We start from the raw sequence: 57,671 nt of genomic DNA, 5'->3' as shown, positions 1-57,671 counted from the left end.
GGGCGGGCGCTATTTTTTCACCTCTTAAAGTGACGATTGTACCTGTCTGGATTAACTGCCCAGTTGAACTCTCAAAATACTCTCCATATCCATTTAAGGAAGAACTGATTGCTCCTGCAAATGTCCCGTTTCCTCCAACTGAGTCAAGAAGCCATTTCATTGATTGATGGCCTCCTGCCACGGTGTATGGTTCTTCCAGTATAATACTTTCAGAAGACAAAATTGTCCTTGAAACATTGTTTCCTTTAATATGGGCATTGTTTGAAGAAGCGATTAATGCACGGGAGCCTTCTGTGCTAGAGCCTCCTGAAGCGCCGATGACCGCATTTCTTTCTCCCTTCGCCGTAATGTCTCCGGTACCAGCGATAACTGCGCTCGTTTGGTTAAAGGCGAAGCCAGAGGTTGTTGCAAGCTGTGCGCCGCCTTTTAAATTAATGGGTACATGCTGGTATGATTGACCTTTGATGGTGACCGCCGCACTATAGCCTTCTGCATGTACACCGAGAATGACGGTTTGATTATTAGGCGACTGAATTCCGACCGCTCCGTTATCAGCAATCATTGTACCGTTTAGTATATTCACATTATAGAGACCGCCACCGATTGAAATTCCTTTTGGAGCAGATTGATAAATATCAAAGTTTGAAATTTTAATATAATCAGTTTTATTTGACCCGCCTGATAAATGAATATCAACACCGGCTTTTTTAAATCCGCGAATTTTAATACCGCTAAGGGTGATATTCTGACTGCGGTATTGCAAAGCTACGACAGGATTTTCCTTATAGTCATAGTCGGGATCACCAATTGCTGTGAATCCGCTTACATTAACGTTTTTATATGCTGAAACAACTAGAGCTCTTGGCGTGACAGCTTCATAAAGAGAGTTGAAAACCGGTTCAATTGCTGAACAATCAATGAGTGTGACATCATAAGCCGTTGTGCTTTCAGGATCAGTGGCTTGATGATGACCAATATGACGAAGATCAAATGCCCGGACATCACGATAAGAAACATGGCCGATGATATGGACATTTTGAGAGGCTGGCCACATTGCATGCGCTTTAACCTCTACTCCACGAATGTTTCCGCTTGTAAAGTTATTCAAAAGCCATACATGCTTAGACCCATCGTCGATTTCTATTCCGTTGGAGTTGGATACACCCTCTGCAAACTCCGTTCCTCGCGGATTACCGGAATGGCAATTTGAAATAAAGATGTATTCACTATAATGGGTAGTAATGCCGTCGTCTCCTGAACCATATGCCACACAGTTATCAATCCAAATATATTTTGAGCCGTCTTTAGTCCAGTCGGTATCAGGTAAATGATCGTACGTTGGGGATGTAATATCAATGCCGTGAAGACCTGCGTTAATGGCTTCCACGTCTCTAATCCATCCATATTCAACTTTAGCAAAAGTTAAACAGCTGGAGAATTGACCACCAGGATTTTTCACACCGCATTGTCTATTAGGATTCCAGTCTAATGACATTCCTTGAACAAAAATATTGCGGTTCCCATTTTGGTAATCATCATTTGTGATTACCCATTCATGAGCGGGAGAGTCTTCATGAAGTTTAATTACGGTAATTCCTTTACCTTGCCCTGCAATTGTTGTCCAGGACGGAAGTTTAATCCCTTGAACCAGATATTCTCCGGCAGGAACATTTACTTTGACGCGACCATTACCGATTGCTTTTCGAAAAGCTTCTGTATTGTCTCGTCCATCGGGAACAGCTCCGAAGTCTTCCACATTTACTTCCCGGGTGATTTTACTTAAAAGCTTATGGTATTCTCTGTCAAGACGTTCTTTTAAAAGAGAGGTGATCTCTCCTTCTGCCGTCATCCTTGCGTCAGTTACTTCGACGTTTTGATCTGTAACGGAATGCCTAATAAGGTTTTGCATTCTCTCCTTGACATGTTCAATTTCAGATGTATATTCCGGGTGTGACTCAGATTTGGCGTTTAGAGAAGGATCGGGGTAGTTTTTAAAATGAACCATTCTAAAGACACCTCTTTCTTTTAATATAAGCGCCGTTTTCAGTATTGCAGTTGCTGTAGCGTATTTTGCGCTTATCTTTTCAATTCTGTATTTATTGCTAGAATTCCTTTTAAATCCATATTAGTTTTCAAAGATAAGTAAGTCTTGAACAAGAAATTCGATGGAAAATAGGGAAATTAGTTAATGTCCATAAAAGCAGTGGCTCAGATTCCAGCGCTGATTTAAAAACTGGGATTACAACAAAAGCAAAAATACTAAAACTAATGAAAGGAAAGATGTCATTAGCCTTTGTAATATAAGAAAAAATTCACTCCAACTCCGTAGCAGACTTGAATACACTTTACCTATTCGTTTTCGTTAGAGAGCCAAGGTATTAAAAGAGTCTGATTAGCTTCTGCGGTATTCAATGGTAGTAGTCATTAAGGGGCAAGAGAAATTGAAAAACATTTAAGTAGGGGAAATTCAAGCATTGACGCACGTTAAGGAGTGTTAATATGTACCGGATTAAATATATGAAAAAGGTGACAGAAGAATGAAAAGACTTGCCGTGTTATCAAGTTTACTGCTATTGTCATCTCAATCATCGGACAGCTGAGGGGAATGTTAGATGATTCTTATGCAGTGGGTAACGCATGGTTCGTAGGTGTATTAGCAGGATTGATTACCCTTCTTATTTTTAATGACAGTCAAGAGATGACAAAAAGTTATATCATAAGTTCAAGTACAATTTTAGGTATTCTAGGAGTAGGTTTTTTATATTTCCCAGCTGCATTAATCAACATTTTAATAGCTTTTAAGCTAAACAAGAAAAAAAGAGAGGGAAATTTTTTAATTCGTAAAGAGAAAATGTGGTAAATGATGACATCATAGTATTGGAATCATCATTTTATCCAGTGGATTTCATTTTTAGGTTATACAATAAAAAAGGACGCCGGCATTGCCGGCGCCCTTTGCAGCATTCCTTATTTATTAACAGAAATCGTGACATTATTTCCAGAAGGGAGGACTTTTGCAAAATCCTGTGTATCTACGACAGGTGTCACTGCTTTATTGTCGATTGTGATATTGTTAAAAGTTGTTGAAAAAGTTGCTTTAATGGCAGAGCGTTGGCTTTCGGCTGAAACCGCAGCGGTGGCAAGTGTTTTCCATTTCGACAGAGTGCCGATGTTTGTTCCTTGAATTTCCATGATAATACGTCCGGTATAGCCGTCATTGTTCGTTCCCCAGAGGGTCATGCGAGTATTCCCGTTCAAGTTTTTGTAGATCGTCAATTGAACTGTGCTTCCGGGACGAAAGCCTTTATTATAAGTAAATTTCTCTTTTCCTTCGATATACGTTTCATCATTTTTAGAACCGACTTTCATGAGCGGTTTCCAGACGTTGTATTGTTTGCTGTACTGAAGGCCGATATCTGCCTCAGTTCCGTTTTTTGCGCTAAAGCCTGAATAAATATAAGGGGTAGAGACAGAGTCTTGGATGTTCACAGTGTCGGGAAGCTTAATTTTAGCCGTCAATACAGCGCCTGTACTGTTTATGTAGGCGCGTCCGCCGATTCCCTTAGGCAGCTGGGAAGCCGCTTTTGCCACTTGAGTGTCTGCTCCTGGAAGACCTGGAACTCCTGAAGAAATGGTTCCGAAAAGAATAACTGTTCCTACTGCACCTGCAATTAATGCTTTTTTCAACAAAATTCCCCCTTTTAAAAGTGGTTTCGTCAATTATTATACCTTATTTTGGAACTTCTTTTATTAAGATAAATCGACAAAATCGTTAAAATCTCTTGTTTATGAATGGGTTATGTTTATATATTGACACCCTAGATCTAAAAATAAACTAATTAAACTATGTACCAAATGTTCAATATTTATTAAAAAATCAGCATTAAGGAGCAAATAATAATTGTAAGACACTCACCAAAGGTAAAAAAGCTTTATCCTTTTTTAACAAATTAGACCTATGATTCGTTTAGACATTGAAGTTACATAGTTTTTTCTGCAAAAAAACCCCCGGCCATTGACCGGGGAAGCAAAATTGAGGAGATTAAATGGAGTATTAGCAGTGTTTCTTACGCTTTTTATACTCTACAACGTAGTCATAGTCTTTTTTGTCGTGATCATAATGTTTTTTGTCATAATCACAGTAGTAATCTTTTTTGTCATGGTGATCATAATGTTTTTTGTCATAGTCGTAATACTTCTTGTAATACGTTTTCTTAACCGTATAATACTCTTCTTTATATTTTTTGTAATAACCCATAAATACCCCTCCTTTTATGATCATACGCTTCATTATATGGAAGTTAGAGTTTGCGGATTGGACAGTTTAAATTGCAAAAGTAAAAAAGGGCTGTCCAAAAAAAGAAGTTGAGGAATAATCAGAGGAAAACTGATGGATCATGCAGAAACAACAATATAAAAAGCCGATGTGCATCGGCCAAATCATTTTACCTTACATTTGCTTGTCTTCTTTGTTTTCTGAACCACTACTTCTTATGTCTTGAGTCAATCCGCTTGTCGCTTTTTTAAATTCTGATAAGGCTTTTCCGGCAGATCGGCCAAGCGCAGGCAGCTTATCAGGACCAAACACTAAAAAACCTACAAATAAAATAACTAACATTTTTGTGACGCTTAATTCCATGATGCTTCTCCTCCTCTTGTTTGAAGTACGAACCCTTATTAACAAATTATAAAAGATGGCAGTTCAAATGAGAATACGTCTGTTTTGAATATTTTGTATAACACAGGCGAAGGGAGAATGATGTGATTTCTTCAGGAAAAATGCTGATGATAAAACGTATGAAGCTTCCAATACCATACACATACCTGCAATTTTATTTAAAGGGGGGTGATATATATAACTGTAAGTTGCTATGATCAAAATAAGGAGGAGATATTATTATGAGATGCAATAAGCTAATAGGGTGCCTGTCTGTTTTCATGTTCGCTGTGGCTTTTCCATTATCTGCACATGCAGAAAAAGCGGGAACTGCTGGAGCCGGAGAGTGGGATAAGCTTGGGACTTACACCTATACTTATTCAAGTCCGACGGTATACTCGAGCGGAGGTGATTTTAGAGTTTGTCTTTCAGGAAGTACACCTTTCTCCGTATCGCTGCATCTATATGAGGATGATGCTGGTGACAACCCTGATGAATATGTGGGTTCTAATTATTTTTCACCCGGAGAATGTCATACCTTTAGCAGTATCGGGAAATTTGTAGATGGAAGCAATAACAAGGCAGAGTTCTTTGTTACTGATTACTCTGGTAAATCAAAAACAGTTACGTTTTATGATTGATTCGGAGATACAGTTCAGTGAATTTAACTTTGTCATGAATAAAAGAGAGAGGGAGCTCTCTCTTTTTATACTGTATGAGCAATGAAATACCTTACTCTTGAACAGCCTTGCGAAGTCGTTCATTCACAATGCCTGTCCAGCCACCATCCATCTTATCCCGAATGACTGAGCTTTTCTCGTTTGCCTTACCGATCATTTCATCCGGCTTCTTCCAACCGCTGTGGATGAGAGTGAATTCTGTTTTGTTCCCTACGTCTGTTAATTGAAATGTAACAATCCATCCATCAGTATCCCATTCAAAAGAAAGCTCTCCGGGAGCATGAACCGTCAAAACTTTGCAAGGTGATGGTCCAAATGGTGATTGCAAATGAAATTTATATCCTTCCTTCAACTGAAAATCATTCGGCATAAACCACTTGGCTATGCCTTCTGAAGTTGAGACTGTCTCCCAAACCTTTTGAATAGGCGCTTCTAATGTTACATGTTTCGTAATGTCCGGTAATGTTTTTTCTTGATATTTATCCATATATTGCTCCTCTTTATCCAATAGATACTTTCAAGCAAATTTTATATCATCTAACGAAATCATGTCCATAGTGAGCATGAATTATGCTGAATCTGTTGTCCGGTGTTTCATTCTATAAATTTCACGATCTTGATGATTTATCTGGCTGCAATGGGCTTTTATGAACAAAGATTTCTTTTAATCAATTAGCATTTCGGGTATTTGATGCACTGATCAGTTTTATGTTATTGGCCAATGTGCTGTTTTTCTGGAGAAAAAAGAAGAGCATAGCATATGTCTCAGGCATTTTGGCTATAGTTAACGTAATTATGCTGATATTTCTGCTTTTTCTATCGTGATGAGAATGTAAAGAAGGAGGGTTCCGCGTGCTCGGAAAAATAAAAGCGGCCATTGATAATAGTCCGGGAAAACCCGCGAAAATTGTAGTTAATGAAAGCACACTTCAGCAGTTAAAAGAAGAGATGCGTTTTGTTTATGTTTCTAAACCTAAAACCATTATGGGGATACCTGTGGAGGTTTCAGATGATGTAGAAGGCTTTGAACTCAAATTTTAACGTTAATATATTTTAATACTATAAATATGCTAATATAGGAACTGCTAGAAAAAGAAGGGGGGGAGGGGCTGTGAAACAGAAGCCGATTTATGTCGAAATCGAGATGACATCTGACCTGGACAAGCTTTGGGAATATACGCAAAACCCTTCGCTACATAAGGAATGGGATCTGCGGTTTTCTGACATTACATATTTAAACAGAAGCGTAAATGAAGCGCAGAGGTTTCTTTACGAGACAAGAATTGGCTTTGGATTAAAGGTGTCAGGTGCTGGTGAAACCGTGGGAACGAAATTGCATTCCTCTCAAAGAGTATCCTCCCTGGCCTTTTCCTCCAACCATCCGTTATCCCTGATTAAAAAAGGCAGCGGGTATTGGAAATACATACAGCATGATAACGGGAAGCTTACATTTATGACGCAGTATCAATATGAAACGGCATATGGCTTTCTGGGAAGATGGATTGACCGTTTATTATTTCGGCCGCTGTTGGGCTGGGCAACAGCATGGAGTTTTGATTCATTGAGACTTTGGATTGAACAAAATAAACATCCGAAACAATTGATCCGTTATGCGTTTGTCTATATGCTGACGTGCTTGTTTTTTAGTCTGTTTTGGTTTTACCACGGGTTTACAGATCTTGAAACGAACAATATGGCAGGAGCAGCGAAGATAGGATTGGGCATTTTATGGCTGAGTCCATTAAAGAGAAAATGGACACTTCATGCTGTGCAGACCTGTATCTTTGCTGTCTGCGCTTTTCTGGATGCCGGAATATGTTCTTTACTGTTAAGTGTGGTTACTGCGGCAAGCGGCTTGATCAGTCTCCGGCTTCCAAGTGCTCGGCATACGAAACGAAAAAGAAAGAAGTGAAATGGTGAGTTCAATGTATAAAAAAACAATTATAAATTATCATCTATTACATCCCAAGCTGCAGAAACGTTATCAATTAGACAGGTCACATACATTCAGCGGAAGAGGAACGATGTCAGAAATAAGCGGAGGGTCTTTTTTTGTCAGAATGCTGCTGAAATGCGGGGTGTTTTTTAGATGTTTCTTTTCAGAAAGAGGAAAGGACATCCCTTTTACAATTAAAAACAGAACATGTCTTACGAAGCAGGAACATACGGGGATTGAATGGAATCGGACTTTTGTCTTTAAAGATAAAAAGCGTTTCTTTGATGCAGTTATGGTATACGACGAAAATGAAAAACGAATACTTGATTTTTTCGGCCAACCTCATATTCTGCTGTCTGTTTTAACTTTTGAAGCACTCTCTGACGGGTCTCTCCACATTACATCAGGAAAGCAATGGCTATTAATATGCGGAAAAAGAATTCCTTTGCCAAAATGGCTGAGCGGTAATTCCACTGTTTGCGAAACTTTTGATGAAAGCAACAACTGTTTCACTATTCAAGTTCATGTGGAAAATGCAATTCTTGGCACTCTTTTTTATTATAAAGGGACGTTTCAGGAAACAGAGGGAGAAGTATGTTAAAACGAAACGGCATCATTAGTGCGCTTTGTTTCATCTGGTTTATTGTATCTGAAGCTCCCGACATATCAGTTGCGGAGGCGCTTGTCTTGTTTTCCATTCTCTTTTTTGTGCCCGGAATTTTTCCTTTTGTTTTTCATCAATCAGCTCACAGGACTATTCAATTTTCGGAAAAAATATTGATGCACATCTATCCGGCAGCAGCTGTTTTCGCGGTATTATCCCTTGTAACAGACGTAGGATATTTTGCACTGATCTGGTGGATATACACTGCTTTGTTGGCTTTATATGGTGTGTTGCGGCTCTTGAAAACAAAAATACATAGAATCGAAGAAACATCTATTTTGTTAGGACTCGTTTATTTAGGCGGAGGGGGATTTTGGTTTTTTGCCTATGCTGCGCATTTACATATCCTGCACTTCGGTCCTCTTATTATTTTGCTCACAGCTGTTCATTTTCACTATTCTGCTTTTCTGATCCCGATCTTTAATGGTTTACTTGGCAGAGTCAATAGAGAAAAACGGGTTATGTACGGTTGGGTGACATGGATTATTTTACTGTCGCCGCTCCTCATCGCACTCGGAATAACATACTCAAAAACACTTGATATCTTGGCGGTTGGTATCTATATGGCGGCACTTTATCTTAACTCATACTTAATATTTAAGACAGCTTTTCGCAGTAAGACAGGAAAAGTGCTTATCCGACTGTCTTCTGTCGTGTTAATGATAACGATCTGTTTCTCTTTCATTTACTCATTCGGTGTATTCCGGCAAGAAGTCACGTTGACCATCAGCCAAATGATATGGATACACGGTATCGTGAACGCATTCGGTGTTATTTTGCCGGCTCTTGCAGGATGGAGAAAAGAAAATCCTCAATCCTCGGATGCGAGTGTCAAGGTTTTCAGCCGTATATACGGAAAGAGAACAATCGGAAAGAACTTTTTGCACAACATTCACGCTGAAAATAACATTCGATATAGCGGACTTGTGGATGATATGAGAAGCCTTCGTTCAAACGATTTTTCACCGGAGCATTTGACACCGTTGATTGTTTCTTTTTATGAACAGACGAAAGATTATGAGGTAAAAGCAAAAGTGACGTGGAGCACTTGGTTTCAGCCCTTTGCGAAAATGTATGAATACATCAGCAAAAGAACCGGACAAATACATCTGTCAACGAATCCTGACTGGTATAGGATGCACAGTACAATAAAAGGTGTCCATTCAAAAAAAGACGGAAGAAAAAAGGTACGTGCCTGGATCAGAACAAATGAAAAAAACGAAACCATTTTTACCGCGCTGTATTCTGTATATCGCTCAAAAGGGGAAGGGTACATGAATATTTCTCTGCCGCTTCCTTTCAGTAACATGACAGGCATTTTAAAGCCTTATCATCACAAAGAGAACCTGATTTTGACCAGCAGGCGGAGAAAAAGCGGTGCTGGGGATGAAGGGATTTATCTTAGAACAAAAGTCGGGACCTGCCCGCTTCCATTATCTGAAACCTTTCTTATAAAGGCTCCGGCGGGTGCAAACAGGTTAACAGCTGTTCACGAAATGTGGCTGTTTGGGATTCAATTTCTAACTGTAGATTATGACATTACATATTGCCCGTCCAAATGAATAATATAAAACAAAGACAATAGTTCATCTGACAGTCTCTCGTCCGGTAAACAATCGGTTCGGCACATTTTCATGCTGCACCTCATACAGACGGGGAAGGAAGGGTTTTTATGTTTTATATCAGTTTGTTTCTGATTGTATGGCTGGCTGCGGGATTTGCAGTGGGGATGAAGCAAGTTTATGTCGATCAGCTATTCGATAAAGATGTGATCGAAAGGCTTGAAAGAAAAGCAGGTGACCATGATCTTGTTGACCGTTTTATCAAACACCGTTTCATTTATATTGCAGCAGTGACTTTAAGCGGGTTTATTGCTGTTTACAGTGAAATAAAAGCCATTCCGCAAAAGCGGAGAATAAGAAAAATTGAAAAAGACATTAATAAGCTCAATAAAGTAAAGAAGCGCGGGAATAACAGAAAGTAAAAGGTGCACAAGCCAGCAGGCGGGTGCATTTTTTTTATTTAATGGGGGAATGAGAATAAAGCCGGTGCGATTTTACTTTTTTGCTAAGGAGTATAAATTCATAAATGTGAAGAACAGCGCCCGGGCTAATGGTATATAATATTGTGAATTTAACAAAAATTTAACAAGGAGGACGAGATAATTCGTGCTAAAGCCTCAAAGAGTCCAGCATCCTGTGTTTTTGGTTTTGAGGCGGAGTAGATGAAACCGGCCAAAGTATCCCTGCTCCGCCGTGTGCTCCATTCCTTGAAGCATGTTGATTGTAACATAGTCAAACGTTTTCCATCAACTTTAAAAAATGTAAAATTGCTGTTAATTTTCTTGTTGTTTGTTCCGGTTTCTTCTGTATATGCAGAGGATATCTATCAGAATTTCGAGGAATTAAAGAATCAAGAAGATCCTTCAGATTATAACATTGCCACAAAAGAAACCGGCAGCTCTGTGCTTGTTTTAGCTATTCACGGAGGAGGTATTGAAGGCGGCACAAGTGAATTAGCGAGAGAGCTCAGCAAAGAATATTCCATGTATTTGTTTGAAGGTTTGAAGACGTCTGGAAATTCAGTACTGCATATAACAAGCACACATTTTGACGAGCCTCAGGCACTGAAGCTTGTAGCAAGTCATGAGTATGTCATTTCATTGCATGGATATGCAGGAGAGGACCAACAGATACAAATCGGCGGAACAGACCGATCAAGAGCGGCAGAATTAGTTTCAAAACTGCAAAAAGCAGGTTTTCCGGCTGAATTGCTTGGTACAGATCATCTGCATGCAGGCGTAAGTCCAAACAATATAGCGAATAAATCAAAAACCGGTTTGAGCATCCAGTTAGAGATGAGTACAGGTTTCAGAGAATCTTTGTTTGGCATCTTTTCTTTAAAAAGCAGATCCGTGACTCAAAATGAGAGGTTTTATGATTTTACAGAAGTGATGACCCATTTCACAGAAAACAGCTATTAAAATAAGGAGGCGCAAAGCCTCCTTATTTTTCGTCCTTCTGATCATTGGCTTCAGGAAACAATTCATCTGATGCCTCGGTTTGATATTGCAAAGTGTTATCTTTGACAGTCAGTTCATTTCGGAATGTTTCATCCAGCACATTTTTCAGTAAATAACGGTGAAAAAAATATTCAAAAACAGTAAGGCAGACAGACGCAATCAGAGCGGCTGCAAACGGTGAGAAACCGTTTCTAGTTTGCGTTTCAAGAAAGACCCAAAGAATAACGAGTGAAAGTCCGAAGTCAGCCAGTGAAGCTGTTATATTGCTGGTTCTCGGCAAGATCAGGATGTCACCGGAAAGGTATGTTACAAAGCTTAAGAAAAATGCAATAAACAGCACACTTAAAAAGGAAGCATGGTAAACTCTATCCAAAATCACATACAATAGGGCAAGAGTTAAAGCTGTCTTAGAAGCAAGAGCGATAATATGTTTCATTTGATCACCTATATTTGTGGCAAATCTTTAGCGGTATCTGCAGCCTCTAGATCGACACTTATTTGCTGAGTTAAATCTTTAGAATGATAAAAACCCTTTGCAGCCATATAATGAAAAATTTGTTCATGGGTATTCATCGCGTCATGTAAATATTGCTGCAGCGTTTCTCTGACTTCTGGGGAAGAAGATTCTGTGATGGCAGCTGCAATATTTCTAACGCCTGTCTTTGCCGATATTAAAAAATCTGTTGCGATCACTTGTTCGGTCATACTGCCCATTCCGGCTAATTTTTGAAAGAACTCATTCACGCTTGTTCACCTCTCACTGACAGCAATTCCTGCAAACGCGCAACCTGCTGTTTTGTTTTTTGAGCATCTTGCTCAAGAATACTCTTTAATTCTTCATCTTGTACAAGTCCCGTCATGGTTGAAGATTTTGTCAAACAAAGGTTCTTAAACGTAAGCAATTCGTGCAATTCTAACGTTTCATGAAGGCCGTAGCCATTCATAATGGTCATTCCCTTCTGAAGAAGTAATATGGTTTATTTTGAACAAATTGCTTTTGTTTACACTGGTATTTTTTGCTGGTCGCTTGAAACTTTCTGGCTGCAATGTCCGTACACAAGGGATGGGGGTGAGCTTCTGTTAAACAAATCAATCTTTCATGGTTTTTAATCATCTATCTTTAAATACTAAGGAGGAGACACAGTGGAGATCAAAGGGATCAATCACTTGTTATTTTCTGTTTCTGATTTACTGACTTCCATCGAGTTTTATCAAAATGTCTTTGATGCTAAACTGCTGGTTAAAGGAAGGAGCACTGCATATTTCGATTTAAACGGCATATGGCTGGCTCTCAACGAAGAGCGTGACATTCCCAGAAATGATATTAACGCTTCTTATACCCATATCGCTTTTACAATTGAGGAAAGCGAGTTTGAACAAATGTCCGCAAAATTAAAAAACCTTCATGTTACTATGTTGCCTGGGAGAGAACGAGATGAACGTGATCGAAAATCAATTTATTTCACTGATCCTGACGGCCATAAATTTGAATTCCATACAGGAACTCTCCAAGACAGACTTCAATATTATAAGCAAGCTAAAACCCACATGGATTTTTATGATTGAAAAAGTACGGGAAACAGAGTAACAGGGGATATACATATTTATCTTCTGGGGTTAATATATGGTAAAGGAGGGGATTGCAGTTGAGAAATAAAATATTGCTCATGACAGCTGTTTTACTATGTGTTTTTGGAACCGGGACCATTCATGCAGCAACTTCACAGTTTGAGCATAAAACCGACTTTATTCTAAAGGACGGAACAAAAGCGTTTTATGTAGAAAACATTAGTGATGTACCGGCAATGGATTATTTTTTAGGATACCAATTTACGATATTAGGAGTGAACACTTGTTCAGTTAACATTAAGCTTCAGCGAATGGAACTTGCAGGGGATTATACTACGTTAAGCACAAAACAATTCACCGGTAATTGGTTTGACTTTAGCGCTCAAGATAAGGCTTCCATTGAACCTTATCACCGGTATCGAATATTAGCTGAAGAACATTCAGAAAACTGTGCAAGTGTTCATGTAAAAGGCCGCTATGGTGTAGAATATTTTAATTTTGATTGAAGCTCACATTTTTGAAAAGAAGTGAGCTTTTTTTGCAGAATAAATTAACTAAATAAACTATGTGCTAAATGTTCAGTATATTTCCTTTTACCTCGCTCAATATAAAAGAGCAGAGTATACCTCATCTTTTCACGTCCAAAAATCGAAACATTTATAAGAAGAGAACGTCTAATTTGTTAAACAGCACTTTTTTTAAAAAAGTTTCGTTAAGGAAAGAAAATTTCTTGACTTCAACAATTAAATGATGGATAATTATGGTGTAAACATGATGTTCTTTTTCCTCCTATTCAGGTTCGCACCTAAGCCAGGGCGAGCCTGCTTTTTTTAAAAACAAAACCCCCACTCCGCAAAGGAAGAGGGGGTTTATTCTTTGTAACTGATAGTTCAATAGTTTAATGGACAGTCCTGAACACACCAATTACTTTTCCTAATATGCTGACATTCTGCAGTATGATCGGAGCCATGGTTGGATTTTCAGGCTGTAAGCGAATGTGTGTATCCTCTTTATAGAAACGTTTTACCGTAGCTTCATCATCTTCTGTCATCGCCACTACGATTTCACCGTTATTCGCCGTGTTTTGCTGTTTTACAATAACATAGTCCTTATCAAGTATACCTGCGTCAATCATACTGTCACCCATGATCTCCAGCATAAACACATGCTCATCCGGAGGAACCATACGGTCAGGAAGCGGGAAGTATTCTTCAATGTTTTCAACCGCTGTAATAGGCGAGCCCGCCGTTACTTTTCCGATTACCGGTACATTAACGACTTGGCTTTTTGGAATCTCTACTTCTTCATCCAGAATTTCTATCGCTCTTGGCTTTGTCGGATCGCGTCTAATCAGCCCTTTTGTTTCCAAACGGGCCAAATGGCCGTGGACAGTAGAACTGGACGCAAGGCCGACAGCCTCTCCGATCTCTCTAACCGAAGGCGGATATCCTTTTGATTTAACCTCTGCTTTAATAAAACGGAGGATATCAAGTTGCCTTTTTGATAGCTTCGTCATTTTTTGCACCTCTAAACGTCGATTTTAAATAGATTATAGCATGATTTTCCTGACAGTACAAACATAGGTTCGAAAAAAACAATTGACAGAAACATTTGTTCGTATATACTGAAATTATAAAAATGCGAACAAACATTCTTGTCGGAGGTTGTTATCATGAATAAAGAATCTATTATTTTTGTCGGCCTGTTCACTGTGATTCTAAGCGTGGTTATCCTTCTGTTGTCATATACAAGCAGCGACCAGGAGCTTAATCAATATGTTAAAATAAAAGTTCAGTCTGGGGATACGCTCTGGTCGCTCGCTGATCAGGTGGATGACTCAAAAAAGATAAATAAAAGTGATTTTGTTGAATGGGTAGCTGAAAAAAATAATCTCCAGACGTCTGAGATTCAGCCGGGGGATGAATTGGTGATTCCATTAAAAAAGGAACACCCGGCTGCATACGAACTGGCTACTGTTAAATAGAGAGGAAAGGTAGAAAGGTGAAAGCACTCATTTATGCCCGAGTAAGCACAAATAAAGAACAGCAAGAAACCTCATTAAAGCGGCAGGAGGAGGAGCTTACGGCCATTGCTGCCGAGAACGGCATGGAAGTCGTCAAAGTGATTTCTGAAAAAGCCAGCGGATATGAAATGGACCGGGATGGTGTATTTGATTTGCTTGATCATATCAAGAATTCAAATATTGATGTGATTTTAGTTCAGGATGAAACAAGACTCGGCCGGGGAAACGCGAAAATTGCACTTCTTCATTGTATTTACAGGGAAGGTGTGAAAGTATATACGACCGCTCACAGAGGTGAGCTGGAGTTATCAGAGGCTGACTCTATGGTGCTGGAAATCGTCAGCATTGTGGAGGAATACCAGCGGAAAATCCACAACATGAAAATTAAACGCGGAATGAAACGTGCAGTGAAAAATGGTTTTAAGCCACAAAAGAACCTGAAAAACCAGCATGAAAACAGCGGAAAAGAAAGAATAGAAGTTCCGATCTCGGAAATTGTCCGGTTGAGAGCGAATAAACTGACGTTTGCTGAAATCGCGGCTACGTTGAGAGGTTTTGGCTATGATGTGTCAAAGGCGACAGTCCATCGGCGTTTTCAGGAATACATAGAGAATGAGCAGACAGGCGAGTGAATCAGTTGTAAAACTCCTCTTGTTTTAGTAGTATATAGACAAAATGCAATAAAGGAGTTTATCATGATTTCAAACGAAAAAATTGCCAGAATCAATGAACTTGCCGCAAAAGCTAAAGCTGGCGTTATTACAGAAGAAGAAAAAGCTGAACAGCAAAAGCTCCGTCAAGAGTACCTAAAAGGATTTCGTTCTTCTATGAAAAACACATTAAAAAGTGTAAAAATCATTGATCCTGAAGGCAATGACGTAACACCTGAAAAGTTAAAAAGAGAAAAAAATAATAACAGACTTCACTAATATAAGAGGAATACGGCAATATCGTATTCCTCTTTTGTATATACTACAAAGAACAGCGCTTTCTTCAGGTGACAAAATGTATCAAGTTTCTCTCAAATTTAAGCTGAAACAGTTGAGAAAAAGTCGTCAGACATTTATGATGAAAGGGTACAACATATAAGGAAGGGGATTTTTATGGATACAATTGAAAAGAAATCAGTTGCTACCATTCGCACACTATCAATAGACGCTATTGAAAAAGCAAACTCTGGTCACCCTGGTATGCCTATGGGGGCAGCGCCAATGGCATATACGCTATGGACAAAATTTATGAATGTAAATCCGGCAAACCCTGGGTGGTTTAACCGCGATCGTTTTGTTTTATCTGCGGGACACGGATCAGCACTTTTATACAGCATGCTTCATTTAAGCGGGTATGATCTCAGCATTGAAGATCTTAAGGGATTCCGCCAGTGGGGCAGCAAAACACCGGGGCATCCGGAATTCGGACATACAGCAGGTGTTGATGCAACAACAGGGCCGCTTGGACAAGGAATCGCAATGGCGGTTGGAATGGCTATCGCAGAACGCCATTTAGCCGAAACTTACAACCGCGATTCATTCAATGTAGTCGATCACTATACATACAGCATTTGCGGTGACGGCGATTTAATGGAAGGTATTTCTTCTGAAGCCGCTTCACTTGCAGGCCATCTTCAGCTTGGCCGTCTGATCCTATTATACGATTCTAATGACATCTCATTGGACGGAGATCTGGATCGTTCATTCTCTGAAAACGTGAAACAGCGTTTTGAGGCGATGAATTGGGAAGTTCTTTACGTTGAGGATGGAAACAATATTGAAGAATTATCTGCGGCAATTGAAAAAGCACGCCAAAACGACAAGAAACCTACATTGATTGAAGTAAAAACGACAATCGGTTTCGGTTCTCCTAACCGTGCCGGCACTTCCGGTGTTCACGGTGCTCCGCTTGGCAAAGAAGAAAGTAAATTAACAAAAGAAGCTTATGCATGGACGTATGAAGAAGATTTCTACGTTCCGTCAGAAGTATATGAGCATTTCGCAAAAACAGTAAAAGAATCCGGCGAGAAAAAGGAACAGGAATGGAATGACCAATTCGCTAAATATAAAGAAATTTATCCGGAACTCGCTGAACAGCTTGAGCTGGCTATCAAAGGAGAACTTCCGAAAGACTGGGATCAAGAGGTGCCTGTTTATGAAAAAGGAAGCAGTCTGGCATCCCGTGCCTCTTCAGGTGAAGTTCTGAACGGTCTTGCGAATAAAATTCCGTTCTTTGTCGGCGGTTCTGCAGACTTAGCAGGGTCAAACAAAACGACGATTAAAAATTCCGGTGATTATACAGCGCTTGATTACTCAGGCAAAAATTTCTGGTTTGGTGTTCGTGAATTTGCTATGGGTGCAGCCTTAAATGGTATGGCGCTTCACGGCGGACTTCGTGTATTCGGCGGAACATTCTTTGTCTTCTCTGATTACTTGCGTCCGGCCATTCGCCTTGCAGCATTAATGGGTCTTCCTGTGACATATGTCTTTACTCACGACAGTATCGCGGTCGGTGAAGATGGACCGACTCACGAGCCGGTTGAGCAGCTTGCTTCATTACGCGCTATGCCTAACCTTTCTTTAATCCGTCCTGCAGACGGTAATGAGACAGCAGCGGCTTGGAAGCTTGCGGTGCAGAGCACAAATCAGCCAACAGCGCTTGTATTGACACGTCAAAACCTTCCTACAATCGACCAAACAGCTGAAGAGGCATTAGCTGGTGTAGAAAAAGGTGCTTATGTTGTTTCTAAGTCTAAAAACGAAACACCTGACGCTCTTCTCATCGCTACGGGCTCAGAGGTTGGCCTCGCAATTGAAGCACAGGCGGAATTGGCGAAAGAAAATATTGATGTTTCTGTCGTCAGCATGCCTTCAGTAGATCGTTTTGAGAAACAATCGGATGAATACAAAAACTCCGTGCTTCCGTCAGATGTGAGAAAACGTCTTGCGATTGAAATGGGCTCATCATTTGGCTGGGGCAAATACACAGGGCTTGAAGGAGACGTGCTCGGTATTGACAAATTCGGCGCCTCCGCTCCTGGCGAAACCATTATCAATGAATATGGCTTCTCAGTTGCAAATGTTGTGGATCGAGTCAAAGCATTAATCAATAAATAAGTTTTTCAAAGGGGATGAGTCAAATCATCCTCTTTTTCTTGTTTATCCGACAAAAATAGTATTGGCTGTTTAACAGTAATAGACAATTCTTTCTTCTCTTCTTTTGTATAATAGAATGCAAATGAAATGCTGCTGGAAAAGGGGATGAGAAGATGGAACGTCACTACTATACGTACCTGATCAAAGAGGAATTTGCCAATCATTATTTCGGGCGGGAATCGGTTATGTTTGAGCTGTTTCAAGACTATCATTGGACAAGCCTGACGAGGCAGCAGTATGAAATGACAGAGAAACAAATTCAATATATCACAAGACCCATTCCGATTTTACATATGCATCAGCGGTTAAAAATGAATTTGAATAATACAAACTATACACAGCTGGATTATATTTATAGATTATCTCTCCCAAAAGCTAAGGGACAAGCGTCTTTTATGATGAAAGAACACATGATTGAAATTGTAGCTAACGGAGATTACGAGGCGGAAACGATATTTTTTGAAGTTCTTCGCAAAGTAAGCCCTTGCTTTCTCGCAATGGATTTCAATACGAAGCGGTATGGGTGGTTAAATCCGGTGAAAGAAAGAAATTTTGTCTAAAACCGAAGAAAAAGAGATGTAAATGTTGTATAATAGCTTTTGGTTTAGTACACTTTAAACTAGACAACATGAAGGAGGAAATAAAATGACTTTATGGGTTGGCATCCTAGTGGGCGTTGTTGCACTGCTCATAGGTGTTGCACTCGGGTTTTTTATTGCTCGTAAATATATGATGAGCTACCTTAAAAAGAATCCGCCTATTAATGAACAAATGTTACGCATGATGATGATGCAAATGGGAATGAAACCTTCTCAAAAGAAAATCAATCAAATGATGAAAGCCATGAATAATCAAACGAAATAATACGTAAAGATTATGATATAGAGACACATGGTTATAAAATAAAAAACCCTTTATCGGGTTTTTTATTTTGCAATCATTCATCACCCGCTACTGCTCGAAGGCGCTGCTTTTGATATTGTATGAGAAGATGGTCAAGCTCCTGACTGAGTTCTATCGTAATATGAGATGTCATTCCGTTCGCCATGACAATTTGCAGCAGCTCTGCTCTTTTTTTTCAATTTCATTTAATAGATGCTCTCTAATCACAGGGATGTATCCTTTCATACATTAGATCTTCAAAAGTGAATGTTTATATTATATCCATATTTATACTAATTTTCAAATGAGAAGGAGTACAATGTCTCAATGTCAAATTAAATTATATAAGTTTTTTTTGAAAATAGAAATCCTTCGAGTGAAAGTGTTAAAAAAATGAAATGATTTTGTCATAACTTGAAGGAATGTCAAATCATGAAGGGATGAGGATATGGGAGATGTGAATTATTTTCTGACATTCGGCGCGGGATTTTTATCATTTATTTCGCCTTGCTGCTTGCCGCTTTATCCGGCTTTCCTGTCATATATTACAGGAGTCAGCATGGATGATGTGAAAACAGAGAAACTATTGCTGCAAAAAAGAAGCTTGGCCCATACGCTGTTTTTTTTGCTGGGCTTTTCAGTGATTTTTATAGCTTTAGGATATGGAACATCTTTTATTGGAACCCTGTTTAGGGATTATCATGATGCCATTCGGCAAGTTGGCGCTTTGCTCATTATTCTGTTCGGTTTTATTACGATTGGCGTGTTTCGGCCTGAGGTTATCATGAAAGAACGCAGAGTCCATTTTAAGCATAGGCCAAGCGGTTTTTTCGGTTCCGTTTTAATCGGTATGGCTTTTGCGGCCGGCTGGACGCCTTGCACCGGTCCCATTTTGGGGGCTGTTATCACATTAGCAGGTACTAATCCTGGCTCAGCGATACCGTATATGATGCTATATGTTCTCGGATTTGCCGTTCCGTTTGTATTATTGTCGTTCTTCATCACGAAGCTGAAGTGGATCAGGAAGAATCAGCTTTTGATCATGAAAGCGGGCGGTGTACTTATGATTGTTATTGGGTTCCTGCTATTTTTTGACTGGATGAACTTGATCATTATTTTGCTGTCGGATCTTTTTGGAGGATTTACAGGTTTCTGACTGTTAAATTACTTTTGCACTACTACTAATCCTTTTGTTTTTGGTACAATAATACTATTACCTGAGGAATTCGATTTTTGGAGGGGAATATGACAAGAGTTTTAGTTGTAGACGACGCCAAGTTCATGAGAGTAAAAATCAGAGAGATCTTGGAAGAGGCAAATTACATAATAGCAGGCGAGGCGGCGGACGGCGAGCAAGCGGCAGACCTGTATAAAAAACTTCGGCCGGACTTAGTGACGATGGATATTACGATGCCGGTGAAAAACGGCATTAAGGCGCTCCGTGAGATCATATCCTTTGACCCTAAAGCAAAGATCATCATGTGTACCGCAATGCGCCAGCAAAGAATTGTTACAGAAGCCATTGAACTTGGGGCCAAAGATTTTATCGTCAAACCGTTTGAGGAGTCCAAAGTATTAGAAGCTGTCAACCGCGTTATGGGAAATTGCTAGTCATTTCTTTTCTAAATGGTTTTTTTATTGTTTTGGAGTATAGTATATAGTGTCAACACTCCGAGAAAACAAAGGAATGATAAGTATGATGATTATAGTTTCATCAATTGTTGCTGTTTTAATGGCTGCAGCTGTGATGGTGGTCAGAATTAAGTCTTCCGATAAGCCCGTTTCACCGAAAAAAATCATTCTCCCGCCGATTTTTATGAGTACGGGGGCGTTAATGTTTTTATTTCCGGTTTTTTGGGTAACGGGTGAAGAGTTTTTAGAAGCGATCACTTTAGGCGTGATTTTCTCTATTTTTCTTATAAAAACTTCAAAGTTTGAAATTAAAAATAATGAAATTTACATGAAACGCTCTAAGGCATTTGTCTTTATATTAGTCGGCCTTTTAGTGATCAGAATTGTGATGAAATCAATTTTAAGCACATCGGTTGATTACGGCGCACTGAGCGGAATGTTTTGGATTCTGGCTTTCGGTATGATTGTGCCGTGGAGAATCGCCATGTATCTGTCATACCGAAAACTTCAAAGCGAGCTGCAGTCAGCAGACATTCAAATGAATTAAAAAACCTTTCCTCCTTGCGGGAAAGGTTTTTTATTTAAGAAGGGCCTGATAAGGTTCAATATCGATTTTCTTGTCTCGTAGATGTTTCTTTAAAAAGGTATGGTCTCTTTTCGGAGTAGCCAAAATATAACCTTTAATAATAAGCCGCTGATCAATTGCTGCTGCGTTTTCTTTTAATGCCAGCTCTCCGATTTTTCCGGCAATTTTTGCTCGAGCTATATCTCTGAACAGCTCCGGAACAGGTGTGACCAATTCATCGAGAAATTGTTTGTTTTCATTGCTCCATAGATGTCTGCTGTTTTCAATATAGTAATCCTGCCAATCCAGCTCAGATTTGCCGTCCTCTTTTGGTAAACGCTTTAAAAACTTTCGAAACATAAAAAAACCGCCGATTGATAACAAGACAATCATCGTGATCACCCAAAACAGAATAAACCACAAAAACCAGCCTCCCAGCATCAATCATTCCCCCTTATACTAACCATATTGTATATGAAGAAAGAATAGAAGAACAATGTTTTAAAAAAATAGAAAAAACTGATAGACGTCTAGTCAAAAGAGATGATAGATCATATTCTATTGTATAGTGAATCTGCTATTTGGCCATGGGAGAGTCACTAGAGGGTATTTGACGATAAATGGACGGAAGAAAAGTCACTTTCATTATAGGGGATGAAAGTGACTTTTGATTTTAGCTGAGAGGGAATTGAAGAGAAAAAGAAGAGCCATCATTCGTCTCTTTATTGACGGCAACTGTAAGAATTTGATTTTCGCATTCAGTCTCAATCGACTTGTCATTCAAATAAAAAGGAAGCATCATTTGTTTTTCAAGAGTCTGTCCTGAGGATTTAACCGTCAGGATAAACTCACATCCGGACAAGGTAATTGTGATTTGTGTCGGCTGTATAGACGACAGATCTGCTTCAATAATATATTGCTGACTTGTTTCATATAGATCAATAGGTAATGTTTCGTCGTACCAGGCGAACGGATCTTCAAAAAATTGCCGAAGCCATTCCTCCATACCATCGAAATCATTAGCATCGTTTCGTTTTGAATGGGTCATGGAAGCATTCCTCCATATATCAACCTTGCTTTAGCTTATGCAGTTGGTCAGAAATGGGTGAACGCATAAAAAAACAGACGCTAAGGTCTGCTTTTATTACATATCATGGCTGGAATTGTGCTTTTGTCTTGTGTGATTTCTGTTTTTTACTTTCTTGCTTCCGCTGAGGGGTTCCGGCTGACCCGGATTGTGACCTTTAGGAGCGTTTTTATGCATATCTTTACTTGTATTTTTATTGGTCATAAAATGAGAACCTCCTTAAAAGAGTTCAACGTTATTGATTGGTTTTTCTTTTTTTGTTATTTTGGCGTTCTGCTTCAGTCAGTACAAGCTGATCGTTTTCTACATAGCCGGCGCCTTTGCCTTGGCTTTTCGCGTCATTCATCCCATTTATTACGTGATTTGCTTTTCGTTTGACCATCATTATCACCTCAATCATAATATGGCTTCTTTCAATGAGGAATATGAGAGAGTGCAGACAGTAAAATTTCCCGATTTTTTGCCCTGATAAGCCGATCTTATTGTATTTAATAAAAACATTGATATTTACTTATGTATGATTTTGTTTTAATATGAAATTGTGAGAAAATTGTGATGGAATGTAATGTTCATCTGAGAATGAACTGATCTGAAGGGGGATTTTGGAGAATGGCAAACGAGCAAAAAACTGCAGCACAAGACGTTTTCCAAGCGAGAAAATCGTTTACTACAAATGGGAAAACTTATCATTACTACTCTTTGAAAGCATTGGAAGATTTGGGGATCGGAAATGTGTCGAAGCTTCCTTATTCCATTAAAGTTCTTTTAGAATCTGTATTGCGTCAAGTTGACGGATTCGTTATCAAAAAAGAACACGTGGAAAATTTGGCAAAATGGGGAACTGCCGAGTTAAAGGAAATCGATGTTCCGTTTAAACCATCTCGCGTTATTTTACAAGATTTCACTGGGGTACCGGCAGTAGTTGACCTTGCTTCATTACGTAAAGCAATGGCAGCTGTCGGCGGAGATCCTGACAAAATCAACCCTGAGATTCCTGTTGACCTTGTCATCGACCACTCTGTACAGGTTGATAAAGCGGGCACAGAAGATGCTTTGGCTATTAATATGGACTTGGAATTCGAAAGAAATGCAGAGCGTTACAAATTTTTAAGCTGGGCAAAGAAAGCGTTTAATAACTACCAGGCAGTACCGCCGGCAACAGGTATCGTTCACCAGGTAAACCTTGAGTTCTTGGCAAGTGTTGTCCACGCAGTCGAAGAAGACGGGGAACTGATTACGTATCCTGATACGCTGGTAGGAACCGACTCGCATACAACAATGATTAACGGAATCGGTGTTCTCGGCTGGGGTGTCGGCGGAATTGAAGCGGAAGCCGGAATGCTTGGGCAGCCTTCTTATTTCCCTGTTCCTGAGGTAATCGGCGCGAAACTCGTCGGAAAGCTTCCGAACGGAACAACAGCCACTGACTTGGCGTTAAAAGTGACACAAGTACTGCGTGAAAAAGGCGTAGTCGGTAAATTTGTTGAGTTCTTCGGACCGGGAGTTGCTGAACTGCCGCTGGCAGACCGTGCGACAATCGCCAACATGGCTCCGGAATACGGTGCAACATGCGGCTTCTTCCCTGTAGATGAAGAAGCTCTAAATTATCTGCGTCTGACAGGCCGCGATGCTGAACATATTGACGTAGTAGAAGCATACTGCAGAAGCAACGGCTTGTTCTACACTCCAGATGTAGAAGACCCGCAATTTACTGATGTCGTCGAAATTGATTTGTCTAAAATTGAAGCAAACCTTTCCGGTCCAAAACGTCCTCAGGATTTGATTCCGCTTTCTGCTATGCAGGAAACGTTTAAAAAACACTTAGTCAGTCCTGCGGGTAACCAAGGATTCGGATTAAACGCCGAAGAGGAAGACAAAGAAATTAAATTTAAATTGCTTAACGGCGAAGAAACAGTCATGAAAACGGGTGCAATCGCTATTGCTGCGATTACAAGCTGTACAAATACATCTAACCCATACGTCTTAATCGGCGCCGGCCTTGTGGCGAAAAAAGCGGTTGAATTAGGACTCAAAGTGCCTAACTACGTGAAAACATCACTTGCACCGGGTTCTAAGGTTGTTACAGGATATCTTGTTAATTCAGGCCTTCTTCCATACATGAAAGAGCTTGGTTTTAACCTCGTCGGATACGGATGTACAACATGTATCGGAAACTCAGGCCCGCTTTCACCGGAAATTGAAGAAGCAGTTGCGAAAAATGACTTGTTGATTACGTCTGTTCTTTCTGGAAACCGTAACTTCGAAGGACGTATTCATCCGCTTGTGAAAGGTAACTATCTTGCTTCTCCGCCGCTTGTAGTAGCTTATGCGCTGGCTGGAACAGTGAACATTAACCTGAAGACGGATCCGATCGGTGTCGGAAAAGACGGACAAAAAGTGTACTTCAACGATATTTGGCCGTCAATGGACGAAATTAATTCACTTGTTAAACAAACTGTTACACCGGAGCTCTTCCGCAAGGAGTACGAAACAGTATTCGATGACAACAAACGCTGGAATGAGATTGAGACAACAGATGAAGCGCTATACAAATGGGATAATGAGTCAACTTATATCCAAAACCCGCCATTCTTCGAAGAAATGTCCGTTGAACCAGGTAAGGTTGAACCTTTAAAAGGCCTTCGTGTTGTCGGTAAATTCGGTGATTCAGTCACGACCGATCATATCTCTCCTGCAGGGGCAATCGGAAAAGATACACCTGCCGGAAAATACTTGCAAGCAAAAGGTGTGTCACCCCGTGACTTTAACTCCTACGGTTCCCGCCGCGGAAACCATGAGGTTATGATGAGAGGAACATTTGCAAACATCCGCATCAAAAACCAAATCGCGCCGGGCACAGAAGGCGGATTTACAACGTACTGGCCGACTGGTGAAGTGACATCAATCTATGATGCCTGCATGAAATATAAAGAAGATAAAACAGGCCTTGCCATCTTAGCGGGCAAAGATTATGGTATGGGATCTTCCCGTGACTGGGCTGCAAAAGGAACAAACCTGCTCGGCATTAGAACTGTCATTGCTGAGAGCTTTGAAAGAATCCACAGAAGTAACCTGGTATTCATGGGTGTGCTCCCGCTTCAATTTAAACAAGGTGAAAATGCTGATACACTCGGCTTAAGCGGTAAAGAAGTGATCGAGGTGGATGTTGATGAAAGCGTACGCCCTCGTGATATCGTTACAGTAAGAGCAATTGATGAAGACGGAAATGTAAAAACATTTGAAGCACTTGTGCGCTTCGATAGTGAAGTTGAAATTGATTATTACCGCCATGGCGGAATTCTGCAAATGGTGCTTCGCGAAAAAATGAAGCAATCATAATGTATGAAGAAGAGAAGGCACTCTGCTTTCTCTTCTTTTTATGAGATAAGATAGCTCCGGGGGTGACATTATGCTGAAAAAATGGGTGGCAGGAATCCTGTTGATTGGGCTTGCCGGATACATGTGCTGGAACGTCTATCAGCAATTTAGCAAAAAAGAAATAGGCATTGAAGAGGGACAGCAAGCGCCTGACTTCAATCTGAAAACGCTATCAGGAGAAAGGGCCTCTTTATCAGACGTCAAAGGCAAAAAAGTTCTGCTTAACTTCTGGGCAACTTGGTGCAAACCATGCCGACAGGAAATGCCGGCTATGGAGGAACTGCAAAAGGAGCACTCAGATGTAGCGGTTATTGCAGTTAATTTCACTTCAGCTGAGAAAAGCGAGAAACAGGTGCAAAACTTTGCTGATACGTATCATTTAACCTTCCCCATTTTGATTGATAAAAAAGGAATTAATGCTGACTATAATGTGTTTTCGTACCCAACTACGTATATTTTAGATGAAAAAGGCGTGATTCAAGACATACATATCGGGACCATGACAAAAAAAGAGATGAAAGAAAAACTGGATCTTCATTAGATTCAGTTTTTTTTATGTGCAAACATGCTTACAAATTTTCAGAATTGGAAAAAATAAAAGAATACGCGGAGGTGAGAAGAGTGAAGAAGATGAGAAAACGTTCTTTTCATGAGCTCGTCATGGAAAACAAAAAAGAGCTGATGACGAATACGGAATATTTAAATCAGCTTGAGGAAAAGCTTGAACAGCGATTTAAGCAAAAATAACCTTTAATTTGTATTCATGTTTGCCCCTCCTTTTGAGAATCCTATTTGTTGAGGAGGGATAAACATGGGAAACAACAAGAAAAACGGTCAGCCTCAATATGCTCCAAGCCACTTGGGTACGAAGCCTGTTAAATATAAACGCAATAAAGGGGAAAAAATGCACGATACTTCTGGTCAGCAGCCAATTATCATGCAGACGAAAGGCGAATAGCGCCGGATTGATTTTATTCTAGGAGGTTCACCCCAATGACAAAAAACCAAAATCAATATCAGCAGCCTAATCCTGACGACCGTTCCGACAACGTAGAGAAACTGCAGGATATGGTCCAAAATACGATCGAAAATATAGAAGAAGCAGAAGAATCAATGGAGTTTGCTTCAGGAGAAGATAAGCAGCGCATCAAAGAAAAAAACGCAAGACGGGAAGAGAGCATCGAAGCATTTCGCAATGAAATTCAAGACGAATCCGAAGCGAGAGAAAACGGATACCGTTCGTAAAACCAGGGAAACCTGGTTTTTTTCTTTCTGATTTGGATGTGGTAAAATGGGGCTAAACTGATTAAGGGAGCAGAGTATCTTGCATGTATCAAAAACAGAAATAGAAGTGCGTTACGCCGAAACAGATCAAATGGGGATCGTGTATCATGCGAATTATCTTGTTTGGATGGAGGTCGGAAGGACGGCACTCATTAAAGACCTAGGCTTTTTGTATAGTGATATGGAAAAGAAAGGCGTGCTTTCTCCAGTCGTTGATATCAATATTTCCTACAAAAAACCCCTCCATTATGGAGAAACTGCGGTGGTGCACACATGGATTGAGGAATACAACGGCTTTAAAACCATATATGGCTACCATATTTATAATCCGGCTGGTGAGCTATCAATTGAAGCGAAATCATCTCATATTTGTGTGGATAAAGAAAGTTTTAAACCGATTCAGTTTCGTAAGGCTTTCCCCGATTGGCACGCAGCATATGAAAAGGCCAAAAAATAGGGAAGTGAATGACATATGGCATTTGGCGTGAAACGGGAGGAAGTTAACCGATGGAAGAAGGCAGTCAAAAGAGGGGAAATCGCATTTTTAACACATTATTGGCTGGATGACCGTTTCCCGGAATCTAAAACCGTGACAAAAGCAGGCTGTGCAGATATTGATAAGCTGGTTCAATGGGGTGCGGCGTACGGTTTGAAGGAAGAATGGATACATAAAAAAAGCGAATTTTCCCACTTTGATCTTTTGGGCGAGACGCAAAAATATATCTTAGAACAAGAAAAGCTGACCGACCATCTCACACGTTTTCATTTATAAAAAAAGAACGCATAGGATATGCGTTCTTTTTCTTAATGGTATTCAAATACAGGCTCATCAGCAGACTCTGAATAGCTGACGAGAAGATCATGGTTGTCAAAGTACCAAAGATCACTTTCCTCAATAAAGAAGGTGATGCCGCCGACTTCTGCCGTGACTCCTGCTTCTTGAGGAGCATCTTTCGCCACTCCGAGAGAAAAGCCTTTTTGAACGTTGCTGCAGCCGCCATAGCGGACGAAAAATCGAACTTGGTCTCCGTTTTGTAAATCAAGCTCTTCTTTATACCAGTTCAGCGCGTCTTCGTTAACTGTCATATTCATAACAGGACCCCCTTTTCCCTTTGTTATCATTTGATTTTCTCTATTATAAACGTATAACGCTATCTCGTGTCAAAATAGAAGTTTTTTAAACATTTATAACCATTTGACTTTAGGTTCTGTTTTATTGATAATTCGTTTGATATTCGCCCGGTGCCTGTATATTACAAAAACAGTGAGCAGCGTGACGACAATCAATAAATACTTATCATGTACAAAGAGACTATATATGACAGTATATATCCCTGTTAACATTGATGACAGAGAGACAAATTTAGTCAAGTATAAAAAGATGAAAAAGACCGCAACCATTGTAATGAATAACAGAGGTGCATAAAACAGCAAGACGCCTCCCGAAGTTGCTACGGCTTTGCCGCCTTTAAATTTGGCGAACACAGGAAACACATGGCCAAGAACCGCTATGACTCCCGCAAGGAGCGGATGAATATCAACATGCATGAGGTAAGGCAATGCAGCTGCCAGTGTCCCTTTTAAAATATCTCCGGCTATGACAACCGAACCAGCTTTTACGCCCAGTGTACGGAACGCGTTGGTAGCGCCTAAGTTTCCGCTTCCATGCTCCCGAATATCAATTCCCTTGGCAAGCTTACCTACGATTAAGCCAGATGGAATACTGCCTATCAAGTAGGCCAAAATAATCAATAAAGCAATTAACATCTACATTTCTCCTTTTTCAATGTCCCTAATCTCTATTTTAACATGAGATGTCATGATCTGATGATAAGTTTTTTTGTAAAGTTTGCTTACAAATCTAATCAGCCATACATCATGTTTTGATTTCTTCCTTTTCGGTCGTGTAGAATAAACAAAAAGGAGTGGTCTATCATGCAAAACCCTTCAAAAGCGGAAATCAAAGAAATTCTTGATGGAAGTAAGAGAATAGCGGTAGTCGGGCTTTCAGACCGTCCCGATAGAACATCGTATATGGTATCAAAAGCGATGCAGGATGCGGGATACGAAATCATACCAGTAAATCCGACGATCGAAGAGGCGCTTGGTGTAAAAGCCGTATCATCGTTAAAAGAAATTGACGGTCCGATTGATATCGTGAATGTATTCAGACGTTCAGAACAGCTTCCTGATGTCGCTAAAGAGTTTCTGGAGACAGATGCCCCGGTATTTTGGGCGCAGCAAGGCCTGGTGAACGAAGAGGCTTATCAGATGCTGAAGGAAGATGGCAGAACGGTCATCATGGATCTGTGCATAAAAGTGGCACACGCTGTAACAAAATAGGTTCAGAGCTGCAAAAATCCTTGTGAATTCAAGGATTTTTGCTTTTTCATGTAAAGATATTGTTTGCGAATTACTGTGAAACAGATACAATAAAGCTTGAACAGCTTTTTTTGAATGCCTTGCTAAGCTTGGTTCCGGCCGTTCGATTTGCGAAGGTCCGCTGCTTTATATATAATAAACAAACATACGTTCTCATCTCGGAAAAACAGCACTTTTGGATGTTTTACGGAATGATTCGTTAGCTGTATGTTGAGAATGGGATGACATTGGTTATAATGAAGAGTCCAAGGCAGAAGCGCACCGGGGCAAGGATTATGAAAAATACTTTTATACAATTGACAAGTAACAATGAAAAAGAGAATGTTAGTTTTTTGAAAGGGGTTTGTACGTTTGGCTAGAAAACAGCAATTTGATTACAACGAAGATGCCATACAGGTGCTGGAAGGCCTTGAAGCCGTAAGGAAAAGGCCGGGTATGTATATTGGCTCAACCGACGCGAGAGGCTTGCATCACTTGGTTTATGAAATTGTAGATAACTCCGTCGATGAGGTACTTGCCGGCCATGGAGATCACATTATCGTTAAAATACATAAAGACAACAGTATTTCTGTACAGGATAGAGGCCGCGGCATGCCGACTGGAATGCATAAACTCGGCAAACCAACCCCTGAGGTCATTTTAACGGTGCTTCACGCAGGCGGAAAATTCGGTCAAGGCGGTTATAAGACAAGCGGAGGGCTTCACGGCGTCGGCGCGTCTGTCGTGAATGCTTTATCTGAATGGCTGACGGTTACGATTGAGCGGGACGGCTTCGTCTATCAGCAGCGTTTTGAAAACGGAGGTAAACCGGTCACATCTCTCGAAAAGATTGGCAAAACGAAAAAGACAGGCACACTTACTCACTTTAAGCCTGATCCGACAATGTTCAGCACAACAACTTATAATTTTGAAACGCTTTCTGAACGCTTACGGGAATCAGCGTTTTTATTAAAAGGATTAAAAATTGAACTGATTGACGAGCGGAACGGCCAGCGTGAAATCTTTTATTATGAGAACGGAATAGAAGCGTTTGTTGCTTACTTAAATGAGGAAAAAGATGCCCTGTCTGAAGTGGTCTCGTTTGAAGGAGAGCATCATTCCATCGAAGTGGATTTTGCGTTTCAGTTTAACGACGGCTATTCAGAAAATATCCTGTCGTTTGTTAACAACGTCAGAACAAAAGACGGCGGAACTCATGAGTCAGGTGCAAAGACAGCGATGACGAGAGCCTTTAATGAATATGCGAGAAAAGTGGCTTTGCTGAAAGAAAAGGATAAAAACCTGGAAGGCACAGATATAAGGGAAGGGCTTTCAGCTATTATCTCTGTCCGTATTCCTGAAGAACTTCTTCAATTTGAAGGACAAACAAAAGGAAAACTCGGCACAAGCGAAGCAAGATCTGCTGTAGACGCAATCGTATCAGAACAGCTTGCTTACTTTTTAGAGGAAAATCGGGACACCGCTACTCTTCTTGTGAAAAAAGCAATAAAGGCGAGCCAGGCGCGAGAAGCGGCACGTAAAGCCCGGGAAGAAGCCAGGAGCGGCAAAAAACGAAAAAAATCAGAAGCGACATTAAGCGGTAAGCTGACACCTGCGGGTTCAAGAAATCCGGCAAAGAATGAATTGTATCTCGTTGAGGGTGACTCTGCGGGCGGATCAGCAAAGCAGGGAAGAGACCGCAGATTCCAAGCGGTTCTGCCATTGCGCGGTAAAGTCATTAACACGGAAAAAGCAAAGCTTGCTGATATCTTTAAAAACGAAGAGATTAATACGATCATTCATGCCATCGGCGGCGGTGTCGGGGCTGATTTTGCAGTCGACGACATTAACTACGATAAAATCATCATTATGACGGATGCCGATACTGACGGCGCTCATATTCAAGTGCTGCTTTTAACCTTTTTCTATCGCTATATGAAGCCGCTCATTGAGAATGGAAAGGTATTCATTGCACTGCCTCCTTTATATAAGGTCAGCAAAGGCAGCGGGAAAAAAGAAATCATTGAATATGCATGGTCTGATGAAGAGATGGATGATGTACTGAAAAAAGTCGGCAAGGGCTATACAATCCAGCGATACAAGGGTCTTGGTGAGATGAACGCAGATCAGCTGTGGGAAACGACGATGAATCCGGAGTCCCGTACGCTTGTAAGGGTCAAAATTGACGACGCGGCACGTGTTGAGAGGCGCGTGACGACATTGATGGGCGATAAAGTAGAGCCGCGCAGAAAGTGGATTGAGAAAAACGTAGCTTTCGGCTTAGACGAAGAAAGCAATATTTTAGAAAATGAAAACTTATCGGTCGCTGAGGAGGTTTAATGATTGTCACAGCCAGAATTATTTCATGATTTACCATTAGAAGAGGTGATCGGCGACCGTTTTGGACGCTATAGTAAATATATTATTCAAGACAGGGCGCTGCCTGATGCGCGCGACGGTTTAAAGCCCGTACAGCGCAGAATTCTGTATGCGATGCATACAGACGGAAACACATTTGATAAAAATTTCAGAAAAGCGGCCAAAACGGTCGGTAATGTCATCGGTAACTACCATCCGCACGGTGACAGTTCGGTGTATGAAGCAATGGTGCGGATGAGCCAGGATTGGAAAGTGCGGAATGTATTAATTGAAATGCACGGGAATAACGGAAGTATAGATGGAGATCCTCCGGCGGCCATGCGTTACACAGAAGCGAAATTGTCTTCGATTGCATCAGAGCTTCTGCGGGATATTGACAAAAATACTGTTGAATTTGTCCCAAACTTTGATGATACAAGCAAGGAGCCTGTTGTACTTCCGGCTATGTTCCCTAACTTGCTGGTCAACGGATCTACCGGTATATCTGCAGGATATGCGACTGATATACCGCCTCATCATTTAGGAGAAGTCATTGATGCTGTCATTAAACGCATTCAAATGCCGTCATGCTCTGTAGACGATCTCATGGAAGTGATCAAAGGGCCTGACTTTCCAACAGGCGGAATTATCCAGGGCGTTGATGGCATTAGAAAAGCCTACGAAACCGGAAAAGGGAAAATTATTATCCGCGGAAAAGCTGAGATCGAAGCGATCAGAGGCGGACGTGAGCAAATTGTGATTACAGAAATTCCGTTTGAAGTCAATAAAGCCAACCTTGTGAAAAAAATGGACGAGTACCGTATTGATAAAAAGGTTGAGGGCATCTCCGAGGTTCGAGACGAAACAGACCGAACCGGCCTCAGAGTGGTCGTAGAACTAAAGAAAGAAGCAGATGCCAAGGGCATTTTGAATTACTTATATAAAAATACTGATTTGCAGATTACGTATAACTTTAATATGGTGGCGATCCACAACCGCCGTCCAATGCTGATGAGTCTGCCATCTATTTTAGATGCATACATCGGCCACCAAAAAGAAGTTGTCACAAACCGATCCGTTTACGAGCTTCAAAAAGCAAAAGACAGACATCACATTGTAGAAGGTCTTATGAAGGCTTTATCGATCTTGGATGAAGTTATCGCAACGATTCGCTCCTCTAGCGATAAACGTGACGCCAAAAACAATTTAATTGCGAAATATGAATTCACTGAGCCTCAGGCTGAAGCTATCGTGTCCTTGCAGCTATATCGTTTAACAAATACCGATATCACAGCGCTCAAGGAAGAGGCTGAAGAGCTCAGCAAAAATATTGAAGAGCTTGAATCGATTTTGAGTAATGATAAAAAGCTGTTAAAGGTCATTACAAACAGCTTAAAAGCGCTGAAAAAGAAATATGCGGACACGAGACGCTCTGTCATTGAAGAAAAAATTGAGGAAATCAAAATTAATCTTGAAGTCATGGTTGCCTCTGAGGATGTATACGTGACCGTTACAAAAGATGGCTACTTAAAGCGCACAAGCCAGCGTTCCTTTGCCGCTTCAAACGGACAGGATTTTGGAATGAAGGATACAGACAGGATGCTGCACCAGTTTGAAATGAACACGACAGATGTGCTGCTGCTTTTCACGAATAAGGGAAGCTATATCTATTGTCCGGTTCACCAGCTGCCTGATATCAGATGGAAGGACATGGGCCAGCATTTTTCTAACATAATCACGATTGAACGTGACGAAACGATTGTAAAGGCCATACCGATAAAAGAGTTTGATCCATCTGCTTATCTTTTATTCTTCACGAAAAACGGCATGGTGAAAAAGACAGAACTCACCCATTACAAAGCACAGCGCTATTCTAAAGCACTTGTGGCGTTAAATCTAAAGGGTGAAGACGAGCTGATTGATGTACATGTGACAAATGGTGACAGTCAGATCTTGATGGCGACACATCTCGGATATGGCCTATGGTTTGGAGAAGATGAAGTAAATGTTGTGGGCGCACGTGCAGCTGGCGTTAAAGGAATTAACTTGAAAGATGGAGACTTTGTCGTGTCAGGAGAAATTCTGCATGAGTCTGATTCTCTCGTATTGTTTACACAGCGGGGAGCGGTCAAACGTATGAGTCTTTCTGAGTTTGAAAAGACCTCCCGTGCAAAACGGGGAGTCGTTATGCTGCGTGAACTGAAGAAAAATCCGCATCGTGTCGTTTCGCTGTTCGCGTGCGGACTTGATGAGCGGTTTATGGCAGAGACGGAAAAAGGGGACAGAAAAGAACTGCAGGCTAAAGAGCTGCGAACAAACGACAGATACAGCAATGGTTCATTCTTTATTGATGAAGAAGAATCAGGCAAGGTCACAGCTGTCTGGCGTCTTACAACTGAATAATCATTAAAAAACCCGCTCACATATCGTGAGCGGGTATATTTTGTTTTTCATCAGCTTTCATGGCTGGTGAATAAGTCTGTCACGGCATGAATGACTTCAATACCTTGCCATACAAATAAGTTCAGCGCTGTGAAAGAGAATAAGCCTAAAATCACCATTCTTAAGATAAACAACATGTTAACAGCCTCCTCATATTTTCGTTATATATTCGGGTGATGTTGAACATGAAGTTTGTCGAAATAAGACGATTGATAGAATTTGGCCAGTATAAAGCTTTTTCTTCGCTGCCGTCTCCGGGAGTAACATATATCTTTGTTTTCCGCGGTCATCAGCAGCACAGCCATTGAGAAGGCAGTCAGCGCAAAAGCTCCGGTGATGGATTTCTTTTCATCATCTGCATTTTGGCCAGCTTTCATCTCATGCATTTCCTGCTGGTCGGCTACCGCTTTATAATGATGGCCAATATCAAAGGCGTGGGGAATTGAGAACAAATGAAAACTGGCAATCGCCAAAAATAAGATGGACGCTTTAAGTATCGTTACTTTTTTCAAATGATCTCCCCCCTTCGATATTACTGAATATTTTTATAATGATACCCCAGACCGTCTTAAAAGTAAACCTGATTTATTAAATTTAAAAATAAAATTCACTTTGTTAAGTATATATCGTTTCAGTTCCTTTTTAAAGTGAAATGTCTTTTATTAGTATATGTATACCCGATCTAGGGTGTGATTCAAAACATATTTTAAAGATATGTTTGCAGCTCAAACATTATCACGATATACACCCTTAGGTTAGGGAGAAACAAGCAGAGAATGTATAGAAAGGGAGACTTCTTATTGATTTCTAATAAATTTATTCATAGAAAATAAAAAATCAAACTAACATAATATTCTTCGAAAAAACTTCCTAATTCGACATATTGTGATATAATAATACTCGTCATGTTAAAAAATCTAACATCGAAATTGAATTCACAATGAATTGATGAAACAGGAGGTAAATATGGAGTCTTTTTTCAACAGTTTGATTAATATTCCAAGTGATTTTATCTGGAAATATTTATTTTATATTTTAATAGGACTTGGATTATTTTTTACACTTCGTTTTGGTTTTATCCAATTCCGTTACTTTATCGAAATGTTTAGAATAGTAGGTGAGAAGCCACAAGGCAACAAAGGTGTTTCTTCTATGCAGGCATTTTTTATTTCTGCCGCATCCCGAGTCGGTACAGGGAACTTGACTGGTGTTGCCTTAGCGATTGCGACAGGCGGACCAGGCGCTGTATTTTGGATGTGGGTTGTAGCAGCTGTTGGTATGGCATCAAGCTTTGTTGAGAGTACGTTAGCTCAGCTCTATAAAGTGAAGGACGGAGACGATTTCCGAGGCGGACCGGCTTACTATATCCAAAAGGGGCTTGGAGTCAGATGGCTTGGCATCGTATTTGCTGTCTTAATTACCGTATCATTCGGTTTAATCTTTAACGCTGTTCAATCAAATACAATTGCAGGAGCGTTAGAAGGCGCTTTTCATGTGAATAAAATAGTTGTCGCTGTTGTTCTTGCTGTTTTAACGGCTTTTATTATTTTTGGCGGCTTAAAACGTGTTGTCGCTGTGACACAGTTGATTGTTCCGGTCATGGCGGGGCTTTATATTCTTATTGCACTATATGTTGTATTCACAAATATTTCTGCATTCCCAAGCGTTATTGCGACAATTGTCAAAAACGCTTTAGGAATTGAACAAGTTGTCGGCGGAGGAATAGGAGCTATCATTGTCATCGGTGCACAGCGCGGACTTTTTTCTAACGAAGCGGGAATGGGTAGCGCGCCAAACGCTGCTGCGACAGCTCATGTTTCGCATCCGGCTAAGCAAGGCTTTATCCAGACATTAGGCGTGTTTTTCGATACATTTATCGTATGTACGTCCACAGCGTTTATTATTTTACTGTACAGTGTAACACCAAAAGGTGACGGCATCCAAGTAACGCAGGCTGCTTTGGACCACCATATTGGGGGATGGGCGCCTAGTTTTATAGCAGTCGCAATGTTCTTATTCGCTTTCAGCTCAGTTGTCGGAAACTACTATTATGGCGAGACAAACATTGAATTCATTAAAACAAGCAAAACATGGCTGAACATTTACCGTATTGCGGTTATTGCTATGGTTGTCTTTGGATGTGTAGCAGGGTTCCAGATTGTTTGGGACATGGCGGATCTCTTTATGGGGGTTATGGCGCTGATTAACTTAGTTGTGATCACACTGCTGTCAAACGTAGCATACAAAGTCTATAAAGATTACGCGAAACAGCGCAAACAAGGACTTGATCCTGTGTTTAAAGCGAAAAATATCCCAGGACTGAAACACGCTGAAACTTGGGAAGAAGAGAAACAAGAAGCATAAATTCATAAAGAATACGGCTGCATTCAATGACTTGAATGCAGCTTTTTATTTGCTGAAAAAAGCGGAATCTTTTGATTTCATCAAAAAATAACGTGTAAAGTCCTGAACAAGCACTATTATCCCTGATATACACGTGTCAGCTGTATAGGAAGCAACACAAAAAGAGTCAATAGACAGGCTTTTAAGCCGCCTAAAAACAAGAAATTAGGTTGATAGACAATCATGAGAAAGATTTTTACAATGAGTGCGTGTTTAAAAAAAGAAAGGGAGGGAGAGCGGCAGCTAATAGGCAGACATTTTACATGATTATTTGGAGGAGGAGAGAATGCTATATGAAACGTTCAGTCTCTATCTTTATCACTTGTTTATTAATGACAGTATTAACAATTAGCGGTGTCGCGGCACCAGAAGCCTCTGCAGCAGGGGCGAAAACGCCTGTAGCCCTTAATGGCCAGCTTAGTATCAAAGGTACTCAGCTAGTCAATCAAAACGGAAAACCGGTGCAGCTGAAAGGAATCAGCTCACACGGTTTGCAGTGGTTCGGTGATTATGTCAATAAAGACACTTTAAAATGGCTAAGAGACGATTGGGGAATTACCGTCTTCCGGGCGGCAATGTACACGGCTGACGGCGGTTATATCGAGAATCCGTCTGTGAAAAATAAAGTCAAAGAAGCTGTTGAAGCGGCAAAAGAGCTCGGAATATATGTTATCATTGACTGGCATATTTTAAATGACGGCAATCCAAATCAAAATAAAGAGAAGGCGAAGGAATTCTTTAAGGAAATGTCAAGCCTTTACGGAAGCTCACCAAACGTTATATATGAAATTGCTAATGAACCGAACGGTGATGTAAATTGGAAGCGCGATATCAAACCGTATGCGGAAGAAGTGATTTCTGTTATCCGTAAAAATGACCCGGATAACATCATTATTACCGGAACAGGCACTTGGAGCCAGGATGTCAACGATGCTGCGGATGATCAGCTTAAGGATGCTAACGTTATGTACGCGCTTCATTTTTATGCCGGCACCCACGGCCAGTTTTTAAGGGATAAAGCGGACTATGCGCTCAGCAAAGGAGCGCCGATTTTTGTAACGGAATGGGGGACGAGTGACGCTTCCGGAAATGGCGGGGTATACCTTGACCAGTCGAGGGAATGGCTGAATTATTTCGACAGCAAGAAAATCAGCTGGGTAAACTGGAACCTTTCTGATAAGCAGGAATCATCCTCAGCTTTAAAGCCGGGGGCATCTAAAACAGGCGGCTGGCCGTTATCAGATTTATCCGCTTCAGGGACATTTGTTAGAGAAAACATCCGCGGCTCCCAAAATTCGAATGAAGACAGATCTGAGACGCCAAAGCAAGAGAAACCTGCACAGGAAAACAGCATCTCTGTGCAATACAGAACAGGGGATGGAAGTGTGAACAGCAACCAAATCCGTCCTCAGATCAATGTGAAAAACAACACCAAGACCACCGTTAACTTAAAAAATGTAACTGTCCGCTACTGGTATAACACGAAAAACAAAGGCCAAAACTTCGACTGTGACTATGCGAAGATGGGATGCAGCAATGTGACGCACAAGTTTGTGACATTATCTAAACCTGTAAAAGGTGCAGATGCCTATTTGGAACTTGGGTTTAGAAACGGGACGCTGTCACCGGGAGCAAGCACCGGAGAAATTCAAATTCGTCTTCACAATGAGGACTGGAGCAATTATTCACAAGCCGGGGATTATTCTTTTTTCCAGTCAAATACGTTTAAAGATACAAAAAAAATCACATTATATAATAACGGAAAACTGATTTGGGGAACTGAACCCAAATAGTGCCTGTTTTGACGGACATCACAATTGGTGTCCGTTTTCATTATCTAATCAGCGGCAGAACAAGGAGGTGCAAGCTGTGGACGAAACATTGAAACAGTATATGTTGCTGTTCAAACAAAACAGCGACTTGGTTAACGGACCGGACTATCCAGGAAAGGAAAAAGATATCCAAAACCAAAAAGAACAGATTGAAGCCTACGAAAAACTTCTGCAGCAAGGCTTTACCAGCGATTATGATTATGATGAGTTTGCTGATTCGGTGATCAAATGCGCATACGGTGATATGACATTGGAAGAACTGGAAGCCGTTTATTATGGGTTGACTTCGCCATTTTAAAGTTTCTTAATCAGACTTGCTGAAGCTCAGGCTTTTGACACTTGAAATGAAAAGCAATCGAAATTGGCCAACCTGTAAGTAATTTTTTATTCCGTCTCACTAGCTTAAGTATACTTTGTTATTGAGACAGAATTTCTTTGAAATTAATTACTTCCTAGAATATATATTATGTTAACTAAAATAAGTCGCAAATCTACACCATGGTTGTTCAGCCTCTCTTATGCCAGGATTATTCTCTGTATAAGAAAAAACTTTCATGGCCAAGACATAGTCGAATTCGGTCCTTTACAGTAGCTCACGAAAACAATAATTGTTTAGGTGCAATGAAATTTGACAAATCATTGCACCCTTGAGCTTGTAATAATATTCTATTTATCTAAATTAAAATCAATATTTAGAAACCAGCTTCATACTCTTTTGGAACCCATTCGTCAGTTGATTTTTTAAATTGTTTTGCTGCTTCCAATGCCCAATATGATTACGGAGCATCCCTTTCCCTACAGCAACTAGATCTGCATCTTCCGTCCCACAAGTGTGTTTTTCATATATCACTTGTTGCTGGTCTTCTTGATCAAGTCCACGCCATCGTATGCCAGACTCTCCACACTTGCAGCCTTCTGCAGTATGTAATGATCAAAAAAGTTCTTCGTATAGTCTGTAACAAGATTTCGCATCTCCATAGCATCCCGATCGCCTCTGAGTTCCTCATTAACACTGGTAAACACGATGTCGCAGTAATCTAAATGCGCAACACGATCAACAGCGAAATAATAGGTTTCCATGCTATTGTTAGCGCCAATTATCGCATTCATATTATAGTTAGGTTCACAAAACAGTAGCAAAAAGGGTTTCTTAAGGTCGCTGTCGAGAAGGCCGAACGCACCGCTATCCAAGTCAATCCCGCAGGCGAACCGGTCGTCGTCCCGGCAAACAATCGCCGTCGTAGGCCCTCCATAAGAATGTCCGACTATGCCCATGCCGATGTCAAGCAACAATCTGCCCTTAAAACTGGAATTCAGCTCTCCAGATTCCAGTTTGTAAAGATAATCGGCTACATACCTTACATCTTCTGCCTGTAATTCACTATACTCTATTAACTTGGCAAGTATCGGCAGTGTAAGCACGTTATGGCACATCTCAATGGCAGTTTCATCGTCAGGCCGCATCTCCATCTTACCAGCCAACGCCAGCATCTCCGGATCTTCAGAAAACGCCATAATGACATCCGAAAAATCCTTTGATACATTAAACAGGCGCCCATCTTTACGCTTATACATCGTGCTATTCTGATGGCCGATGCTTACCACAACATATCCCATGCTTGCCAAGTCTGTACAGATCACTGTACCCCATTCTGGAGAACCGCCCCCGCCGCAAACATAGAATAACACCGGATAGCGCTTTTCCTTCCCGGAGAGAGCAAGGTCGTCGTAACACTGGGTCTTGATATCTATAGAGAAAACATCCTTCCCTTTAAGATATGCAGTGACAAGTGGCTGCTCATGAAACATCTCGTAGACTTCAGGAAACATGTACGTTGATGTAGTCTTACCTTCGCTGCTGTCGGACGGATAGTACACAAACGCCGTCAGTTCTCTTTTTGAGTGATCTGATGCCGTGTACTCAAAATCCATCTGGGTTCGACCGACAGTATAGCCGCCAATTGGTTCTGGAAATGCGTCATAAGTTTTCATTCTCTTGTTCCCCCTTCATTAATAAAAGTGGCGAATGTCAAATACATACATTGCGCTATAAGCGCTTTTCAAAACTGTTTTAGGGTCTGTTTCAACAAGAACCCAAAAATCGTATTCTAGATCACTGAACAAGCGAACATTCCTTTTTAGTTAAGGACTATATGATTCCCAATAATTATTTCCAAACTTGCTGCTTCTTTTCATGTGAATGGGCGAATACATGTGCATACCTCTTTTAACACGATTTTTCTATAAAATTTCGACAAGGTTCTACAATACCCTTCTATAAATATTCATAATAATCTCAGTAAAAGTGCATCAGTCGTTCAGAATGGAGTCGAATTTATACGTAAGTTACTGGGGCTGAATAGGCTACGTAGTCTCTGTCACATTAGTTCACTCGCTAACCAAGTCCTCCTAGTAATTCCCCTGCCTTAGACCCCTCCCCTATATTACAATAAAGTTATTTAAATACGCCCATTAGACTGTTCCAGAAAAGGATCATTTTGTTGACTAAATAAGAAGGATAGCAAAATACCATTAAAAACTGACTCAAACGATTCAACCTAATAGTAAATTTCGCTATAATTCACATTAAAGGGGATGCTTACAGATGGATAATCACTGAATGTCTGGTACTTCTTCCACTCATGAAAAGCCTATTATTGGAAAGGCGATACTTTGCATGGGGCGAAATGTTTCTAAGTCATTTTCTCCATTTTAGAATCTTGCCGGATTTTTTAAACAGTAAATAGACCCCAGCAAAATGCTAGGAGAAACACGTGATGACTGTAAAGTTTATTAAAAATGAACAGTTAAATATTATAAAAAACAGATAGCTTTGATTAACAATTTATTTTTTTGTTAGAGAAATACAAGGAGGCATAAAAAATTATGATGCATTCTTTTTTACTAGTTGGTCAATCAAATATGGCTGGTCGTGGATTTTTAAAGGATGTTCCAATGATTTGTAATGAACATATAAAAGTTCTGCGAAATGGAAGATGGCAAATCATGATGGAGCCTATAAACTATGATCGAGCTTTTGCAGGGGTTGGTCCTGCGGCTTCTTTTGCGGCTGCATGGTGCAGAAAAAATGAAGATAAAGAAATAGGTTTAATACCTTGTGCAGAAGGTGGCACAAGTCTAGATGATTGGTCAGTAGAAGGACCACTGTTTGAACATGCTATCTTACAAGCAAAACTTGCAAAGCGAAGCAGTAAGTTAGAGGGAGTTTTATGGCATCAAGGTGAAAATGAATGTTCTTCAGGACGTTCTAAACTTTATCATGAGAAGTTTTTGGAAGTTGTTGAGGCATTTCGTCATGAACTTTGTAAGCCAGATCTACCTATTATCATAGGCGGAATTGGTCACTATTTGGGAAGTGGTTTTCTTGGTCATTACTTTCCAGAACATTCTGAGGTTAACCAGGAACTATTGGAGTTTGCTAAAAAGGAAAAGAACTGTTATTTTGCAACAGCATTGGGATTAACACCTAATCCTGACGGTATTCATTTGAATGCAGCTTCACAGAGAATATTTGGTCTCCGATATTTTGAGGCATATAATAAACGAGAGCATATATTAGAACCCCTAGAAGGTGAAGAAAATGCTATTAATATCGATAGTGAAAGACCTTTAACAAAGACTGAAAAGACTGCAATACTAGAAAAACAATTTGCTGGAGGGGAGATATCTTTAGAAGAGTATCAATCGCAGTTGCTGAGTTAAAATCCAGAAAAATGTACATATATTTCTGTCATTCGTATATCAGGGTAACACAATTCTGTCATTTTCAGTGACGGAATTGTGTTACCAAAAATTCAAAAAAACCCATCAAATTAGGGTTTTTTTGAACATATAATTGTATCGTTACACATCCTTCTTCTCTTCTTCCTGCGGTACCGCTTGCCTTAGGTGCCCTTAACGATTTGCGACAAATGTTGTCACGCTTTGAGCTGGAAGATGAGCCCAAAAATGATTGTCCGTTACATTTAGATTCGTTCCAGGTTGAAGATTGCTGCTTCCGCTTGTTATCCATCTGGATACCTGAGAAGCAGATCCATTCTGCAACACAAAGTTTTGGTTGACCCCTGTATTGTTTTTGTTAATGGCAACAATAACGACCTTGTTGTCACCTTTATAGGCTGACACGTAAACGTTCGCATTAGGATTTTTCGTTGCATCAACCCTTACATAGCCGGGACGCACAAACTTCGAGAAATGAGCCATATTGTAACCGCGTTTGCTGATCGTACCGTCTTCTTTCATAGGACCGTAAGATCTGCGGATGTACCACCAAACATAAGATTGAAAATCTCCCTCCACCATTGAATGGTGAATATGCTCTGAAACGCCTAATGCCTCGGGCCAGCGATCCGCTGAATTGTTGTCACTGTTTGGATAGTATACTTCCGTCATCCATAGCTCTTTCCCTGCTCCTTTTTGTTTGAATAGAGGATAAGGAAACTGACTGATCTGAGTACCGTACAGGTGAGTTCCGAGAATATCCATATTCCTAAGTGCCTGTGGATCGTTCAAAATGGGGTCCGATATATTTTTAAAGTACTGAAAAGATTCTGGTGCAATGACACGTGCATTAATGGAACCGGCATTTTCTCTCATGAAACGAAGTATTTCTTGCGGAGTCCACCACGTCCATTCGTGTGCATAATCAGGCTCGTTTTGAACAGAAATCGCATAAAGATTCACGCCATTATTTTTCATGTAGGTAACAAAATCGTTAAGATGCTGCGCGTATGCGGCGTACTTATCGTATCTTAGCCGTTTAGCTGATGTGTCACCATTACGATTGAAGGTTTCAACCATACCGCTTGGAGGATTCCAGGGAGAAGCAAAAACGATTGCTCCATGTTTGATCGCACTCTTTGCAGTCTCTAATTCTCTGTACCAATTATTTCTATTTTCATCTATATGAATTCTTAAGATTGAAAAACCTAACTGATTCTGTCCATTGCCAAAAGCGGTTTCTCTTTGAGCTGCTGTCAAATCTCCAATCCAAGCCGGGTGGTTCATGCCTCCAAAACCGCGAATCACTTGTTTTTCAGCAGATACATTAACTGTTACATCACTTGCTGCCAAAACTTCAGTGGCGCCTGGACCGGTTAACATAACTGACAGCATAGTGAAACATATCAATAATACACAAATTGGTTTTTTTACGCTTGACATCATTTTTTCCTCTCCTTGTCTTTTTCTGTCTCCTTTTATATTGCAAACAAAAGGTTTTCTCATCTGCTATCTTTGCGTAAACTGCCAGTAATCAAAATTAAACAAGTTTCCTGTACCTGTTCCGGTAAATACAAAGAAAACTTTGTGCACACCGGTTGCACCGCTTACCGCAGTTTCTATTTCTCTCCAGGTTTGCGCTCCGCCTGTGGAAGGTACATTCAGTGTTCCTGCAAGCTTACCGTTTGGACTGTCTAGACGTACTTCTATTTTCCCGCCTATAGTGGATGCTACATTTGCTTTAAACGCTCTGGCTCCGCCAGTCCCGAAGTCTGCATTTCCTACAGCAATCCAGTCTCCGTTATGAATGCTTGTTACATGTTGATTATTGACCGGCCCGCCGGGTGCTGAGGATTTCTCTGTCAAAATGCGTCCATTCCAGGCAAACGTTTCAGCTTCTACTCGGTTATATGGATTCAAATTGGAAAGCTGTGTTACGCCTGCATAATTTGCCGCAACCTCTTGAATGGATCCATCTGCATTGTGCACCAGCTTATTAATATGGGGAGAACGGTATCCTTTGCCGGCCCCGAACAAAGCGGAACTGACAGTTTGAGCATGGTACACCACATACCACTCGTTTTTAAAATTGAAAACAGCATGGTGGTTGTTTCCGCCACCTCCGAAAAATGCTCCCGGATTTTTCAGGAAGTGCCCTCTATATGTAAAGGGACCCATGGGACTTGAGCTGGTCATGTAGCCGATCTCACCTGGGGGTTTATCGGCCGGGTGCGTGCCCCCGAAATTGATGCAATAGGAATAGTAATATTTTCCGTTATGCTTATGCATTCCCGAATCTTCAAACATAAAAGGCGCATCAATTGTAGCTGCACTTCCAACAACACTGGTCATATCAGGCCCCAATTTCATGACTCTTGCTGTTTTAGGATTGGCCCATTGCCCCTGCGTTGGATTTGAACCGCCAGGAACGCCTCCCCCGGCATACAGGTAACCGGTGCCGTCATCATCTACAAATACTGCCGGATCAAAAAGCCATACAACACCAGACATTCCTGGCGTACTTGGCGTTACGAGCGCTTTTCCGATTGGGTCGGTCCATGGACCAATCGGGCTGTCTGCGGTGAGAACCCCGATACCTCCGCCGCTGTTTGCGAAATAAAGGAAGAATTTATCCTTGCCATTTATCTTTTTAACTGCGATTGACGGGGCCCAGGACGCACCTGCCCATTTCGCAATCCCCCGGCCGCCATTAGCCCCGTTGGCACCTGCTACCGGAATGGCTCCGTGGTCTGTCCAGTTCACCATATCCGCTGAAGAGATGACGAATACTCTATTCAAATTGGCAAATGAATTATCCTTAATCGTTCCGTCGCTATTATATTCATAGTCATCACTTGACATATAGATGTAGACTCTTCCGTTATAGGTCAGCGCAACCGGATCTGCACCCAAATGATGGTCTATAAGCGGGTTTGAATTCCCTGCATGTTTTGCAATTGTAGTACTGGCAGCATACGCAGACTTCCCAGTGAAGCAACTCAATAATAAAGCAAGGACCCATAAACATACGCAACATTTTTTAGACATAACTTAACGCTCCTCCTTTTTCTTTAAATTTGGGGATCTTTTAACATTTGATGACAAATTTGCAGTACCGGCAGCAAAAGCAGACTCCGCAGTGAAGTAGCTCAATAATAGAGCTAGAACCCATAAACATACGCTACACTTTTTTCTAATAACTTGACATCCTCCTTTTTCCTTAAAATGGATGATGATTTTTTTACCATTTGATGAAAACTGTTCATGGAGAATGCTTCTAGAGTAAGCCTTGCGAACACAGGAGTATGACTCTCGCCTTTTTAATAAAAAACGCCGCTGACTGCCAGGCCAGCGGCGTTTTACACTTGATCATTTACATTTTGTCAAACTTTGCGTCTCCCGCAAACGATCCCATTGACAGTTGTTCATCAAGAATAAGTCCTTGATGATGCCGTTCTTCAATCCTTTTGATAATAAATCGAATTGCATCCACATTTTCTTCGATATTATGAGGTTCAAAGATCGTCACGTGGTCTCCTTTTAATTTGTACTCAAGGTAATGCTGTACAGTTGATTGCGTCCATCCTCTATCAGTCAAATCGCCACACAACAAATGATGTATGTTGCTGTTAACGGCGCCGGAATTGATCAGTTCATTGTGATACGCAAGGTAGCTTCTGATTTTATCCTTAATCGAAGGAATGGTTAATATGTCTCGGTAGTAGTCCGGAATAATATCCATATTCAGATGGACGATCTCTTCAATTTCCGTTTCTGATGAATGCGTAACCGAAACAGTGATTTTAGAATCAAGCATGATCACATCTGATACGACGCGCTCTCGCTTCTCTAAGGCTTTGGCAACCTCAAAAGCCAAATTCGATCCCGAAGAATAACCAAGCAAAACAAAAGGCCCTTGTTCCTGAATGCCTATCATGCTTTCTGCATACAGGTCAACGATCTCTTTCTCATAAGACGGCTCTTCTAAGAAATCAGCCGCATAGACTGTGCAGCTGCCATCAAGTCTTTTTGCCATTTCATTATAAACGAGTCCATACCCAATTAAAGGCGGGAAACAGAACACAGGGATTGAATCTTCCTGGTTCAGCTTGACGAATACGTTATCCGTCTTGGACTCGAAGACCGCGGCTTGAATGGCGCGTGCCATTGTTTCGATGGTAGGAAAATCGTATACGGCTTGATAATGCATGTTGAGCCCCATACCGGCGTTAATTTGATGAATCAGCTGCAATACTTTAAGTGAATGGCCGCCCGCGTCAAAGAAATTATCTTTAATACCCGGGTCAGTGAGACCTAAAATGTTCTTCCAAATCTCGGTCAGCTGCTTTTCAATTAACGTTTCGGGTGCTGCGTATTCGGTTCCGGTGAGCCTATTTCCCTCAGGAGCCGACAACGCTTTTCGATCAATTTTTCCATTAGCGGTTATCGGCATCTTCTCTACTTGTACAAAATAGGCTGGGATCATATACGTAGGCAGTTTGTTCAGCAAATGCCGCTTCAGCTGCGCTGTATGTAATGATTCATCTCCGGTTAAGTAGGCGCACAGCTGCTTGGAGCCCTCTTCTTCAATCGCGATGACGGCCGCTTCTTTGACAGATTCCAGTTGCAATAAAACCGCTTCGACCTCGCCAATTTCAATCCGGTAGCCCCGGATTTTCACCTGATGATCCATTCTTCCCACATACTCGATATTGCCGTCGGGAAGCCATCGGGCGACATCTCCCGTTTTGTACATTTTTTCGCCTGCGGCAAACGGGTGTTCAACAAATTTCTCGGCCGTTAATTCCGGGCGGTTCAAATATCCTCTGGCTATGCCGGCCCCGCTAATGTATATTTCTCCGGGAACGCCGATCGGCACTGGCTTCATCCCCCCATCCAGCACATAAATATTCATATTGGCCGCAGCCGTACCGATTGGCACCGATTCTCGTCTGTCTTTCTGCGGATCAAAGGAATAAATCATACATCCGACGACCGTTTCCGTTGGCCCGTATTCGTTAAAGATTTCAATTTGATCTTGAAATCGCTCGCTGATGCTCCGGGCCAAACTCACGCTTAAATTGTCGCCGCCTACAATCAGTTTCCGGATCCTGCACTCATGGGGAATGTTCATTTCATTTAATAACTGCAAATGAGCGGGAGTCAGCTTAATAATATCCACTCTGGCATCCTGTACGATAGATGAAAGCAAGGCTGCCCTGTCTTCTCCTCCGAAGACTATGATGGCATTGCCGCTTACGAGCGGTGTAAAAATAGACGTTACCGTTAAGTCAAAAGCGATGGAGGAGTACAGTGGGAAGTTGGTTTTTTCTCCCTTGACATATACGCTGTCAGCCCACCAAATATAATTGGTTAAGCCGCGATGTTCGATTAATACGCCTTTGGGCATGCCTGTGGAGCCCGATGTATAGATCACATATGCTAAATCCTTCGCATCGCTGATCCGTTCAAGATTGGAGTGCTCTTCGTGATAAGAGCTTTCCTCATCCAATAGAACGATCGTGCCCGCATGTGTAAATCGCTGCCGAAGATGGTACTGTGTCAAGATGATCTCGGCTTTGGAATCTTCTAATATATACTGTATGCGGTGCTTCGGATAATCCGGATCAATAGGTACGTAGGCGCCGCCGGCTTTTAATACAGCCAGTATTCCCACAACCAGATCGATGCTATGTTCGCTGATGATGGCTGTGAGCCGGTCTGCCCTTACACCCTTGGCCCTTAACGTTCGAGCCAATTGATTAGCCCGTTCATTGAGCTGCCGATACGTTAGTTTCTCATCTCCAAAAACAATCGCCACCTGCGCCGGCGTTCGCTCAGCTTGTTCCTCAAACAATTGATAAAGCGTCTTTTCCTTTGGATAATTCGCGGCCGTATCATTACATGCCTCTATAAGAAGCGAACGTTCATCCGCCGTAAGTATATCCAGGTCCTGGACGCGAATCGCCTGACTGTTCACCATTTGCTTAATGATTTGCATAAAATGCTCTTCCATCCGCTTGACGCTTGTATGTTCATAGACGTTGCCATTGTACACAAAATGAATTTCGATATTCCCCGCCGGCATGACAATAAAATTGAAATCGTAATGAGTGTGCTCTTCCACATGGAAATTGGTAATGTCCAGTGCGTCACGATTCGGTTTCATATGCTCCATTTGTTTCTCGACCGGATAATTTTCAAATACCATGATATGACTGATCAGCTGCCGCTTTTGTTCGGTTTGAGCCTGAATTTCATACAACGGAAATGTATCATACGCCTGAGAAGCCAATGCCTGCTCCTGGCTCATTTTCAACACTTGTTCCACAGTCATTCCAGGCTGAGCGGTAATACGTACGGGAATGGTGTTGATAAATAAGCCGACCATGGATTCAATACCCGGAATTTCTGCCGGGCGGCCGGATACGACCGACCCGAAAACGACATCCTGACTGTTGTTGTATCTTTGCAGCAATAGGCCCCACGCGCTTTGAATAAACGTATTCACGGTGACGTGATGCTTGCTTGCAGTCTGCCTGATTTCTTCTGATAGCTGCTTTCCGAGCCGGCATGCAAGCCTTTGTTTTTGATATCCCTCGGCTTGGTTTGAGACAGGTTCTTTCAGTAAAACGGTTTGTCCTTCATAACCGTCCAAATATTTTTGCCAATAGGCTGAAGCGTTCTTATGATCCTGGTCTTCCAGCCATTCGATATATCGGCTGTACGGGGTGACGGCTTCCTGCTCGGGTTTTCTTCTATCAAGGAGCTCATAATAGGTTTCAAACACTTCTTTCGTAACAAGAGGCAGACACCAGCCATCCATTAAAATATGATGAAAGCTCCATATCAATCGGGCTTGATCATCCTCTGTACGAAGGATTGATACGCGCATTAACGCATCTTGGGTAAGATCGAATCCTCTTTCCTTATCTTTTTGTACAAAGTCGGCAATCAATTTGCCGCGTTGTTCATCTTCCATGTTTCGAATATCTTCAACGGTTATTTCGATCGGTTTTTCTCGGAGGACAATCTGCAGAGGCTGATCTTTCCATTCGGTGTAAAAATGAGTCCGAAGAATCTCATGTCTGTCTGCCAGCTGCGACAAACTCATCGTAAATGCTTCGATATCCAAATCGCCTTTAAGATCAAAAGAGGCTTGTTCAAAGTAAGCTCTGGAAGCCGCATCGATTAAGCTGTGAAACAGCATGCCTTTCTGCATGGGAGTTAAAGGATATATATTTTCAATGTCGCCAATATGCTTTGTTTGCTGAGCAAATTGATCTAATTCTGCGATTGTTATGTCTTTCAGTGAAATATCGCTTGGCGTCAGCTGAATTTGCTTTTGGGCTGTACAATGATCGATGACTTCTTTTAGGCTGTTCTTTAGGAAAGCGGCGCATGTTTCCATTGTTTCTCTTCGATATTGTTTACCGCTGTAACTGATGGCCAATGACAGCCGGCCGTCTGAGATCATGCCGTTGATGTCAAGCGTATAGGCAATGGGATGTCTGTCGCTTGCAATTTTCCCTCCGGAGTAAGGAGATACCTCGATGCCTCCATTTTCGAAATCTTGATCAAATTGACCGAGGTAATTGAAGCTGATTTCCGGATGAACGGTCAAGTCAGATGCCTTCGGATGATCGGACAAATATTTAATCAGGCCGTATCCAATTCCTTTTTGGGGAATCTGACGCAGCTGTTCTTTCACTGTCCTAATCCGCTGTGAGATGTCCTGGTCTGCCTGAATTTGAAGAGAAACCGGGTATTGGCTTGTGAACCAGCCCACCGTACGTGAAATATCAAGATCTTGAAAGATAGATTCCCTGCCGTGTCCTTCCAGATGAACAAGAATCTCTTCATGTCCAGTCCAGCGATGAACAGCCGTACAGAGTCCGGTCAGCAATAAATCGTTAATGTCAGTCGTATAGGCCCGGTTCGATTTTTTCAATAAACATTCGGTTTCAGCCTCTGTCCATTGGACGATGATGATTTCCCGGTCTTCGGCTATACCGCTCTCCTGTTCATTGTCCTTTGGCAATTTATGCTGCGGGATATGCAGCTGCCCGAACCAGTATTGATTTTCCGCTTCAAAATCTGCGCTTTCTGCATAACGTTTCAATCGTTCAGCCCATAACAGGTAGGAATCCGTCTTCTTAGGAAGTGTGATCGCTTCTCCGTTTTTCAGCTGTTCATAAGCTAACGTTATATCCTCAAGTAAAATCCTCCACGATACGCCATCTACGACCAGATGATGAATCGCGATCAGCAAATGGTCTCCATCCTGACATTGAAACAATCCCAGTTTCATGAGCGGGCCTTCGGCTAAATGGATGGATTGCTGAATGTCATTGGATATCGATTCTATCGTTTGGGCGGGATTAATTTCTTCGAGTAAAGAGAATACTTCAAGGCTGAATAAATCTCCTTCATCGATTCCCCGGTTTCGGGCTTCGTACCCATGGTCTGTCGGAACATAAACCATGCGCAAAGCATCGTGATGCTCAGCGATCTTCTTCATGACTCCCCGAAGCTTTGATTCATCCAAACCCTCTTTAAAATAAAGCATAACGGATTGATTATAGTGGTGCGGATCAGGGTATTGCTGGGCAAAAAACCAATGCTGAATCGGTGTCAGAAGTGTCGGACCTTTAATTTCCCCTTGTTCTGCGATTTGGGTGACCGGCTCTATAAAAGGAACTACCCCGGAGATCGTCGGGTGCTTGAACAAGTGTTTGATGTCTAGTTTATAACCGGATTGATATAAGCTTGAGGTCACTTGGATCGATTTAATCGAATCTCCCCCCAGCTCAAAGAAATGATCGTTGATTCCGACACGTTCTGCGCCTAATACCGACTCCCACACTCCTGCCAGTATTTTTTTCAGTTCTGTCCGCGGAGCTGTATAGGTATTGCCTGTGAGATTTCCGGTTGGAGCAGGCAGCGCCTGGCGATCTATTTTTCCGTTGGACGTAAGCGGCATCGCTGTCAGCTGTATGAAATAAGCAGGTATCATATAGGCAGGAAGCTGACGGGACAGATGTTCCCGGATCTCGCCTGCGGTTAAAGAATGCAGTGCGGTGAAATAGGCGCACAAAGTCGTTTCCCCGTTGGTTTCTTGTGCGATAACGAGAGCTTCTTGAATCGGTGGTATTTGAAATAATGCGGTTTCGACTTCACCAATTTCAATGCGGTAACCGCGGATTTTCACCTGGTGGTCGATCCTTCCGAGGTATTCAATGTTACCGTCCGCAAGCCGTCTGGCCAAGTCTCCCGTCCGGTACATTTTCGCCTCTTGTACAAATGGATTCCGTAAAAATCTTTCCGCTGTTAATTCTGGCCGATTCAAATATTCTCTGGCGATACCGTCCCCGCTGATATAGATTTCTCCCGGGACGCCGATGGGCACCGGCTTCATACTCTTATCCAGCACATAAATGTTCATGTTGTCCGCGGGGGCTCCGATCGGAACTGATTCCCGTCTGTCGTTTTGCTGATCAAAGGAGTGAATCATACAACCGACAACTGTCTCTGTCGGCCCGTATTCATTAAAGATTTCGATTCTGCCGCCGAATTGCCCGCTGATGTTTCGGGCGAGCCGCGTGCTTAAATTGTCGCCGCCAACAATGAATTTCCGAATGGTGCATTCAGGAGGAATGTTCATTTCTTTTAATAACTGCAAATGAGCCGGGGTCAGTTTGATAATATCCACCCTCGAATCGTGCACAATGGAATCAAGCAAGGCCACCTTATTTTCCCCTCTGTAGACAATGATGGCATTGCCGGTAATAAGCGGGGTAAAAATAGACGTTACCGTCAGATCAAAAGCGATGGATGAATATAGCGGAAAGTTGGTTTTTTCTCCTTTGACATACACTCTGCGGGCCCACCAAATATAATTGGTTAAGCCCTGATGCTCAATTGCCACACCTTTTGGCTTGCCTGTGGAACCTGACGTATAGATGACATAGGCCATATCCTTCGTACTGCTGATCGGTTCAAGATCAGAGCCGTCTTCATGGTAAGAGCTTTCGTCATCGATGAAAACCATTGTGCCGGCCATATCCAATTGTTTTCGGAGATGGCTCTCTGTCAAGATAATATCAGCTTGGGAGTCTTCTACTATATACTGTATGCGATGCTTCGGATAATCCGGATCAATTGGCACATAGGCCCCTCCCGCTTTTAATACGGCCAGTATTCCCACAACCAGTTCGATGCTGTGTTCACTGATGACGGCGGTGAGCCGGTCCGCCCTAACGCTCTTGGCCCTCAAGGTTCGGGCTAATTGATTGGCGCGTTCATTGAGCTGGTGATACGTGAATTGCTTTTCTCCGAGAATAATGGCTGGTTGATCCGGTGTTCGTTTCACCTGTGCTTCGAATAACTGATAAATCGTCTTATCCCGCGGATATTCAGTTTTCGTATGATGATAGTCAGCGAGAAAAGTATTAGTCTCCGCTTCAGACAAGATATCCACTTGGCCGAGAGTGAGGTCGGGCTGGAATAACATGATAGAAAACAGACGATTTAAATGCCTGATCACCTGTAACATATACTCGCGGTCATAAGCTTGTTCATTAAAAAATAACTTTACATCAATCGTGTCTTCCCTCATAGCAAACTGAAATAAAGCATCTGAAGCAGCCGTTTCTATGAAACGATCAGAATGGATTTGCTCTAATGAAACAACCGTATGGATGATCGGTAAATGATTTGTATTATAGTTCAGCCGCAGCTGTCCGGCCATTTTATCAAAAGGAACGTCCTGATATAAGATCGCTTCGTCCAGCGTATGTTTCAGTTCATGGAATATCGATTTAAACGTACTGTCGGCATTGATATTCTGCTTGATTAACATGAGCTGATCTAAACGAAGATCTTCATCAGTTTCGTCTTCAAAGGTTGGAACGCCTGTAATCCCGCTCTCTTCCCCCGTGTATCCGATCAGGAGAACCAGATAAACGGCCATCGGCGTTTGATTTGTCATGGTCAGGATGCGCCGGGATACATCTGAACTCAATGAACTGTGAATACAGTCAGATGCACTCGATACATCACGCTTTAATGTTGAGTCGGACATTTGAAACGAAGGGAATGCACTGGGACGGTCTTCCGTGTGAAACATGCGGCCCCAGAACAACTCCTGTTGTTTGAATTCTGACATTCATATCCCTCCAGTTGGTTTCATTCCTGTTTTGAAGGCGGCTGGCGGCATCCGCGGCATTTGTGCCGGGACAGCCGCTGCCGGCCATGATTAGAAATCCAATTCGATTGTGCTTGCGAGGTGTTTCCTTTTGTTTACTTTTTCGCTTAATTGAATTTCTTTTAAAGGAATGGATGGGTTTCGTAAAATCGCCGAGAGGATCATGACGTAATCCTTGGCCATTACAGCAATGGTTTTCTTTTTAAATAGCTTCGTGCAGTAGTCAAAGCTGCCTTGTATCTCATCTTGGTCCATTACAAAGTTCAGCTGTAAATCAAATTTAGCTGTTGTATTCGTTTGTTCATAAGACTTGACCGCGAGAGAGTCCACTTCAATATCCGTTTGTTCCGTATTTTGCAGGACAAACATCGTATCGAACAATGGATTTCGGCTTAAGTCCCGTTTCACACCCAGTTTTTCTACTAGTTCTTCAAAAGGATACTCTTGATTTTCATAAGCCTTCAGCATTGTTTCTTTCGTTTCCGTTATATAATCCATAAATGTCTTTTCCGCCATCGGAGCGGTACGGATGGCTAATGTATTGACAAACATGCCGATGAGATGTTGCAAATCTTCATGCATTCTTCCCGCAATAGGTGTGCCGATGACGATATCATCCTGTCCGCTGTATTTAGCCAGCAGTATGGAATAGGCCGAGAACAAAATCATATAAGCGGTCGAGCCGGTCAAGTCTTCCAGCTGTTTTACACCTTGGATGACAGTCTTATCGAGCACAAAATTATGCCGCTTCCCATCGAAACTTCTAACCGGCGGTCTCGCAAAATCTTTCGGCAGCTCGAATGACGGCAGCTCTTCATGAAATACACCCAGCCAATACTCTTCCTGCCTCTTGATTCGTTCTCTCTGTTCTTTTTGATGTTTCCATTCAGTAAAGTCTTTGTACTGAATACGGAGCGGAGCTAAATCTTTGCCGTCATACAATTGAATCAGTTCTTCTACGAAAATATTCATGGACGCGCCGTCCGTAATGATGTGGTGCATGTCAAACATGAAAACATGCCTGTCTTGTTCTAACTCAATGAGTCCGGCCCGAAGTAATGGAGCCTGGCTGAGATCGAATGGCCGCACGAAGGCGCGGAAAAGTTCTTCAACCTCGTCAGGTGCCGCCTTGTACCTTTCCATAGAAAACTCCACTTGCGGTTTGATCACCTGCACTGGTTCTCCGCGGATCATTTCAAAACCGGTACGTAGTGATTCATGACGATAAATCAGTTTTTGAAATGCGGTTTGTAAGCGATCTATGTCGATTTTTCCCTCTAATGTGAGGACTCCCGGCATATTATAGCTGAGTTCGCCTCCTTCAATTTGTGTCGACAGGTAAACCATTTTCTGCACGGAGGATACAGCATAGACATCTTTTTCTTTGGCAGCCGGAATGTAATCTGGCCTGATGTCTTTCGCTTTTGCAATAGCCTGTGCCATTTCTTCAACTGTCGGACATTGGAATACTTCTCTTAATGAAATGTTTTTGCTGAATTGCTGATGAATTTTGGCGATGAGCGTCATCCCCCGTAACGAGTGGCCGCCCAAATCGAAAAAGTTATCTTTCACTCCTATTTCTTTTATCTTCAAAATGTCACGCCAGATGCCTATCAGCTGCTTTTCCATACTCGTCCGCGGAGCAACGTAGTCGATCCCGGTTTGCAAACCTGCTTCAGGCATCGGTAACGCTCTTCGATTTACTTTTCCATTGGAGGTTAACGGCAGTTTCTCCAGTTGGATGAAGTATGAAGGGATCATATATCCCGGTATTTGTTCAGCAAGGTTTTCTTTTAGCTGACTGATCGAGAGTGATTGCTCCGCTGTAAAGTAGGCATACAAATCGCTTTGCCCGTCTTCATTTTCTCTGGCCAGAACAACTGCTTCTTGGACATGCTCTAGAAGAGCGGCTTCCGGCTCACCGAGTTCAATCCGGTAACCGCGAATTTTGACTTGATGGTCCATCCTACCAGCATATTCAATGTTCCCGTCAGGAAGGTAACGGGCCAGATCACCGGTTTTATACATCCGTTGATTCGGATCATATGGATGCGGAACAAATGTTTCGAGCGTCAAAAGCTCTCTGTTATGATAACCACGTGCTAAGCTGACCCCTGAAATACAAAGTTCACCGACAATTCCGACAGGCTGAAGCGTTCCTGCTTCATTCAAAATGAAAATCTCCGTATTTGAAATCGGTTTGCCGATTGGCTGAAGCTCCTGTTCTGTTTCCGGATCAACGGTATACATGGTCACGACATGTGTCTCCGATGGGCCGTAATGATTATGCAATGTGACATGGTGGCGTGCCAGCATGTCACGCAGCATACTTGTTACGATGAGCTGTTCTCCCGCAGCGATGATGTGATCCACGCACTCGGCAAACGGTTCGAAATGGTGTTTCTCCGAGGCAAGGAGCTTAAGGAAAGCGGTCGGAAGAAATGCTGTTTGTATCCTATGCATTTTGACAAATTCATTGAGCTGACGTATTTCCCGTTTCGCCTCATTGCTGATGATACAGAGTGTTCCTCCGCTTGAAAGCGCCGAAAACATTTCTTGATAGCAGACATCAAAGCTCATTGCGGCAAATTGCAGCACTCTGTCAAAGCGCAGCCGCGTATGCCCCTGCTCATAAGCGAGCAGATTCGTCATCGTTTTATGCTCTAGCTGAACTCCTTTTGGTTTCCCTGTTGTGCCTGACGTGTAAATGACGTACATTAAATCATTTTCCGAATAGGAAAGATTAAGATTGTCTGTCCCGCCTTGATATAGTAACGGATCATCAAGCAGAAGCACTTCCCCTTTAAAGAGCGGCGGAATTACGTGACCTGCACTAGTCAAAAGCACACTGGCGCCGCTGTCTTTTATCAAAAAAGCCCGCCGTTCATCAGGAAGTTCCGGATCGATAGGAAGAAATGCTCCGCCCGCCTTTAATATGGCTAAAATGCCGATGATCATATTTGCTGAGCGATCCGTGAGAACGGCAACCACCTGATCTGTGCCAACACCCTTATCTTGTAGGATGCGCGCCAGCTGATTGGAACGTTCATTCAGCTGACGATAAGTCAGAGTTTGATTTCCAAATATGACGGCTTCATGATCCGGGTTAAGCGCAGCCTGCTGCTCAAAAAGTTGATGAATCGCTGCCGGATTACGTTTTTCTGCAGTTGCAGTATCGTTAAAGAGTTTCTGGATTTCACTGTTCTCTTCTTGGGTCATCATATCCAAATGAGCCAGCTCGGCCTCAGGCTGTTTGATAACCGAATCAATCAGCTGCACAAAATGTCCCATCATACGTTCGATCGTTTCCGGTTTAAACAGAGCCGTCAAGTATTCCATCGTGAAATGAATACCCGACTCTTCTTCCACAGCCGTTAAGGTTAAATCAAATTTAGCCATCGTATGTTCACTTGGGTATGGTTTGAAAGTTACGTCATTTATCTCTAACTGTTCCTGCTCCGTGTTTTGAAGCACAAACATGGTGTCAAACAGCGGATTGCGGCTCAAATCTCTGGCAATATCCAGTTGATCAACCAGCGCTTCAAAAGGGTAATCTTGATGCTCGTAAGCTTTCAAAGCATTCTCCTTCACCTCGGCCAGATACTGAGTGAATGTCTTCCCTTTTTCAGGGTGATTTCTCATCGCCAGTGTATTTACAAACATTCCGATAATGGGTTCCAAATCCGCATGCGGTCTCCCCGCTATTGGGCTGCCGACAATAATGTCTTCCTGTCCGCTGTATTTTGAAAGCAATAAGGTATAAGACGCAAGGAGCACCATATATAAAGTGGATTCTGTTTGGGATGCGAGCTGCTTTAACCCTTCGCTTTTTTGCTTATCAAGCGTGAAATGCATCGTGGCTCCCGCAAAATCCCGTGCCGACGGCCGTTTATAATCGGTAGGCATATGAAGGACAGGAACGTCGCCGCTGTACAGCTCTAACCAATAGGCTTCTTGGTTTTGGATCTGTTTTAAACGCGCTTGTCCGGTCTGCCATACTGCGTAGTCCTTGTACTGGATGCGCAGGGGCGGTAATGTCTCTCCTTCATAAATCCGAATAAATTCTTTAATCAATACGCTCAAAGATGTTCCGTCAGAAATAATGTGATGCATATCAAACAGCAGAATTCCGCGGTCAGGTTGAAGTTCAATCAGTCCCACACGAAGCAGCGGCGGCTTCTCCAGATCAAATGGACGAATAAATTGGCGGATATAAAGGTCTGCATCATTTTCTTCTGCCTGATACCACTCTGCTTCAAACTCTGCGTGATCCAAGACATACTGAACAGGTTCTCCGCCGGCCATTTTAAAACCGGTGCGCAAAGATTCATGACGTTGAATCATTGTGAGGAAGGCTTGCTGCAGCTTATCACGATCAAGCTTGCCCTCGACAGCCATCAGACCCAGCATGTTGTAACTGAGTTCTCCGCCTTCCAGATGATTGAGAATGTACAATCGTTTTTGCGCCGAAGATACAGGATAATATGGTCTTTTCTCAATTGCAGGAATCCCGGCATACCCGGTTTGCTCCATCGTCGTGATTTCCCGCGCGAGCTGTTCAATGGTTGGGAAACGGAATACGTCCCGCAAAGGAATTTGGACATGCATTTGTTTTTGTATTTTTGCAATAAGCGCGGTTGCCCGCAGGGAGTGGCCGCCGATATCAAAAAAGTGATCTCGAATCCCGACCTGCTCTAACCCGAGAACATCCTGCCAAATTGCCGTCAGCTGGATTTCTGCAGGAGTCTGCGACAGCACGTATTCTATGCCTTTATCCCGATTTTTGACCGGAGCCGGTAATAA

At 41.8% G+C, this 57,671-nt stretch carries 54 protein-coding genes and 2 pseudogenes (2 of these 56 cut by a window edge); 33 read left to right on the top strand and 23 right to left on the bottom strand.

What is annotated here, in order from left to right; genetic code table 11:
- Positions 1-2,005: the 5' portion of a peptidase G2 autoproteolytic cleavage domain-containing protein gene (locus AU387_RS11225; RefSeq protein WP_059291754.1), read on the bottom strand. It extends 416 nt beyond the left edge of the window; the window shows 2,005 of its 2,421 coding nt (coding positions 1-2,005); it begins with the start codon at positions 2,003-2,005; its stop codon lies off the left edge, out of view.
- A 532-nt stretch (positions 2,006-2,537) separates the two neighbouring features.
- On the opposite strand from AU387_RS11225, the pseudogene AU387_RS11220 reads away from it, so the two are divergent.
- Positions 2,538-2,860: pseudogene (locus AU387_RS11220) on the top strand (hypothetical protein).
- 107 nt (positions 2,861-2,967) lie between these two features.
- On the opposite strand, the gene AU387_RS11215 reads toward AU387_RS11220, so the two are convergent.
- The 3 genes from AU387_RS11215 to AU387_RS11205 all read right to left on the bottom strand — a co-directional run bounded on the left by AU387_RS11215 (position 2,968) and on the right by AU387_RS11205 (position 4,639).
- Entirely contained in the window at positions 2,968-3,690 is a 723-nt protein-coding gene (locus AU387_RS11215) for a YrpD family protein (protein ID WP_157722688.1), read from the bottom strand.
- A gap of 364 nt (positions 3,691-4,054) precedes the next feature.
- The gene (locus AU387_RS11210; protein WP_024121562.1) at positions 4,055-4,258 is read right to left on the bottom strand and encodes a spore coat protein CotC; all 204 of its coding nucleotides are present in this window, start codon (positions 4,256-4,258) and stop codon (positions 4,055-4,057) included.
- A gap of 192 nt (positions 4,259-4,450) precedes the next feature.
- Complete coding sequence (locus tag AU387_RS11205; protein WP_044155756.1) at positions 4,451-4,639, bottom strand: twin-arginine translocase TatA/TatE family subunit; 189 nt, start codon at positions 4,637-4,639, stop codon at positions 4,451-4,453.
- A gap of 260 nt (positions 4,640-4,899) precedes the next feature.
- On the opposite strand from AU387_RS11205, the gene AU387_RS11200 reads away from it, so the two are divergent.
- Positions 4,900-5,298, top strand: a complete 399-nt coding sequence (locus AU387_RS11200; protein ID WP_059291751.1) for a hypothetical protein — start codon at positions 4,900-4,902, stop codon at positions 5,296-5,298.
- A 91-nt stretch (positions 5,299-5,389) separates the two neighbouring features.
- On the opposite strand, the gene AU387_RS11195 is transcribed toward AU387_RS11200, so the two are convergent.
- Complete coding sequence (locus tag AU387_RS11195) at positions 5,390-5,824, bottom strand: SRPBCC family protein (protein WP_059335697.1); 435 nt, start codon at positions 5,822-5,824, stop codon at positions 5,390-5,392.
- Positions 5,825-6,189: 365 nt separating this feature from the next.
- Between AU387_RS11195 and AU387_RS11190 the strand changes: the two genes are divergently transcribed.
- The 6 genes from AU387_RS11190 to AU387_RS11165 all read left to right on the top strand — a co-directional run bounded on the left by AU387_RS11190 (position 6,190) and on the right by AU387_RS11165 (position 10,920).
- Entirely contained in the window at positions 6,190-6,378 is a 189-nt protein-coding gene (locus AU387_RS11190) for a hypothetical protein (protein ID WP_059335696.1), read from the top strand.
- 70 nt (positions 6,379-6,448) lie between these two features.
- Entirely contained in the window at positions 6,449-7,249 is an 801-nt protein-coding gene (locus AU387_RS11185; protein ID WP_059335695.1) for a hypothetical protein, read from the top strand.
- Between the two features lie 4 nt (positions 7,250-7,253).
- A complete protein-coding gene (locus AU387_RS11180; protein ID WP_059291759.1) occupies positions 7,254-7,874 on the top strand; it encodes a DUF4166 domain-containing protein in 621 nt (206 codons plus the stop codon).
- The gene (locus AU387_RS11175) at positions 7,868-9,499 is read left to right on the top strand and encodes a YndJ family protein (RefSeq protein ID WP_059335694.1); all 1,632 of its coding nucleotides are present in this window, start codon (positions 7,868-7,870) and stop codon (positions 9,497-9,499) included. Before AU387_RS11180 ends, AU387_RS11175 begins: the two co-directional genes overlap by 7 nt.
- A gap of 110 nt (positions 9,500-9,609) precedes the next feature.
- Complete coding sequence (locus tag AU387_RS11170; protein ID WP_044155745.1) at positions 9,610-9,921, top strand: hypothetical protein; 312 nt, start codon at positions 9,610-9,612, stop codon at positions 9,919-9,921.
- 240 nt (positions 9,922-10,161) lie between these two features.
- Positions 10,162-10,920, top strand: coding sequence for a poly-gamma-glutamate hydrolase family protein (locus AU387_RS11165; protein ID WP_059335693.1), 759 nt, complete (start codon positions 10,162-10,164; stop codon positions 10,918-10,920).
- 22 nt (positions 10,921-10,942) lie between these two features.
- On the opposite strand, the gene AU387_RS11160 is transcribed toward AU387_RS11165, so the two are convergent.
- The 3 genes from AU387_RS11160 to AU387_RS11150 are packed head-to-tail and all read right to left on the bottom strand — an operon-like array spanning position 10,943 to position 11,903.
- Positions 10,943-11,395, bottom strand: coding sequence for a YndM family protein (locus AU387_RS11160; RefSeq protein ID WP_044155741.1), 453 nt, complete (start codon positions 11,393-11,395; stop codon positions 10,943-10,945).
- Between the two features lie 8 nt (positions 11,396-11,403).
- Positions 11,404-11,703: a spore coat protein gene (locus AU387_RS11155; protein ID WP_059335692.1), complete on the bottom strand. Its 300-nt coding sequence runs from the start codon at positions 11,701-11,703 to the stop codon at positions 11,404-11,406.
- On the bottom strand, positions 11,700-11,903 hold the full coding sequence (locus AU387_RS11150) for a DUF892 family protein (RefSeq protein WP_024121571.1): 204 nt from the start codon (positions 11,901-11,903) through the stop codon (positions 11,700-11,702). The genes AU387_RS11155 and AU387_RS11150 overlap by 4 nt, the downstream gene beginning before the upstream one ends.
- 199 nt (positions 11,904-12,102) lie before the next feature.
- Here AU387_RS11150 and fosM point away from each other — a divergent pair, with 199 nt between their 5' ends.
- Both fosM and AU387_RS11140 read left to right on the top strand, forming a co-directional pair.
- Entirely contained in the window at positions 12,103-12,525 is a 423-nt protein-coding gene (gene fosM / locus AU387_RS11145) for a FosM family fosfomycin resistance protein (RefSeq protein ID WP_059291743.1), read from the top strand.
- A gap of 80 nt (positions 12,526-12,605) precedes the next feature.
- The gene (locus tag AU387_RS11140; RefSeq protein WP_082687890.1) at positions 12,606-13,034 is read left to right on the top strand and encodes a hypothetical protein; all 429 of its coding nucleotides are present in this window, start codon (positions 12,606-12,608) and stop codon (positions 13,032-13,034) included.
- 392 nt (positions 13,035-13,426) lie between these two features.
- On the opposite strand, the gene lexA is transcribed toward AU387_RS11140, so the two are convergent.
- The gene (gene lexA, locus AU387_RS11135) at positions 13,427-14,044 is read right to left on the bottom strand and encodes a transcriptional repressor LexA (protein WP_010334405.1); all 618 of its coding nucleotides are present in this window, start codon (positions 14,042-14,044) and stop codon (positions 13,427-13,429) included.
- Between the two features lie 156 nt (positions 14,045-14,200).
- On the opposite strand from lexA, the gene yneA reads away from it, so the two are divergent.
- The 6 genes from yneA (at position 14,201) to AU387_RS11105 (ending at position 18,561) form a co-directional block, all read left to right on the top strand.
- Positions 14,201-14,512 carry a cell division suppressor protein YneA gene (gene yneA / locus AU387_RS11130; RefSeq protein ID WP_059291742.1) on the top strand — a complete coding sequence of 104 codons (312 nt, stop codon included), beginning with the start codon at positions 14,201-14,203 and terminating at the stop codon, positions 14,510-14,512.
- A gap of 17 nt (positions 14,513-14,529) precedes the next feature.
- Complete coding sequence (locus tag AU387_RS11125; protein WP_024121575.1) at positions 14,530-15,183, top strand: YneB family resolvase-like protein; 654 nt, start codon at positions 14,530-14,532, stop codon at positions 15,181-15,183.
- 63 nt (positions 15,184-15,246) lie between these two features.
- The gene (locus tag AU387_RS11120) at positions 15,247-15,480 is read left to right on the top strand and encodes a DUF896 domain-containing protein (RefSeq protein WP_024121576.1); all 234 of its coding nucleotides are present in this window, start codon (positions 15,247-15,249) and stop codon (positions 15,478-15,480) included.
- Positions 15,481-15,654: 174 nt separating this feature from the next.
- Positions 15,655-17,658 carry a transketolase gene (gene tkt, locus AU387_RS11115; RefSeq protein WP_044155732.1) on the top strand — a complete coding sequence of 668 codons (2,004 nt, stop codon included), beginning with the start codon at positions 15,655-15,657 and terminating at the stop codon, positions 17,656-17,658.
- A 152-nt stretch (positions 17,659-17,810) separates the two neighbouring features.
- Positions 17,811-18,257: a sporulation inhibitor of replication protein SirA gene (sirA, locus tag AU387_RS11110; protein ID WP_059291740.1), complete on the top strand. Its 447-nt coding sequence runs from the start codon at positions 17,811-17,813 to the stop codon at positions 18,255-18,257.
- Between the two features lie 85 nt (positions 18,258-18,342).
- The gene (locus AU387_RS11105) at positions 18,343-18,561 is read left to right on the top strand and encodes a YneF family protein (protein WP_003221221.1); all 219 of its coding nucleotides are present in this window, start codon (positions 18,343-18,345) and stop codon (positions 18,559-18,561) included.
- A 73-nt stretch (positions 18,562-18,634) separates the two neighbouring features.
- Here the strand turns inward: AU387_RS11105 and ynzD are convergent.
- Positions 18,635-18,807 (bottom strand): annotated as a pseudogene (gene ynzD, locus AU387_RS20590) (aspartyl-phosphate phosphatase YnzD).
- 220 nt (positions 18,808-19,027) lie between these two features.
- Between ynzD and AU387_RS11100 the strand changes: the two are divergent.
- The 3 genes from AU387_RS11100 (at position 19,028) to AU387_RS11090 (ending at position 20,758) form a co-directional block, all read left to right on the top strand.
- Entirely contained in the window at positions 19,028-19,735 is a 708-nt protein-coding gene (locus tag AU387_RS11100) for a cytochrome c biogenesis protein CcdA (protein WP_059335691.1), read from the top strand.
- An 89-nt stretch (positions 19,736-19,824) separates the two neighbouring features.
- Positions 19,825-20,190 carry a response regulator gene (locus tag AU387_RS11095; RefSeq protein WP_059291739.1) on the top strand — a complete coding sequence of 122 codons (366 nt, stop codon included), beginning with the start codon at positions 19,825-19,827 and terminating at the stop codon, positions 20,188-20,190.
- A gap of 76 nt (positions 20,191-20,266) precedes the next feature.
- A complete protein-coding gene (locus AU387_RS11090) occupies positions 20,267-20,758 on the top strand; it encodes a CcdC family protein (protein ID WP_082687905.1) in 492 nt (163 codons plus the stop codon).
- 30 nt (positions 20,759-20,788) lie between these two features.
- On the opposite strand, the gene AU387_RS11085 is transcribed toward AU387_RS11090, so the two are convergent.
- The 4 genes from AU387_RS11085 to sspO all read right to left on the bottom strand — a co-directional run bounded on the left by AU387_RS11085 (position 20,789) and on the right by sspO (position 22,245).
- Positions 20,789-21,217: a DUF2621 domain-containing protein gene (locus AU387_RS11085; RefSeq protein ID WP_044155728.1), complete on the bottom strand. Its 429-nt coding sequence runs from the start codon at positions 21,215-21,217 to the stop codon at positions 20,789-20,791.
- A 232-nt stretch (positions 21,218-21,449) separates the two neighbouring features.
- The gene (gene cotM, locus AU387_RS11080; RefSeq protein WP_082687889.1) at positions 21,450-21,842 is read right to left on the bottom strand and encodes an outer spore coat protein CotM; all 393 of its coding nucleotides are present in this window, start codon (positions 21,840-21,842) and stop codon (positions 21,450-21,452) included.
- Positions 21,843-21,920: 78 nt separating this feature from the next.
- Positions 21,921-22,067, bottom strand: coding sequence for a small acid-soluble spore protein P (locus tag AU387_RS11075; RefSeq protein ID WP_003221237.1), 147 nt, complete (start codon positions 22,065-22,067; stop codon positions 21,921-21,923).
- 31 nt (positions 22,068-22,098) lie between these two features.
- On the bottom strand, positions 22,099-22,245 hold the full coding sequence (sspO, locus tag AU387_RS11070) for a small acid-soluble spore protein SspO (protein ID WP_003221239.1): 147 nt from the start codon (positions 22,243-22,245) through the stop codon (positions 22,099-22,101).
- A 227-nt stretch (positions 22,246-22,472) separates the two neighbouring features.
- On the opposite strand from sspO, the gene acnA reads away from it, so the two are divergent.
- The 7 genes from acnA (at position 22,473) to AU387_RS11040 (ending at position 27,297) form a co-directional block, all read left to right on the top strand.
- Entirely contained in the window at positions 22,473-25,202 is a 2,730-nt protein-coding gene (gene acnA, locus AU387_RS11065; protein ID WP_059335690.1) for an aconitate hydratase AcnA, read from the top strand.
- Between the two features lie 70 nt (positions 25,203-25,272).
- Positions 25,273-25,782, top strand: a complete 510-nt coding sequence (locus tag AU387_RS11060) for a redoxin domain-containing protein (protein ID WP_059335689.1) — start codon at positions 25,273-25,275, stop codon at positions 25,780-25,782.
- An 80-nt stretch (positions 25,783-25,862) separates the two neighbouring features.
- Positions 25,863-25,988 (top strand): FbpB family small basic protein, encoded by a 126-nt coding sequence (locus tag AU387_RS20585; RefSeq protein WP_003244964.1) that lies wholly within the window; start codon positions 25,863-25,865, stop codon positions 25,986-25,988.
- A 64-nt stretch (positions 25,989-26,052) separates the two neighbouring features.
- A complete protein-coding gene (sspN, locus tag AU387_RS11055; RefSeq protein WP_024121586.1) occupies positions 26,053-26,199 on the top strand; it encodes an acid-soluble spore protein SspN in 147 nt (48 codons plus the stop codon).
- Positions 26,200-26,234: 35 nt separating this feature from the next.
- Positions 26,235-26,486 (top strand): small acid-soluble spore protein Tlp, encoded by a 252-nt coding sequence (gene tlp, locus AU387_RS11050; RefSeq protein WP_024121587.1) that lies wholly within the window; start codon positions 26,235-26,237, stop codon positions 26,484-26,486.
- A gap of 79 nt (positions 26,487-26,565) precedes the next feature.
- Positions 26,566-26,982 carry a YbgC/FadM family acyl-CoA thioesterase gene (locus tag AU387_RS11045; RefSeq protein ID WP_010334419.1) on the top strand — a complete coding sequence of 139 codons (417 nt, stop codon included), beginning with the start codon at positions 26,566-26,568 and terminating at the stop codon, positions 26,980-26,982.
- Positions 26,983-26,997: 15 nt separating this feature from the next.
- Positions 26,998-27,297 carry a hypothetical protein gene (locus AU387_RS11040; RefSeq protein ID WP_059335688.1) on the top strand — a complete coding sequence of 100 codons (300 nt, stop codon included), beginning with the start codon at positions 26,998-27,000 and terminating at the stop codon, positions 27,295-27,297.
- Between the two features lie 32 nt (positions 27,298-27,329).
- Here the strand turns inward: AU387_RS11040 and AU387_RS11035 are convergent, their stop codons facing one another.
- Both AU387_RS11035 and plsY read right to left on the bottom strand, forming a co-directional pair.
- Positions 27,330-27,617, bottom strand: coding sequence for a HesB/YadR/YfhF family protein (locus AU387_RS11035; RefSeq protein ID WP_024121590.1), 288 nt, complete (start codon positions 27,615-27,617; stop codon positions 27,330-27,332).
- A 93-nt stretch (positions 27,618-27,710) separates the two neighbouring features.
- Positions 27,711-28,292 carry a glycerol-3-phosphate 1-O-acyltransferase PlsY gene (gene plsY, locus AU387_RS11030; protein ID WP_024121591.1) on the bottom strand — a complete coding sequence of 194 codons (582 nt, stop codon included), beginning with the start codon at positions 28,290-28,292 and terminating at the stop codon, positions 27,711-27,713.
- Between the two features lie 168 nt (positions 28,293-28,460).
- On the opposite strand from plsY, the gene AU387_RS11025 reads away from it, so the two are divergent.
- From AU387_RS11025 to parC, 3 genes are all read left to right on the top strand, one after another.
- On the top strand, positions 28,461-28,868 hold the full coding sequence (locus tag AU387_RS11025; RefSeq protein WP_059335687.1) for a CoA-binding protein: 408 nt from the start codon (positions 28,461-28,463) through the stop codon (positions 28,866-28,868).
- 390 nt (positions 28,869-29,258) lie between these two features.
- Positions 29,259-31,226: a DNA topoisomerase IV subunit B gene (gene parE / locus AU387_RS11015; RefSeq protein ID WP_059291733.1), complete on the top strand. Its 1,968-nt coding sequence runs from the start codon at positions 29,259-29,261 to the stop codon at positions 31,224-31,226.
- Positions 31,227-31,229: 3 nt separating this feature from the next.
- Positions 31,230-33,647 (top strand): DNA topoisomerase IV subunit A, encoded by a 2,418-nt coding sequence (gene parC, locus AU387_RS11010; RefSeq protein ID WP_059335686.1) that lies wholly within the window; start codon positions 31,230-31,232, stop codon positions 33,645-33,647.
- A gap of 50 nt (positions 33,648-33,697) precedes the next feature.
- On the opposite strand, the gene AU387_RS22210 is transcribed toward parC, so the two are convergent.
- Both AU387_RS22210 and AU387_RS11005 read right to left on the bottom strand, forming a co-directional pair.
- Complete coding sequence (locus AU387_RS22210) at positions 33,698-33,823, bottom strand: hypothetical protein (RefSeq protein WP_010334426.1); 126 nt, start codon at positions 33,821-33,823, stop codon at positions 33,698-33,700.
- 24 nt (positions 33,824-33,847) lie between these two features.
- On the bottom strand, positions 33,848-34,198 hold the full coding sequence (locus AU387_RS11005) for a hypothetical protein (RefSeq protein ID WP_044155717.1): 351 nt from the start codon (positions 34,196-34,198) through the stop codon (positions 33,848-33,850).
- A gap of 454 nt (positions 34,199-34,652) precedes the next feature.
- On the opposite strand from AU387_RS11005, the gene AU387_RS11000 reads away from it, so the two are divergent.
- The 3 genes from AU387_RS11000 to AU387_RS10990 all read left to right on the top strand — a co-directional run bounded on the left by AU387_RS11000 (position 34,653) and on the right by AU387_RS10990 (position 38,219).
- Entirely contained in the window at positions 34,653-36,050 is a 1,398-nt protein-coding gene (locus AU387_RS11000) for an alanine/glycine:cation symporter family protein (protein ID WP_059291731.1), read from the top strand.
- A gap of 332 nt (positions 36,051-36,382) precedes the next feature.
- Positions 36,383-37,882, top strand: coding sequence for a cellulase family glycosylhydrolase (locus AU387_RS10995; RefSeq protein ID WP_059335685.1), 1,500 nt, complete (start codon positions 36,383-36,385; stop codon positions 37,880-37,882).
- Between the two features lie 76 nt (positions 37,883-37,958).
- On the top strand, positions 37,959-38,219 hold the full coding sequence (locus AU387_RS10990; protein WP_059291729.1) for a YnfE family protein: 261 nt from the start codon (positions 37,959-37,961) through the stop codon (positions 38,217-38,219).
- Positions 38,220-38,767: 548 nt separating this feature from the next.
- Here the strand turns inward: AU387_RS10990 and AU387_RS10985 are convergent.
- Complete coding sequence (locus AU387_RS10985) at positions 38,768-39,913, bottom strand: alpha/beta hydrolase (protein WP_059335684.1); 1,146 nt, start codon at positions 39,911-39,913, stop codon at positions 38,768-38,770.
- 894 nt (positions 39,914-40,807) lie between these two features.
- Here AU387_RS10985 and AU387_RS10980 point away from each other — a divergent pair.
- The gene (locus AU387_RS10980) at positions 40,808-41,644 is read left to right on the top strand and encodes a sialate O-acetylesterase (protein WP_059335683.1); all 837 of its coding nucleotides are present in this window, start codon (positions 40,808-40,810) and stop codon (positions 41,642-41,644) included.
- Positions 41,645-41,836: 192 nt separating this feature from the next.
- On the opposite strand, the gene xynC is transcribed toward AU387_RS10980, so the two are convergent.
- The 4 genes from xynC to AU387_RS10960 form a co-directional block, all read right to left on the bottom strand.
- Complete coding sequence (gene xynC / locus AU387_RS10975; RefSeq protein ID WP_059335682.1) at positions 41,837-43,108, bottom strand: glucuronoarabinoxylan endo-1,4-beta-xylanase XynC; 1,272 nt, start codon at positions 43,106-43,108, stop codon at positions 41,837-41,839.
- A 63-nt stretch (positions 43,109-43,171) separates the two neighbouring features.
- Complete coding sequence (xynD, locus tag AU387_RS10970; RefSeq protein WP_059335681.1) at positions 43,172-44,710, bottom strand: alpha-L-arabinofuranosidase; 1,539 nt, start codon at positions 44,708-44,710, stop codon at positions 43,172-43,174.
- 325 nt (positions 44,711-45,035) lie between these two features.
- Positions 45,036-52,829: a non-ribosomal peptide synthetase gene (locus AU387_RS10965; RefSeq protein WP_059335680.1), complete on the bottom strand. Its 7,794-nt coding sequence runs from the start codon at positions 52,827-52,829 to the stop codon at positions 45,036-45,038.
- Between the two features lie 90 nt (positions 52,830-52,919).
- Positions 52,920-57,671 carry the end of a non-ribosomal peptide synthetase gene (locus AU387_RS10960; RefSeq protein ID WP_059335679.1) on the bottom strand. It continues 11,337 nt past the right edge of the window, so 4,752 of the gene's 16,089 nt are visible here — the last part of the coding sequence; the start codon falls outside the window, past its right edge — the gene reads right to left on this strand; the stop codon is at positions 52,920-52,922.

This window comes from Bacillus halotolerans (assembly GCF_001517105.1).
GTDB classification, from domain to species: domain Bacteria; phylum Bacillota; class Bacilli; order Bacillales; family Bacillaceae; genus Bacillus; species Bacillus halotolerans.
The sequence above is the reverse complement of the archived record's forward strand: the minus strand, read 5'-3'. Positions and strand labels throughout refer to the sequence as shown.

Coding starts and splice junctions, on each gene's coding strand:
- AU387_RS11210 (WP_024121562.1), bottom strand. CDS start 4,258: ATGGGTTATTACAAAAAATATAAAGAAGAGTATTATACGGTTAAGAAA.
- AU387_RS11205 (WP_044155756.1), bottom strand. CDS start 4,639: ATGGAATTAAGCGTCACAAAAATGTTAGTTATTTTATTTGTAGGTTTT.
- AU387_RS11200 (WP_059291751.1), top strand. CDS start 4,900: ATGAGATGCAATAAGCTAATAGGGTGCCTGTCTGTTTTCATGTTCGCT.
- AU387_RS11195 (WP_059335697.1), bottom strand. CDS start 5,824: ATGGATAAATATCAAGAAAAAACATTACCGGACATTACGAAACATGTA.
- AU387_RS11175 (WP_059335694.1), top strand. CDS start 7,868: ATGTTAAAACGAAACGGCATCATTAGTGCGCTTTGTTTCATCTGGTTT.
- AU387_RS11170 (WP_044155745.1), top strand. CDS start 9,610: ATGTTTTATATCAGTTTGTTTCTGATTGTATGGCTGGCTGCGGGATTT.
- AU387_RS11165 (WP_059335693.1), top strand. CDS start 10,162: ATGAAACCGGCCAAAGTATCCCTGCTCCGCCGTGTGCTCCATTCCTTG.
- AU387_RS11160 (WP_044155741.1), bottom strand. CDS start 11,395: ATGAAACATATTATCGCTCTTGCTTCTAAGACAGCTTTAACTCTTGCC.
- AU387_RS11150 (WP_024121571.1), bottom strand. CDS start 11,903: ATGAATGGCTACGGCCTTCATGAAACGTTAGAATTGCACGAATTGCTT.
- lexA (WP_010334405.1), bottom strand. CDS start 14,044: ATGACGAAGCTATCAAAAAGGCAACTTGATATCCTCCGTTTTATTAAA.
- yneA (WP_059291742.1), top strand. CDS start 14,201: ATGAATAAAGAATCTATTATTTTTGTCGGCCTGTTCACTGTGATTCTA.
- AU387_RS11120 (WP_024121576.1), top strand. CDS start 15,247: ATGATTTCAAACGAAAAAATTGCCAGAATCAATGAACTTGCCGCAAAA.
- tkt (WP_044155732.1), top strand. CDS start 15,655: ATGGATACAATTGAAAAGAAATCAGTTGCTACCATTCGCACACTATCA.
- sirA (WP_059291740.1), top strand. CDS start 17,811: ATGGAACGTCACTACTATACGTACCTGATCAAAGAGGAATTTGCCAAT.
- AU387_RS11105 (WP_003221221.1), top strand. CDS start 18,343: ATGACTTTATGGGTTGGCATCCTAGTGGGCGTTGTTGCACTGCTCATA.
- AU387_RS11100 (WP_059335691.1), top strand. CDS start 19,028: ATGGGAGATGTGAATTATTTTCTGACATTCGGCGCGGGATTTTTATCA.
- AU387_RS11095 (WP_059291739.1), top strand. CDS start 19,825: ATGACAAGAGTTTTAGTTGTAGACGACGCCAAGTTCATGAGAGTAAAA.
- AU387_RS11090 (WP_082687905.1), top strand. CDS start 20,267: ATGATAAGTATGATGATTATAGTTTCATCAATTGTTGCTGTTTTAATG.
- AU387_RS11085 (WP_044155728.1), bottom strand. CDS start 21,217: ATGCTGGGAGGCTGGTTTTTGTGGTTTATTCTGTTTTGGGTGATCACG.
- AU387_RS11075 (WP_003221237.1), bottom strand. CDS start 22,067: ATGACCAATAAAAATACAAGTAAAGATATGCATAAAAACGCTCCTAAA.
- sspO (WP_003221239.1), bottom strand. CDS start 22,245: ATGGTCAAACGAAAAGCAAATCACGTAATAAATGGGATGAATGACGCG.
- acnA (WP_059335690.1), top strand. CDS start 22,473: ATGGCAAACGAGCAAAAAACTGCAGCACAAGACGTTTTCCAAGCGAGA.
- AU387_RS11060 (WP_059335689.1), top strand. CDS start 25,273: ATGCTGAAAAAATGGGTGGCAGGAATCCTGTTGATTGGGCTTGCCGGA.
- sspN (WP_024121586.1), top strand. CDS start 26,053: ATGGGAAACAACAAGAAAAACGGTCAGCCTCAATATGCTCCAAGCCAC.
- tlp (WP_024121587.1), top strand. CDS start 26,235: ATGACAAAAAACCAAAATCAATATCAGCAGCCTAATCCTGACGACCGT.
- AU387_RS11040 (WP_059335688.1), top strand. CDS start 26,998: ATGGCATTTGGCGTGAAACGGGAGGAAGTTAACCGATGGAAGAAGGCA.
- AU387_RS11035 (WP_024121590.1), bottom strand. CDS start 27,617: ATGAATATGACAGTTAACGAAGACGCGCTGAACTGGTATAAAGAAGAG.
- plsY (WP_024121591.1), bottom strand. CDS start 28,292: ATGTTAATTGCTTTATTGATTATTTTGGCCTACTTGATAGGCAGTATT.
- AU387_RS11025 (WP_059335687.1), top strand. CDS start 28,461: ATGCAAAACCCTTCAAAAGCGGAAATCAAAGAAATTCTTGATGGAAGT.
- AU387_RS22210 (WP_010334426.1), bottom strand. CDS start 33,823: ATGTTGTTTATCTTAAGAATGGTGATTTTAGGCTTATTCTCTTTCACA.
- AU387_RS11000 (WP_059291731.1), top strand. CDS start 34,653: ATGGAGTCTTTTTTCAACAGTTTGATTAATATTCCAAGTGATTTTATC.
- AU387_RS10995 (WP_059335685.1), top strand. CDS start 36,383: ATGAAACGTTCAGTCTCTATCTTTATCACTTGTTTATTAATGACAGTA.
- AU387_RS10985 (WP_059335684.1), bottom strand. CDS start 39,913: ATGAAAACTTATGACGCATTTCCAGAACCAATTGGCGGCTATACTGTC.
- AU387_RS10980 (WP_059335683.1), top strand. CDS start 40,808: ATGATGCATTCTTTTTTACTAGTTGGTCAATCAAATATGGCTGGTCGT.
- xynC (WP_059335682.1), bottom strand. CDS start 43,108: ATGATGTCAAGCGTAAAAAAACCAATTTGTGTATTATTGATATGTTTC.
- xynD (WP_059335681.1), bottom strand. CDS start 44,710: ATGTCTAAAAAATGTTGCGTATGTTTATGGGTCCTTGCTTTATTATTG.
- AU387_RS10965 (WP_059335680.1), bottom strand. CDS start 52,829: ATGTCAGAATTCAAACAACAGGAGTTGTTCTGGGGCCGCATGTTTCAC.